The sequence below is a fragment of the Rubneribacter sp. genome, assembly GCF_965361815.1.
Window position 1 is genome coordinate 1 of record NZ_CBDTNW010000152.1, and the last position, 53,483, is coordinate 53,483.

40 protein-coding genes are annotated in these 53,483 nt (G+C 63.6%); 10 read left to right on the forward strand and 30 right to left on the reverse strand.

Annotation, left to right across the window (positions count from 1 at the left end):
- Nucleotides 1–87: 87 nt before the first annotated feature.
- The 14 genes from ACWKY3_RS11115 to ACWKY3_RS11180 form a co-directional block, all read right to left on the reverse strand.
- Nucleotides 88–2,700 (reverse strand): AfsR/SARP family transcriptional regulator, encoded by a 2,613-nt coding sequence (locus ACWKY3_RS11115; RefSeq protein ID WP_449316470.1) that lies wholly within the window; start codon nt 2,698–2,700, stop codon nt 88–90.
- Nucleotides 2,701–2,838: 138 nt separating this feature from the next.
- The gene (rsfS, locus tag ACWKY3_RS11120; RefSeq protein ID WP_449316471.1) at nt 2,839–3,276 is read right to left on the reverse strand and encodes a ribosome silencing factor; all 438 of its coding nucleotides are present in this window, start codon (nt 3,274–3,276) and stop codon (nt 2,839–2,841) included.
- Nucleotides 3,273–3,932 carry a bis(5'-nucleosyl)-tetraphosphatase (symmetrical) YqeK gene (yqeK, locus tag ACWKY3_RS11125; RefSeq protein WP_449316472.1) on the reverse strand — a complete coding sequence of 220 codons (660 nt, stop codon included), beginning with the start codon at nt 3,930–3,932 and terminating at the stop codon, nt 3,273–3,275. Before yqeK ends, rsfS begins: the two co-directional genes overlap by 4 nt.
- Entirely contained in the window at nt 3,932–4,612 is a 681-nt protein-coding gene (nadD, locus tag ACWKY3_RS11130; RefSeq protein ID WP_449316473.1) for a nicotinate-nucleotide adenylyltransferase, read from the reverse strand. Before nadD ends, yqeK begins: the two co-directional genes overlap by 1 nt.
- The gene (locus ACWKY3_RS11135; protein ID WP_449316474.1) at nt 4,613–5,926 is read right to left on the reverse strand and encodes a glutamate-5-semialdehyde dehydrogenase; all 1,314 of its coding nucleotides are present in this window, start codon (nt 5,924–5,926) and stop codon (nt 4,613–4,615) included.
- 104 nt (nt 5,927–6,030) lie between these two features.
- On the reverse strand, nt 6,031–7,188 hold the full coding sequence (gene proB / locus ACWKY3_RS11140; RefSeq protein ID WP_449316475.1) for a glutamate 5-kinase: 1,158 nt from the start codon (nt 7,186–7,188) through the stop codon (nt 6,031–6,033).
- Nucleotides 7,185–8,579, reverse strand: a complete 1,395-nt coding sequence (gene obgE, locus ACWKY3_RS11145) for a GTPase ObgE (RefSeq protein ID WP_449316476.1) — start codon at nt 8,577–8,579, stop codon at nt 7,185–7,187. Before obgE ends, proB begins: the two co-directional genes overlap by 4 nt.
- A gap of 153 nt (nt 8,580–8,732) precedes the next feature.
- Entirely contained in the window at nt 8,733–8,984 is a 252-nt protein-coding gene (rpmA, locus tag ACWKY3_RS11150; protein ID WP_449316477.1) for a 50S ribosomal protein L27, read from the reverse strand.
- A 19-nt stretch (nt 8,985–9,003) separates the two neighbouring features.
- Nucleotides 9,004–9,372, reverse strand: coding sequence for a 50S ribosomal protein L21 (gene rplU / locus ACWKY3_RS11155; protein ID WP_449316478.1), 369 nt, complete (start codon nt 9,370–9,372; stop codon nt 9,004–9,006).
- A gap of 254 nt (nt 9,373–9,626) precedes the next feature.
- A complete protein-coding gene (gene polA / locus ACWKY3_RS11160) occupies nt 9,627–12,254 on the reverse strand; it encodes a DNA polymerase I (RefSeq protein WP_449316479.1) in 2,628 nt (875 codons plus the stop codon).
- Between the two features lie 147 nt (nt 12,255–12,401).
- Nucleotides 12,402–13,073 carry a winged helix-turn-helix domain-containing protein gene (locus tag ACWKY3_RS11165; protein WP_449316480.1) on the reverse strand — a complete coding sequence of 224 codons (672 nt, stop codon included), beginning with the start codon at nt 13,071–13,073 and terminating at the stop codon, nt 12,402–12,404.
- A gap of 33 nt (nt 13,074–13,106) precedes the next feature.
- Entirely contained in the window at nt 13,107–14,450 is a 1,344-nt protein-coding gene (gene glnA / locus ACWKY3_RS11170; RefSeq protein WP_449316481.1) for a type I glutamate--ammonia ligase, read from the reverse strand.
- 139 nt (nt 14,451–14,589) lie between these two features.
- Nucleotides 14,590–15,639, reverse strand: a complete 1,050-nt coding sequence (locus ACWKY3_RS11175; RefSeq protein ID WP_449316482.1) for a glycosyltransferase family 2 protein — start codon at nt 15,637–15,639, stop codon at nt 14,590–14,592.
- Between the two features lie 67 nt (nt 15,640–15,706).
- Nucleotides 15,707–16,693: a DUF6020 family protein gene (locus ACWKY3_RS11180; RefSeq protein WP_449316483.1), complete on the reverse strand. Its 987-nt coding sequence runs from the start codon at nt 16,691–16,693 to the stop codon at nt 15,707–15,709.
- 1,060 nt (nt 16,694–17,753) lie between these two features.
- Between ACWKY3_RS11180 and ACWKY3_RS11185 the strand changes: the two genes are divergently transcribed.
- The 6 genes from ACWKY3_RS11185 to ACWKY3_RS11210 all read left to right on the forward strand — a co-directional run bounded on the left by ACWKY3_RS11185 (nt 17,754) and on the right by ACWKY3_RS11210 (nt 24,956).
- Nucleotides 17,754–19,907: a DUF7657 domain-containing protein gene (locus tag ACWKY3_RS11185; protein ID WP_449316484.1), complete on the forward strand. Its 2,154-nt coding sequence runs from the start codon at nt 17,754–17,756 to the stop codon at nt 19,905–19,907.
- An 88-nt stretch (nt 19,908–19,995) separates the two neighbouring features.
- The gene (locus ACWKY3_RS11190) at nt 19,996–21,300 is read left to right on the forward strand and encodes a glycosyltransferase family 4 protein (RefSeq protein ID WP_449316485.1); all 1,305 of its coding nucleotides are present in this window, start codon (nt 19,996–19,998) and stop codon (nt 21,298–21,300) included.
- Between the two features lie 87 nt (nt 21,301–21,387).
- The gene (locus ACWKY3_RS11195) at nt 21,388–22,677 is read left to right on the forward strand and encodes a DegT/DnrJ/EryC1/StrS family aminotransferase (protein WP_449316486.1); all 1,290 of its coding nucleotides are present in this window, start codon (nt 21,388–21,390) and stop codon (nt 22,675–22,677) included.
- Entirely contained in the window at nt 22,677–23,288 is a 612-nt protein-coding gene (locus tag ACWKY3_RS11200) for a sugar transferase (protein ID WP_449316487.1), read from the forward strand. The genes ACWKY3_RS11195 and ACWKY3_RS11200 overlap by 1 nt, the downstream gene beginning before the upstream one ends.
- A 126-nt stretch (nt 23,289–23,414) precedes the next feature.
- Complete coding sequence (locus ACWKY3_RS11205) at nt 23,415–23,771, forward strand: Hpt domain-containing protein (protein ID WP_449316488.1); 357 nt, start codon at nt 23,415–23,417, stop codon at nt 23,769–23,771.
- A 75-nt stretch (nt 23,772–23,846) separates the two neighbouring features.
- Complete coding sequence (locus ACWKY3_RS11210) at nt 23,847–24,956, forward strand: glycosyltransferase family 2 protein (protein WP_449316489.1); 1,110 nt, start codon at nt 23,847–23,849, stop codon at nt 24,954–24,956.
- A gap of 374 nt (nt 24,957–25,330) precedes the next feature.
- On the opposite strand, the gene ACWKY3_RS11215 is transcribed toward ACWKY3_RS11210, so the two are convergent.
- The 8 genes from ACWKY3_RS11215 to ACWKY3_RS11250 form a co-directional block, all read right to left on the reverse strand.
- Nucleotides 25,331–26,899, reverse strand: coding sequence for an AAA family ATPase (locus ACWKY3_RS11215; protein ID WP_449316490.1), 1,569 nt, complete (start codon nt 26,897–26,899; stop codon nt 25,331–25,333).
- A gap of 247 nt (nt 26,900–27,146) precedes the next feature.
- A complete protein-coding gene (locus ACWKY3_RS11220; protein WP_449316491.1) occupies nt 27,147–28,109 on the reverse strand; it encodes an LCP family protein in 963 nt (320 codons plus the stop codon).
- A 91-nt stretch (nt 28,110–28,200) separates the two neighbouring features.
- Nucleotides 28,201–29,178, reverse strand: a complete 978-nt coding sequence (locus ACWKY3_RS11225; protein ID WP_449316492.1) for an LCP family protein — start codon at nt 29,176–29,178, stop codon at nt 28,201–28,203.
- Nucleotides 29,179–29,497: 319 nt separating this feature from the next.
- Nucleotides 29,498–30,712: a CDP-glycerol glycerophosphotransferase family protein gene (locus ACWKY3_RS11230; RefSeq protein ID WP_449316493.1), complete on the reverse strand. Its 1,215-nt coding sequence runs from the start codon at nt 30,710–30,712 to the stop codon at nt 29,498–29,500.
- Between the two features lie 42 nt (nt 30,713–30,754).
- Nucleotides 30,755–32,314 (reverse strand): AAA family ATPase, encoded by a 1,560-nt coding sequence (locus ACWKY3_RS11235; RefSeq protein ID WP_449316494.1) that lies wholly within the window; start codon nt 32,312–32,314, stop codon nt 30,755–30,757.
- Nucleotides 32,315–32,636: 322 nt separating this feature from the next.
- Nucleotides 32,637–33,539 (reverse strand): acyltransferase, encoded by a 903-nt coding sequence (locus tag ACWKY3_RS11240; RefSeq protein ID WP_449316495.1) that lies wholly within the window; start codon nt 33,537–33,539, stop codon nt 32,637–32,639.
- A gap of 417 nt (nt 33,540–33,956) precedes the next feature.
- On the reverse strand, nt 33,957–36,617 hold the full coding sequence (locus tag ACWKY3_RS11245; RefSeq protein WP_449316496.1) for a bifunctional glycosyltransferase/CDP-glycerol:glycerophosphate glycerophosphotransferase: 2,661 nt from the start codon (nt 36,615–36,617) through the stop codon (nt 33,957–33,959).
- Nucleotides 36,618–36,848: 231 nt separating this feature from the next.
- Nucleotides 36,849–37,649 (reverse strand): tyrosine-type recombinase/integrase, encoded by an 801-nt coding sequence (locus ACWKY3_RS11250; RefSeq protein WP_449316497.1) that lies wholly within the window; start codon nt 37,647–37,649, stop codon nt 36,849–36,851.
- A gap of 150 nt (nt 37,650–37,799) precedes the next feature.
- Here ACWKY3_RS11250 and ACWKY3_RS11255 point away from each other — a divergent pair, with 150 nt between their 5' ends.
- From ACWKY3_RS11255 to ACWKY3_RS11270, 4 genes are all read left to right on the forward strand, one after another.
- A complete protein-coding gene (locus ACWKY3_RS11255) occupies nt 37,800–40,442 on the forward strand; it encodes a glycosyltransferase (RefSeq protein WP_449316498.1) in 2,643 nt (880 codons plus the stop codon).
- A 37-nt stretch (nt 40,443–40,479) separates the two neighbouring features.
- The gene (locus ACWKY3_RS11260) at nt 40,480–41,484 is read left to right on the forward strand and encodes an acyltransferase family protein (RefSeq protein WP_449316499.1); all 1,005 of its coding nucleotides are present in this window, start codon (nt 40,480–40,482) and stop codon (nt 41,482–41,484) included.
- 122 nt (nt 41,485–41,606) lie between these two features.
- Nucleotides 41,607–42,869 carry an ATP-binding protein gene (locus ACWKY3_RS11265; protein ID WP_449316500.1) on the forward strand — a complete coding sequence of 421 codons (1,263 nt, stop codon included), beginning with the start codon at nt 41,607–41,609 and terminating at the stop codon, nt 42,867–42,869.
- Nucleotides 42,870–42,916: 47 nt separating this feature from the next.
- The gene (locus ACWKY3_RS11270; protein ID WP_449316501.1) at nt 42,917–45,577 is read left to right on the forward strand and encodes a bifunctional glycosyltransferase/CDP-glycerol:glycerophosphate glycerophosphotransferase; all 2,661 of its coding nucleotides are present in this window, start codon (nt 42,917–42,919) and stop codon (nt 45,575–45,577) included.
- Here ACWKY3_RS11270 and ACWKY3_RS11275 read toward each other — a convergent pair.
- The 8 genes from ACWKY3_RS11275 to ACWKY3_RS11310 all read right to left on the reverse strand — a co-directional run.
- A complete protein-coding gene (locus ACWKY3_RS11275; RefSeq protein WP_449316502.1) occupies nt 45,568–46,797 on the reverse strand; it encodes a CDP-glycerol glycerophosphotransferase family protein in 1,230 nt (409 codons plus the stop codon). The two genes, ACWKY3_RS11270 and ACWKY3_RS11275, sit on opposite strands and share 10 nt — an antisense overlap.
- Complete coding sequence (locus ACWKY3_RS11280) at nt 46,785–47,813, reverse strand: zinc-binding dehydrogenase (protein WP_449316503.1); 1,029 nt, start codon at nt 47,811–47,813, stop codon at nt 46,785–46,787. The genes ACWKY3_RS11275 and ACWKY3_RS11280 overlap by 13 nt, the downstream gene beginning before the upstream one ends.
- 1 nt (nt 47,814) lies before the next feature.
- Nucleotides 47,815–48,534, reverse strand: a complete 720-nt coding sequence (locus tag ACWKY3_RS11285) for an IspD/TarI family cytidylyltransferase (RefSeq protein ID WP_449316504.1) — start codon at nt 48,532–48,534, stop codon at nt 47,815–47,817.
- A gap of 16 nt (nt 48,535–48,550) precedes the next feature.
- Complete coding sequence (locus tag ACWKY3_RS11290; protein WP_449316505.1) at nt 48,551–49,342, reverse strand: ABC transporter ATP-binding protein; 792 nt, start codon at nt 49,340–49,342, stop codon at nt 48,551–48,553.
- Nucleotides 49,332–50,147, reverse strand: coding sequence for an ABC transporter permease (locus ACWKY3_RS11295; protein WP_449316506.1), 816 nt, complete (start codon nt 50,145–50,147; stop codon nt 49,332–49,334). The genes ACWKY3_RS11290 and ACWKY3_RS11295 overlap by 11 nt, the downstream gene beginning before the upstream one ends.
- A 66-nt stretch (nt 50,148–50,213) precedes the next feature.
- Nucleotides 50,214–51,209 (reverse strand): LCP family protein, encoded by a 996-nt coding sequence (locus tag ACWKY3_RS11300; protein ID WP_449316507.1) that lies wholly within the window; start codon nt 51,207–51,209, stop codon nt 50,214–50,216.
- 14 nt (nt 51,210–51,223) lie between these two features.
- Nucleotides 51,224–52,348, reverse strand: coding sequence for a glycosyltransferase family 4 protein (locus ACWKY3_RS11305; RefSeq protein WP_449316508.1), 1,125 nt, complete (start codon nt 52,346–52,348; stop codon nt 51,224–51,226).
- 138 nt (nt 52,349–52,486) lie between these two features.
- Nucleotides 52,487–53,483: glycosyltransferase family 2 protein (locus ACWKY3_RS11310; protein ID WP_449316509.1), on the reverse strand; the 997-nt coding region annotated here is incomplete at its 5' end.

Genomic DNA, 53,483 nt, shown 5'->3' on the forward strand with positions numbered 1-53,483 from the left:
GGAAGGTGGGGCAACAGCCCAAACAGCCTTTTAGAACCGGCCGCGCGGGCCTTTGGGGGTGGGGCCGACGCTGCCCCGACCCGCCGATCAGTCCAGGATCTCCTCGCTCTCTATGATGCCGCGGTACAGGCGCATGGTGTCCATCGAAGGATCGATGCCCAACTCGTCGGCCAGGAAGCGGCGGCAGGAGAAGTACGTCTCGAGCGCGGCCGTTCGCTGGCCCGCGCCCAACTGCGCCTCCATGAGCGTCACGTAGACGTCCTCGCGCGTCTTGTCGCGCTGCAAAGCCGCGCGGGCAAACCACAGCCCTTCGCGCACCTCCCCGGCCCCCACCAGGCGCTTCGACGCCGCCACCAGCGCGTCCACCAGCCTGTCCCGGCACTCGGCGCGGCGCCCCGCTATGGCGTCGTTGTCGCTTTCGCTCGGCAGGATGTCGTCCGAGAACCGATCGTTTATCTGGGCGAACAGGTGGGCCCATCCGCCGTAGTCCGGCCGCTCGAACAGAAGCGCGTTGCACACCTCGTCAAGCTGGAGCACGTCGCTCGACAGCAGGTTGGCGTCCACCCGCAGCCCGTGCTGCTGCCTGATGAGGTAGGGGCACGTTCCCGCCGGCGTCCTCAGGGCGCGGCGCAGCATGCTCCAGATGCCGTAGAAGTTCTTTCGGGCCGCCATCAGGTCGCTGTCGGGCCACAGCAGGCTCACCAGCTTGTCGCGGGAAAACTCGCGGCCGCGGTTGAGCACGAGCAGCGCGAGCAGGGTTTTCACCTTCTGCCTCCTGAACAGCGACGCATCGACGCGCTCGCCCCCGATGCGCACGTCAAGGCCGCCGAACAGGTTCACCGTGAGCACGGGATCGGTCTGGCGCGGCGCGGTCGGGTCGAGGACCGCGCCTTCGTAGGCGAACACATCGGGGTTCGCGACGGCCAGCGCGCGGCGGTGAGCCGCGCGCTCCCGCCCTTTCCGCTCGTACTCGCTGCGCTGGGAGCGCAGAGCCATCTCCAAGCGGCGCACCGACCGCGCGCTGGGCTCGTCGAGCGCGGGGGTGGACACCGCGCCGCGCGCGCACGCCCGCTCAAGCGACATCCCCGCCACGGCGTCGAAAAGCCCAAGCGACTCCCCGCCCGCGCCGCGCACCCGATCGCGGACGATGGCCGCCACCTCGTCGACGGCCCGGCCAGCCCCCCGCCCGGCGGCGGACGACCCTCCCTCCCGGCCGCGCGGCGGCGCCTCGGCCATCGCCAGTATCCAGGCGGCCGACTGCGTTCCCGCGCGCCCGCATGCGCCGCCGTCGTGGCGCCCAAGCCAAACCCGGGCGGCCTCCGCGCACGACGCGTCGAGCGCGCGGCGCACCTCCATCGCCGCCTCGAAGGAGCGCCTGTCCACGCCCGGCACCCCGAAGCGCTCCGGCCCCTCCTGATCGAGCGCCGCCGCTATGGAGGGGGCCAGCTTCAGCGCCCGGGCGCGCTCGGCGCCCTCCGCGCAGCAGGCCAAGACGACGACCCCGGCCGCCCGGGCCGACGCGGGCGCCGCATGCGCCCCGGCCGCCCTGCGCGCCGCCTCGCACGCGGCCAGGCGGCTTCCCAAAAGCGCCCGGCGGCACGCCTCGGTCGCCTCGAGCAGGGCCGCGCCCGCGCCGCGCTCGCCGTTGAGGGACGCGTACACCTCGCACGCGGGGACCAAACACGCGCTGTCCACCAGCTGAAACCCGCGTTCGGCCAGCCACTCCGCCCGCGCGGCGCGACCGGCCAGCAGGCGGGCCGCGTCGCAGGCCCGGGCCGGCTTGCCGCGTGCGGCCAGCGCGTCGGCCGCCCTCACCGCCAAGGCGTCGCCGTCCGGAAAGGAGGAGCGCTGCGCCATCGCGCCCAGCCGACCGCCGAACGCGTCGGCAAGCTCCCCCACGGAGAACGCCGGCGCCCGAAAGCGGCCGCTTTGCCGATCGATGCCCAGGTACGGGTACTGCTCGGCCAAAAGCGCCACCGACTCCCCATCGAGCGGGACGAAGGGATCCAGGTCCTCGAGCGTCCCCTCCTCCAGGACCATCATGACAAACAGCGACAGCAGCAAATCGGCGGGAAGCTCCTCGCATGCGGCGGCCTCGAGGAACGAGATGCGCTCCTCGGCCCCTCCCCACGCAAGCGCCGCCACCCTGCGGGCCGCGGGGGCGCGCGAAGCCGGATCGGATTCGCGCTCGGCCGCCGTGCGCAGGACGTCGACCTCGGCGTCGGAAAGCAGCAGGTCTGCGGACCCCAGCTTGACGCGGTCGAGGTGCCGGTGGAAGGCGTCGCGCGCCGGCACGCACGTGACCAGGACCTCGCAGCCCCGCTCGAGCATCCGGTCCATCTCGCCCGACAGGCGCTCGACGCGCTCGGGGTCGAGCGCCGGAACGTCCTCGATCACCGCCAGGAAGGGCGCCTCCTCCTTCTCCAGAAGCGTCGAGGCTATGCGCCCGGCGTCAAGGTCGCGCAGAAAGCACGGGCTTTTCGCATCGATCCAGAACACGCGCTCGAAACGGAAGACGGTCTCGGCGTATTCGGCGGCGACGGCCGACTTGCCGAAGCCGTCGGGGGCGACGACGAAGCGGGGCACGTGACGCTCCCTCAAAAGCTTCGCGATGAGGTCGGGGCGCGGGATATGGCGCCGGACGGCAAGGTGTTGCGGACGATGCCCCCGGCACAGCGACTTGGTGAGGAAATCTGGCATGCCTATCACTCCCATCTATTAGGGAGGGACGCGGCAATCCGAAAGGGTCACCTAGCGTATCACCGGGCGCAGACGTCCGCAAGCCGACATCGGTTCGCATTTCGCACGCGCTCCGCCCGCCGGCGGAGCCGAGGGGCGTCAGCCGCGCCCGAGCAGCTTGGCGATGCGGTCGGAGTACTCCAAGTTGGACAGCCCCGCCTCCGCCGCCAAGTCCACCACCGGCGCGTCGTTCCACAGCGCCTCCAGACGGTAGTACTCGCGGGTGTCGGGCTGGAACACGTGCACGACGAAATTGCCGTAGTCCAGAAGCGACCACGACCCGTCCTTGGTGACCTCCCGATGGAGCGGCTTGACGCCGGCCCGCGTGCGCTCGGCCTCCTCCACCTCGTCCACAATGGCCTCCACCTGGCGGTTGTTCGCCGCCGTGGCGATGACGAAGTAGTCCGTCACCCCTATGAGGTCGCGCACCTCCTGCACCATGATGTCGGTCGCCTTCTTCTCGTCCGCCGCCTGAGCGGCGATGATCGCGCACTCGCGGGACGTGGCCTCGCGGGCCTGCTCGTTCGGTTCGGTCACGCTTTTCCTTTCTTCGGTTTCCCTTCGGCGCCCGCGGCGCTCTTCGCGCGGGCGAGGTAATGGTTCCACACGTCGGGCGTGCGCGGGTACACCCGCTTGCGCCTCTGCACGAGGTTGAGGAAGATGTGCTGGAACGTCGCCAGGAACAGCTCCTCGAGCGTCGCGCGCCCCGCCAGGTCCCGCACGGCGTCCAACCCGCCGTAGTCGCGCCCCGGCTCGATGGCGTCGGCCACGTAGACCACCATGTCCAGATCGCCCATCCCCACATCCCCGGTGGTGTGCACCTCCACGGCGCGCAGCACGTCGGCCGGGATGGACGGATGATCCCGCGCCAGCGCCGCCGCGGCGGTGGGCCCGTGCAGGAGGGCCGGCATCTCGGCGTACGCGCCCGCGTCCGCATCGATCCCCAAATCGCGGGCGCGCTTGCGGATTCCCGCGTCGTCGTAGCCTTTGTCCCAGTCGTGGAGCAGGCCCGCCAGGCGGGCCTTCCGCTCGTCAACGCCGTAGAGGCGCGCCAGCTCCACGGCGGACTGCGCCACCCGGAGCGTGTGCTCGTAGCGCGCCGGCTTGAGCCGCTCCCGCAGCTCGGCCTTGCGCGCCTTGTAGAACGCCTCGGAAAGCGCGTCGCCCTCCCCGTTTAAGCGGCTCCCCGCCATCAGGCCCCTCCTTCCGCCGCTTGCGGGCCCGCGGACCGGTACAGCCCGTGCTCCCGCACGTAGTCGAACACGCTCTGCATGGTCAGGTACCGTATGGACCTTCCCGCCGCCACGCGTTCTCGCAGATGGCTCGAGGAGATGGCGAGCGCCGTCACCTCCAGGTGGTCGATGGAGAAGCTACCGCGCTCGGCGATGAGCGCGCGCCGCTCCTCCGAAAGCGCGTAGCCCGGCCGCGTCACCGCGATGAGGCGCGCCAGGTCGGCTATGGCGGCGCTCTCGCGCCACTGCAGGATATGGTACACCGCGTCGGCGCCGGTGATGAAGAACAGCTCCACGTTGCCGGGGTAATGGGCGCGCAGCTGCCTGAGCGTGTCCACCGTGTAGGTGTCGCCGCCGCGCTCAACCTCCACGGCGCTCACGTCGAACGCCGGGTTGCTGGCCACCGCGAGCCGGCACATCGCAAGCCGCATGCCCGCCGGCGTCACGGCGCGGTCCTTCTTGAACACCGGGTTGCCCGCGGGCACGAACAGCACGCCGTCCAGCCCGAACGCCTCGCGCGCCTGCTCGGCGCACGCCAAGTGGCCTATGTGGATGGGGTCGAACGTGCCGCCCATGATGCCCAGGCGCGCAGGGGCTCCGTCGCGGCCCAGGTCGTCGAACCTCTCGCTGATGACGGCCACCTACGCTCGCACCTGCCCGTCGCCGCGCAGAACGTACTTGTACGACGTGAGCGCCTCGAGCGCGAACGGGCCGCGCGCGTGCAGCTTCTGCGTGGAGATGCCGATCTCGGCCCCCAGGCCGAACTGCCCGCCGTCGGTGAAGGCCGTGGAGGCGTTCGCGTACACGGCGGCCGCATCCACGCGGGCCAGAAACGCCTCGATGGCCTGCGCGCCCGCGGGGACCTGCGGATCGGCCACGATGGCCTCCGAATGCCTCGTGCCGTAGCGGTTCACGTGGTCGATGGCCGCATCCACGCCGTCCACGCACTTCACGGCCAACTCGGGAGCCAGGTACTCGGTGGCCCAGTCGTCCTCCTCCGCGCAATCGAAACGCACCTCGACGCCTGCACGGGCGGCGGCGTCGGCCGCCCATGCGGCGCAGTCGCGCGCTTCGTCGTCGCAGTGCAGCACCACGCCCTCGCGCGCAAGCGCCGTCATCGTCTCGGGCAAAAACGACCGCGCGATCGAGCGATCAACCAGCAGCGTCTCGGCCGCGTTGCACACGCCGAAGCGGCGGCACTTCGCGTTGAGCACGATGGCGCGCGCCTTGTCCGCATCGGCCGTCTCGTGCACGTACACGTGGCAGTTGCCCGTGCCCGTCTCGATGACCGGCACCTTGGAATGCTCCACGCAGCGGCGGATGAGCCCCGCCCCTCCCCGCGGGATGAGCACGTCGACGACCCCGTGCAGCTCCATGAGCGCGTCGGCCGCCGCGCGATCGGCGGATGACACCAGCCCGACGCACCCCCGCGGCATGCCGGCGGCCGTCGCGGCGTCGTGCAGCACGCGCGCTATCGCCTCGTTCGAGGCGGCCGCCATGCTCCCGCCGCGCAGGACGGCGGCGTTGCCGGACTTCAGGCAGATGCCCGCCGCGTCCGCCGTGACGTTCGGGCGCGCCTCGTACACCACGGCCACCACGCCGAGCGGCACGCTGACGCGCGAAAGCGCGATGCCGTTTTCGAGCACGCGCTCCTCCCGCACGCGCCCGACCGGGTCGGGCAGCGCGGCCAAGTCCTCCAGCGCCGACGCCATGCCCTCGATGCGGCCCGCATCCAGCATCAGGCGGTCGAGCAGGCTGTCCGCCGTGCCCTTCGCGCGCGCCGCCTCCATGTCGCGCGCGTTGGCCGCCACGATGGAGCCCGCCTGCGCGCGCAGCGCCGCCGCCATGGCCCGCAGGGCCTCGTCGCGCTCGTGCGCGCTCGTCTGCGCCAGCTTCGCGCTGGCGGCCCGCGCCGCCTCGGCCACCGCGCGGACCTCCGCCTTCACGTCACCCACGAAACACCTCCTTCATCGTCCCGCCATTGTACACGACCGGCGGCGCGCCCGCGACCGCGCCGCGCGCGCGAACCCGCCGAAGCCGGCGAGGGCGCCAAAACCTCTCACTCGAACACCACCAGCTCGTCCCGATGCACAAGGGGCCGCTCGGCAAGGCTTGCCAGCAGGCGGTTCGCCTTAAGCTCATCGCGCGTGCGCCCGATGGCCAGCGCCGCCTCGTCGCTTGAGAACGCCGTCTTGCCGCGCGCGAACAGGTGCCCGGCCCCGTCTTTGATGTCCACGATGTCGCCCGCGTCGAAGCGCCCCTCAACCGACCGGACGCCCACGGACAGAAGCGAGCTGCCGCGCCGCTTAAGGGCGTCCTTTGCGCCCTCGTCCACCGCAAGCGCGCCCCGCGCCGCGTCGCCAAGGGCGATCCACAGCTTCTTCGGCGTGATCTCGTGGGGCTTTTCCGCGGCCACGAACCGCGTTCCCACGTCCAGCCCCGCCGCCGCGTCCACTATGGCGTCCTCGCGGCGCCCATGGCACACGACCATCGGAATGCCCGCCACCATGAGCACGCGCGCGGCCTTGATCTTGGTGATCATGCCCCCCGACCCCACGGTGGTGCCCGCCCCGCCGGCGGCCGCCATGATGTCGGGGCCGATGCCCTCCACGCACGGGATGAGCCGCGCGTCGGGATGCAGGTTCGGGTTGGCGTCGTAGAGGCCCTCGATGTCCGACAGGATGACCAGCAGGTCGGCGTCGATGAGGCAGGCCGTCAAGGCGGCCAGCGTGTCGTTGTCGCCGAAGCGGATCTGCTCCACCGACACCGTGTCGTTCTCGTTGACGATGGGCACCACGCCCAAGTCCAGCAGGCGCAAAAGCGTGTCGCGCGCATGCAGGTACGCGCGGCGGTCGGCGGTGTCGCGGCGCGTGAGCAGCACGGTGGACGTGACGATGCCGTGCGGCGCGAACGCCTCCGCATAGGCCGTGGAGAGCGCGCTTTGCCCCACCGAGGCCGCAGCCTGGAGGCTGGGCATGTCGGCGGGCCTTCTGCGTATGCCGAGGGCCTCAAGGCCGCACGCGATGGCCGCCGAGGTCACGATGACGGGGCGCCACCCCGCATCGCGCACCCGTGCCACCTGGTCGGCAAGACCCCGCAGGTAGGCGTAGTCGATGGAGCTTTCGGACGTGGTGAGCGTGGAGGAGCCTATCTTGACGACCAGGCGCCGCCCGCGCCCCGAACAGGCCCCTCCCGCCGGATGCGCAGCCGGCGTCACAGGTCCAGCTCCTCGAACGCGTCGGCCGCCGATCGGCCCGACTCGAACGCGAACGCGCGGCCCAAGATGCGTATCTCGTCGCCGTCCCTCGCGCCCGCGCGCTCGAGCGCCTGGTCCACCCCCAGGCGCTTCAGGCGGTGCTGCAAAAACAGCACGGCCTCCTCGTTCTCCCAGTCGGTCTGCACCACCATGCGCTCCACCTGCGGACCCTCCACGCAAAACGCGCCGCCGCCAAGCGGGCGCACCTCGAAGCGCTTGTCGCGCGCCTCGCGCCGAAGCTCCCACACGTGCTCGTAGCGCGCGTCGGCCTCCGCCGCCTGGCGGGCCTCCTCGCGCAGATCGCGCACCTTGCGGGCGATGGCCGCCTTCAAGCCGTCCACGCCCTCGCCCGTGAGCGCGCTCACGCGGTAAAGCCGCGGGTCCACCGGGCTTGGGGCGAACTCGTCGCCGCCCGCTGCGGCCACGGAGTCGGCCCGCACGCGCTCGGCCAGCCGCTCGCACGCCTCCTCCGTGCCGGGCACGTCTATCTTGTTGGCCACCACGATGCGGGGGCGCCGCGCCAGCTCGTCGGCGTACAGCGCCAGCTCCCGGTTGATCACCTCGTAGTCCGCCAGCGGGTCGCGCCCCTCCCAGTCGCCCGTCAGGTCCACCACGTGCACGATGAGCGCCGTTCGCTCGATGTGCCGGAGAAACTCATGCCCTAAGCCGCGCCCCTCGTGCGCGCCCTCGATGAGCCCGGGGACGTCGGCCACCACGAAGCCGTAGTCGCCCGAGCGCGCCACGCCGAGGTTCGGCACGAGCGTGGTGAACGGATAGTCGGCTATCTTCGGACGCGCCGCGCTCATCTTGGCGATGAGCGATGACTTGCCCGCGCTCGGCATGCCCACGAGCGCCGCGTCGGCCATGAGCTTCATCTCCAGCTCGATCCACCGCTCCTGGGCAGGCTCCCCCAGCTCGGCGAACGCAGGCGCGCGGCGCATGGACGTGACGAAGTGGATGTTGCCGCGCCCGCCCATGCCGCCCTCGGCCACGACGACGCGCTCGCCGTCACGCGTCAGGTCGGCTATAAGCTCGCCCGCCTCCTTCTCCTCTTCGAAGTACTCGCGCACCACCGTGCCCACGGGCACTTTCAAGACCAGGTCCTCCCCCGTGGCGCCGTGCATGCGGGAGCCTTTGCCGTGCGTGCCGCGCTGGGCCTTGAAGTGGTGCTTGAAACGGTACTCGATGAGCGAGGACAGGCCCGCGTCGGCCTCGACCACGACGTTGCCGCCGTGCCCGCCGTCGCCGCCGTCCGGCCCGCCCTTGGGCACGTGGGCCTCGCGGCGAAACGACATGCACCCGGCGCCGCCGTCGCCGCCCTTCACCTGTATGCGCACTTTGTCGATAAACACGGGGGTCTCCTCGCATCCCGTCCCGCAGCGCGCCCTGCGCGCGGCCGCGGGTCGGCGGTCGTCTGACACGCCTGATCGTATACGAAAAGTGCCCCCTGTCAACCAGGGGGCACCGTTCAACGCGGAAACGTCGCGCCTTCGCAGCGAATTGTCTTACGCCTCGGGGCGGACGTGAACCCTGCGCTTGACGCCGCGCGTGAACTCCAGCGTGCCGTCGCACAGGGCGAACAGCGTGTCGTCCTTGCCGCGGCCGACGTTGTCGCCCGGATGGAACTTCGTGCCGCGCTGGCGGACGATGACGTTGCCCGTCCTCACGGTCTGGCCGGCGAACATCTTCACGCCCAGGCGCTTGGCGCGGGAGTCGCGGCCGTTGCGGGTGGATCCGAGACCTTTCTTATGAGCCATGGTGCTCCCTCCTTGCGCTTTACTCGGCGTCCTCGGACGCGGGCTTGTCGGCGGCCTTCTTGGCGGCGGCGGGCTTCTTGGCCGCGCCCACCGACTCTATCTCGACGCGCGTCAGGTGCTGACGATGTCCGCGCAGCTTCTTGTAGTTCTTGCGCTTCTTGAACTTGAAGACCAGCTGCTTCTCGCCCTTGAACTGCTCCAGGACGATGGCCGTGACCTTCGTTGCGGCCGCCTTGGCGGGATCGGCCTCCACCTTCTTGCCGTCGACGACGCAGATGGTCTGAAGCTCCACCTTGTCTCCCACGGCGGCGTCAAGCTTCTCGATGTTCAGCTTGTCGCCCGGGGCGACCTTGTACTGCTTGCCGCCCGTTTTCACAATTGCGTACATGAGTGTCTCCTTGAACGAAATAGACGCAAGGCGATATCTTAGCAGCGCGACCGTAGCAAGTCAACGAACTTCCGTATGCACAGTCTCCGCGTATCATCGCACTCTTCCTACGCCATGCCCGTTTGGGCACAACGTTTGTATGATAGCACACATCTTAGCCACTCGCGGCGGCGTGGTGTGGATTTTTTCAGGATGCGAAGCGCTTTGCGCGCCACGCACCCCCCGCCCGCAAGAAACCGCCGGTTGGCGCAGCCCTAATGCGCCTGCGCCCACGTGGCGCCGAAGGACACGTCGGCCACCAGGGGGACGCGCAGGCTGGCCGCGCCCTCCATGACCTCCTTCACCATGGCCGAGAGGCGCTCCGCCTCGTCGGCCGGAACGCTGAAGTCCAGCTCGTCGTGCACCTGCAAAAGCAGCTTCGCGCGAAAGCCTCCCTCTTTGAGGCGCCGCTGCACCTCCACCATGGCCAGCTTGATGATGTCGGCCGCGCTGCCCTGCATGGGATGGTTCATGGCGGTGCGCTCGCCGAAGCCGCGCTGGTTGGCGTTGCCCGCGCGCAGCTCGGGGATGTGGCGCTTGCGGCCGAACATGGTCTCGGCGTAGCCCTTCTCCTTCGCGGCGGCCACCGTGTCGTCCAGGTAGGCCCGCACGCCCGGATACGCCTCGAAATAGCGGTCGATCATCTCCTTGGCCTCCCCGAAGGGGATTCCCAGGCTCTGCGACAGCCCGAACGCCTGCTGGCCGTACACGATGCCGAAGTTCACGGCCTTCGCGCGGCTGCGCAGCTCGGGCGTGACCTCGTCCACCGCAAGCCCGAACACGCGCGCCGCCGTGGCCGCGTGGAAGTCGGCCCCCGAGCAGAAGGCCGCCACCAGATGCTCGTCGCCCGACAGGTGCGCGAGCAGCCTCAGCTCTATCTGCGAATAGTCTGCGGACAAAAAGAGGCTGCCCTCCTCAAGCGGCACGAAGCACTCCCTGATCTGGCGGCCGAACTCGGTGCGCACCGGGATGTTTTGCAGGTTGGGATCCGACGACGACAGGCGGCCGGTGGTGGTGACCGTCTCGTTGAAGCTGGTGTGCACGCGTCCGTCCTCGGCGCGCATGCGCGGCAGCGCGTCTATGTAGGTGGACTTCACCTTCGCAAGCTCGCGGTAGCGCAGCACCAGGTCGGGAAGCTCGTGAACCTTCGCCAGCTCCTTGAGGACGCCGGCGTCGGTGGAGTAGCCGCGCTGGTTCTTCTTGAGGGGGGTGAGGCCCAAAACGTCGAACAGGATGCGGGAGAGCTGCTTGGGGGAGTCCAGGTTGAACTCCTCCCCCGCCATAGCGAAGATGCGCCCGCGCAAATCGTCAAGCTCCACCTGCGTGCTGGCGCCAAGCTCCGCCAGGCGGTCGCAGTCCACCGCCGCGCCGGTGCGCTCCATGACGGCGAGCACCGCCACCAGGGGCAGGTCGATGTCGAAGTACGCGCGGCGGCTGCCGTCCCGCTCGATGGCCTCGGTGAGCGGCCCCACCAGCGCGCGCGCCGCCGCGGCGCGAACGGCGGCCAGGCCGGCGTCGTCCTTCGCCTCGGGCAGCGTCCCGCCGCAGTAGGCGTCCAAGAGCGCGTCGTAGGAGTACTCGGCCACCGACGAGTTCAGCACGTAGCCGGCAAGCCCCAGGTCGAAGGCGCGCATGGACATGAGGTCGCTATCGTCCACCAGGGCCTTTCGCGCGGTGTCGGCGGGATAGACGCGATGCATGTCGGCCTTGACGTCGAGCGAGGCGAACGTCCCCGCGCGCACCACGCGCGCGAACGCGGCCAAGCCGGCGTCGTCGGAGAACACGGCGGTCCCCTCCCCCGTGCTGACGGCGCAATGCAGCCCGGCGCTGAACAGCGACGCCTGCTCCGGCTCCACGAACGCCACGCCCAGCGCCTCGCCGCGGGCGATGGCCGCGTCCACAAGCGCGTCCGCCTCAGGGCCCAAAACCACCGGCTCCACCGCCAGCGCGGCGGGCTTTTTCACCGGCTCCCGCCCCACCAGCTTGAGCACGCGGGACAGGTGCGCGTTGAACCGCACCTTCCCGAACGCCTCGGTCACGGCATCGGGGTTAAACGACGGGAAGCTGCACGCCTCCAGATCGAGCGGGAAGTCCAGATCGCGCACGATGGTGGCCACCTTCCGGCTCAGAAACGCCATGTCCTTGTTCTCGACGATGCGCTCCTTCTGCTTGCCCTTGAGCTCGTCCACGTGCTCGTAGATGCCCTCGAGGCTGCCGTAGGCCTGCAAAAGCTTGGCGGCCCCTTTGTCGCCGATGCCGGGAACGCCGGGGATGTTGTCGGAGGAGTCGCCCTTGAGGCCCAAAAAGTCGATGAACTGATCGGGGCGCACGCCGTAGCGCTCCTCCACCTCGGCCGGGCCGTAGATGGCCACGTCGGTGATGCCCTTTTTCGTGGTGACGATGCGCGTTTTGTCCGTGGCCAGCTGGTAGGCGTCCTTGTCGCCGGTGACGAGCAGCGTCTCGAAGCCCAGCTCCTCGTCGCGCGCGGCGATGGTGCCCAGCACGTCGTCGCCCTCCCAGCCCTTCACGCGCACCACCGGCACGTTCATGGCCGAAAGCAGCTCCTCGATGATGGGGAACTGCACCTTCAGGTCCTCGTCCATGGGCGGGCGCTGCGCTTTGTACTGCTCAAGCGCCTCCATGCGGAAAGCAGGACGGCCCGCGTCGAAGGCGCAGACGAGCGCGTCGGGGCCTGCGATGTCAATGAACTTGAGCAGCATGGCGACGAACCCGAACACGGCGTTGGTGGGCGTGCCGTCGGGGGCGTTCATGGTGGGCGGCACCGCATGGTAGGCGCGGTGCATGAGGGAGTTTCCGTCGATCACGGCAATCTTTTTGGGCATGGGGTCCTCCGTCGCTGGGTGTTCCGGACGCCTAGTATAGCCTCCCCGGCGCAAACGGGCCGGCGCCGCCCTCCGGAAACAGAGAATCCCCTTGCGCGGCGCGCCTCGCTCGGCGACGCGCCCCTTCGCGAGGGGCGCCTCAGGCCCCTATGCGCTCCACAGGTAGCCGACGCCGCGGACCGTCTCCAGATGCTGGGCCAGGTCGGGCCCCAGCTTGGCCCGCACGCGGCGCACGTGCACGTCCACGGTGCGCGAGCCGCCGTAATAGTCGAAGCCCCACACCCGCCTCAGAAGCGCGTCGCGCGAGTAGGTGCGCCCGGGATGGGTGACCAGAAACGCCAGGAGCGCGTACTCCAAATAGGTGAAGTCGACCGGCGCGCCGCCCACCGTCACCTGGTAGGTGGCCAGGTTCACCGCCATGTCGTCCACGATGAGCAGATCGGACGCCGATCCCTCGTTGCCCGGCCACAGAAGCTGCCGGATGCGCGCCGCGCACTCGCCCTCGCCGGCTCCGTGCACCACGAAGTCGCTTTTCACCTGCACGGGCAAACGGAACTCCCCCAACCGGTCCTCGTCCACGATGATCAGCAAAGACGCCGCCGCGCCCTCCCGCATGAGCGACTCTGCCCGGGCGATGTCGGCCAACGCGTCGCCGCGCGCCTCGTAGATGACCAGATCGCACGAAGGATGCCGCGAGAGAAGCCGCTCGAACTGCGCCGACGACCCCGCCGCCACCTCCACGTCCAAGCCCGAGAGGACCTGTTGGAACTTGTGCGCGTTGTCCAGGCTGTCGGCCACGAAGATGACGCTCTTCCTCATAACGGACCCCTCCGCCCTCTCCCGCTCCCCATGCTAGAGCACCGCCAGGTACCGGTCGAGCTCCCACGGGGACACCTGCGCCTGGTAGTCGTTCCACTCGGTGCGCTTGGCGGCCACCAGGTAGCCATGGATGTGCTCGCCCAGCGTCTCGCGCATAAGCGTCGAGCCCGCGAACAGCTCCACCGCCTCGCCCAGGCTCTCGGGAAGCGTCCGCACGCCCCGCTCGCGCAGCTGCTGCCGAGAAAGCGAGAACAAATCCTCGTCCTCGACCGGCGCGGGAAGCTCAAGCTCCTCCTCGATGCCCGCCAGCCCCGCCGCCAGCATGGCCGCGAACGCCAGGTAGGGGTTCGCGGCGGGGTCGGGGCTGCGCAGCTCCAGACGGCACGCCATCTCGCTTGAAGGACGGTACCCCGGCACCCGCACCAGCGTGGAGCGGTTGCTGCGCGCCCAAGCCAGGTGGATGGGCGCCTCGCCGCCGGCCGTCAGGCGCTTGTAGGAGTTCACGTACTGGTTGGTGACCGCGCAGAACTCGGGGGCGTACTTCAAAAGGCCCGCCAGGTAGCTTTTCGCCACCCGGGACAGATGGTAGCCCTGCGGGTCGTCCGGATCGAAGAAGGCGTTGTTGCCCTCCAGGTCGAACAAGCTTTGGTGCACGTGCATGCCGCTGCCCGGCTCGCAGGCGATGGGCTTGGGCATGAAGGAGGCGTACACGCCGTGCTTCATGGCTATCTCCTTGACCACCAGCTTGTAGGTCATCACGGCGTCGGCCATGGACAGCGCGTCGGTGAAGCGGAGGTCTATCTCGTGCTGGGAGGGGCCGTTCTCGTGGTGTGAGTACTCCACGGGAATGCCCATCTTCTCCAGCGTGAGCACCGTGTCGCGGCGCAGATCGGACGCGTAGTCGAGGCTCGTGAGGTCGAAGTAGCCGCCGCGGTCGAGCACCTCGGTGCCCTCGGCGTCTTTGAAATAGTAGTACTCAAGCTCCGGCCCCACGTTGAACGCGAAGCCCATGTCGCGCGCCTTGTCCACCGTGCGCGCCAGGACATGGCGCGGATCGCCCTCGAACGGAGTTCCGTCGGGCGTGCGGATGCTGCAGAACATGCGGCCGACCGCGTTGGACTCCGGACGCCACGGCAGCACCTGGAAGGTGGAGGCGTCGGGATAGGCCAGCATGTCGGATTCCTGCGTGCGGCAAAACCCCTCGATGCAGCTGCCGTCGAAGCCCATGCCGTCGGCGAAGGCGTCCTCCAGCTCGCTGGGGATGACGGCGAACGACTTCATGGTGCCCAGCACGTCGGTGAACCAAAACCGGACGAAGTGAACGTCGCGGCTTTTGATGGTCTTCAGGACGAAATCCTGCTCGGGGTTCGCGGTCATGCGCCGTCCTCTTTCCTCGCGCGCCGCCCAAAGGGCGCCGTTTGCGTTCGCTTTCCGGCTCTCTATTATAGCGCGGGATGTTTCCGATTCGTTACGCCCCGCGCGCCGACCCGGCGACGCGGGCGCCCGCCAGACGCGGTCACCCCTCGTCCTGCGGCTTCGCCTTGGGCAGGACCACGCGGCTTTTCACCCAGCTGGGAAACGCCAGGAACACCCGCCCCAACCGATAGGTGCGCGAGCCTTCCATCTCGTCGTACACGTCCTTCACGGCGCGATGGAGGTGCAGCACGCGCAGGTCGAAGTCAATGCGGTCGCGCGGGTCGAGCGCATCGCGGTAGCGCTCCACGTCCTCCTCGGGAATTTCGAACAGATAGCGCGCAGCCACGTGGCAGGTGTCGAACACGCGCGCGGCGTACGCGTCGCGAAACGCCTGCGGGTAGTCGCCGGCGTGCCCGTCCAGCCAGGCGCCCAGATCCTGGGCCACCCGGAACAGCCCGTCCACGTTGCGCATGCTGAACGCGGAGGTCATGGTGGAGCCCTCGCGCATGCGCCGGCGGTACAGCGGCGCGTTCTCGAACGCCGCCCGCCGGGGAAGCGGCATGAGCAGCATCATGAACAGCAGGTCCTCGTGGATGATGCCCTCCCGAAAGCGCAGCCCCGCCTCCTCCACGATCGCGCGCCTCACGGCGTACAGGCACGACGAGGGCCGAAACGCCCCCGTCCGCTCGAACTCCACGTACAGGTCGGCCCCCGGCATGACCCCCTCTATGCTCGCGCGCGACTCCTGGTCCTCGTAGCGGACGCGGCGCAGGCGGCGGTTCTCGTAGAAGGTCTCGGCGGAAAAGTAGAGCTGGTCAAGGTCGTCCGCCTCCATGCGCGAGGCTATCGTCTGCAGCGCGTCGTCGCGATAGTAGTCGTCGGAGTCCAAGAACAGCACGACCTCGCCCGACGCGCGGTCAAGCCCCGCGTTGCGCGCGGCCGACTGCCCCGCGTTGGCCGGCAGGGGCAGAAACAGGAAGCGCTCGTCGCCGCCTGCGGCGCGGCGCGCCTCATCCAGCGTCCCGTCGGTCGAGGCGTCGTCTATCACGATGGCCTCGAAGCCGGGAAACGTCTGCCGCCGCAGCGATTCGACGCATTCCGCGATGTAGCGCTCCACATTGTAGGCGGCGATGATTATCGAGAACCTCATGACCTCGCTCCGTTGCCTTCCGACGCATCCAACGAAGCCCGCGCGCCGCGCAGGGCTTGGCGCCCTATTATAGCGGACCGCCCTCCCGGACAAACGGCATGCCCAACGCAAAAGGCGCCAGCGCGAAGAGGGGGTAGGCGTAGCGGATGAGCAGCGTGGGACCCAAAAGGCAGGTGGCCAGGTACGCAAGGGGAAGCGCGAGCGCCGCAGCCAGCCGGTAACGCCGCAGATACAAGCACGACGTCGCCGACGCGATCAGCACCCAGGCGAAAAGCCCCGGGTTGAACAGCCACGAGAGAACGGGGACCGAATCCCAAGGCATGCGGTCCATGAACCGCCCCGCCGTCTCCCGCAAGGCGGCCGGCCCCGTCTGCCCGATATAGACGAACGCGTCGGCGTCGCCGTCGGAAATGGCCTCGCGGGGCACGCTTCGCCATTCGAGGTAAGGACGCCCTTGCGAGAAATCGGAATAGCGAAAGCCCAGGTACCAGAAACCGTGGCTCAGCGAGAGCCAGGCATCGGCGTACACGGCGGGGCGCAACGCGCCAACCTGCGCCCACACGGACAGGAAGCCGGCCGGGTCCTCCTCCACCCTCCTGTTGCCGCTCCCGAATTTGAGGGGGTCCGCTATGCGCTCGTCGTAGGAGCGCCATGCGGGCACGTACGACTCCGCTGCGGCGAACGTCTCCGCGCCAAGGCCCTTTCCCTCCCACACCATGGCGCGGGCGAGCTGCTGCAGGGGGACCGACAGGGCCTCGGTGCTGCCCGCCGGCGGCACGGTGGGGGCGTCCTCGTCGCACAGCGCTCCGTGAACCGGTCCGAAGTACAGCACGCCGACCGCAAGGCACGCCGCGCACAACCCGGCCGCCCTCCCGCGCGCGCCCGGGCACGCCGCCACAAGAAAAGGCCCCGCCGCAATGAAAGCGTACAGGGCGTTCTTCCTGAACGCGAACATGAGCAGCAACGCTCCGGCCAGGGCAAGCGGACCCCGCGCCCGCGCGAAGAAACGCTTCGGATCGCGCACCGCCTCGCACAAAAGGACGACGGAAAGCACCAAAACGCCGTGAAGGCGACGTCTTTGGTGGCCGTCATCGCCAAGACGGCGTGAGCGGGGAAGAGCGAGAACCACGCCAAGGCGAGCATCTGCGACCAGAAAGGCGCCCCGAACCTCCTCAGCGCCGCCACGCAGCACGCGAGGACCCCCGAGAGCAGCAGGACCTGCGCAACCGTGTACAGCGCAAGGCCCGCTTCCGCGCTGCCGAACGCGTCCCTGCCAAGCGCCACCGACGCCGACAGCCACGCGGAATGCGCGAGCGTGTGAAACGAGGTGGTCACGCCGTCTGACAACGCCCATTTCAGCTCGTAGAGCGGGTCGTAGGCGAGCACGCCGGGGAACAGGGCCGCGCACGCGGGAAGCCAGCACGCCGCGATGGTAAGCCATGCGCGCGGCCAGAGGCGATCGCGGTCGTACATACGGCGCAGCGCCCGCCCGAGCGCCGTGCGCGGATCGGCGGATCGCCGGGAGGCGCCCGATCCGGAAACGCTCGCGCACGGCCGCAGGACGCGGGAGAGCAGCGCCGCGAACGCCGCAGCGGCCAGGGCCGCCAAAACAAGCGACGCCGCCGCGCATAGCGCAGCGTCCCCCGCCCCGAGGTCGGCAAGCTCGCCGCCGCGGGCGACGAACCAGCCGAGCGCCTGCGAGACGCCGAAGGGAACGCCCAGCGCTGCGGCGAAGGCCCATTCGCGGCGGCCGGGACGGCCCAGGAGGTCCAACAGCCGCCCAAAGAACCGCGAGGCGCCGCGCGCCGCCAGCCCGCCTTGTGCCGCGCGCGCCTCCGTCATGCCGCCCCCTCTCCGAAGCCCTCCGTTTTGTCGGTGCGCCCATTATATCCAACCGCCGAACCCGAAGCGCCGCGCGCAGGGGCGCCGTCGGGCGCGCGGTTGCAGCGGGGAGCGCGTCATATGCGGCCGCAGCGGGCGCACGGTTGCAGCGGGAGCACAACCGCGACAGCCGCAGGCCGCAGGCCGCACGACCGCAGCGTCCGCCGCAACCGCGCCAGATGCGGCCCGGTGTGGTAAGATGCCCGAACGAACCGTCAGTCAAGGAGGACCCCGTGGGCAGCGATCGTGCAAAAACCCTGCTTGGCGGCCTTGGCGCCGCAATCGCGCTGACCGTATTCGCCTTCCTCTACCTCAACCTCGAAAGCATAGACGCCGACGCGGGCGCCGCGGCGTTTTTCCTCTCGTGCGCGGAGCGCCTCGCCCTGCCCCGCAACCTGGCGCTTGTCGCCGCGGGCGTCGTCCTCGGCACGGCGGCCGCAACGGCGTTTTTCGCGCACCGGACGCGCTGCCTAGCCTTTCTCTACCGCTTCCGCTGGCCGCTGGCCCTTGGAGCCATCGCCGTCGGCACGGCGCTCGGCATCTCGGGCTCGTCGCTTGGCATGTGGTACGACGGCAGCGGCTGGGACGGAACCCTCTTCGGTTCCGCACGCGCCTGCCGATCCGACGAGTACCTGGTCAACACGCCTATGGCGTTCGCCCAGTACTTCGATCCCGCAGGGCCTTGGCCCTACGTGGGCGAAACGTTCCGCGGCGCATCCACCGACATGTTCATCGTCTACGGCCAGCCGGCGGCCGACCTCGCCGTCGTGTTCCGGCCGTTTCACTGGGGCTACCTTTTGCTGGGACCGGAACGCGGGCTTGCCTTCTTCTGGTGCGCCCGCACGGTTTTGCTGTTCATGTGCACCTTCGAGACGGGCATGCTCCTTGCCCGCGGACGGCGGGCGCTCGCAGCGTGCCTGGCGCTGTTGGTGACGTTCGCGCCGTTCGTCAGCTGGTGGTTCGCCGTCAACGGCTTTGTGGAGATGATCGTGTTCTGCGAGGCCATGTTCCTCGTCGTCGTCCGGTACCTGCGCACAAGCTCGTACCGGGTCCGCCTGGCGCTGGGCGTTCCGTTCGTCATCTGCGCCGGAGGGTTCGTGCTGACGTTCTACCCCGCCCAGCAGGTTCCCATGGCCTGGCTTTTCCTGATCATGGCGGTCGTCCACGTTGCCACGCACCGGCGCGAGGCAACGCTTGGGAAGAAAGACGCCCTTATCATCGGCGGGTTTTTCCTGCTGTTCTGCCTCGGCATGGCCTACGTGCTGGGGAAGTCGTGGGACACCGTGCAGGCCGTGCTCTCCACCGCCTACCCCGGGCACCGCGTCGATTGCGGCGGCGGGGCGCTGCCCCTGCTCGCTCAGTACCCCCTTGACGTGCTGGCCCCACTGCGCTCCTTCTCCGACAGCCTGCGCATGGACGCCTACGCGTCGGTCTACGACTTCTTCCCGCTCGGCGTGCTGGCGGCGCTGTGGGTGCTTGTCAAGGAGCGCACGCGCGACGCCTGCCTGGTCGCGCTTTTGGCCTTGGCCGCCTTCCTCGGCTGGTACTGCTTTGTCGGCTTTCCCGAACCTTTGGCGAAGGCCACGCTCATGAGCTACAGCACCGGCGGGCTGTACTCCAAGGCGTTCATCGTGTTCGGCCTGGTGAACCTGCTTCTGCTGTTCCGCAGCCTGGCGCTTGCGCGCACGCGCCCCTCGCGCCGGGCGGCTGCGGCTTTGGCCCTCGTTCTGACAGGGGCGCTCATGGCGGCCTCGGCGGTGCTGTTCTCCTGGTTTTACAACGCGGCCGCACTGGCCGTGTGCGCGGCCGTCCTGGCGACCGGCATGTACCTCCTTGCGCGGCGCGCCGACGGCCGCGACGGGGCGCTTGCGGCGTACGCGCTTCTGCTTGCCCTGTTCATGGGCGTGATGGTGAACCCCGTGCAGGTGGGCGCGTCGCCTCTGCTCGACAATCGCACGCGCCTCGCCGTGGCTGCCATCGATGCCGCGGACCCCGATGCCCGCTGGGCCGTCACCGGCGAGGCAAGCTCCGCCTACGCCGACCTCGCGGCCACCGCCGGCGCCTCGGTGGTCAACACCTGCAACGTCTACCCCAACCTGGAGCTGTGGCGCCGGTTCGACCCGCAGGGAAGCTTCGACGCCACCTACAACCGTTACGCCCATATCTCCATCGTGGTCGCCGAGGGGCCCACGGCGTTCACCGAGGCCGGCTTCGACAGCTTCACGCTCTCCGTCAATCCTAACGACGTGCCGCTTCTGGAGGTCGATTACCTGCTGTCCACGCAGGATTTGGCCGCGCTCTCCACCGACAAGGTCCGCTTCCAGCAAGTGGGCGACGAGGTGGACGGGCGCGCCGTTTACCGGGTGGACGCCCTTCCCGCCTCATGAGCGCCCAGACCGGGCGCATCGCGGTGATTCGACGGGGTTCGCCGGCTTGCGCGCCGCGCCGGGGCATTCCTTGCTATACTTGCACGCTATGAACGCCAAACCAAGACAACCGCGCGCCCGCATAGCCGTCGTCACCATGGGGGTCAAGCTGGGCGACGAGAAGCGCGGCTACACGCGCTTCCGCTTCCTGTCCGAGCTGCTCGTCCGCGAGGGCTTCGAGGTGGACCTCATCACCTCGTCGTTCCAGCATTGGGAGAAGGCCCAGCGCGACTGCTCGAAGGAGTGCTACCGCAACCTCCCCTACCGCGTCGTGTTCGTGGACGAGCCCGGCTACACCAAAAACCTCGACCTGGCGCGCATCCGCAGCCACCGGGTGGCGGCCCGGAATCTGCGCGCCCACTTCGAACGCATGCGCGGCTCCTACGATTTGATCTACGCCGAGATACCGCCCAACGACGTGGCGCGCGCCTGCGCGGAGTGCGCGCGCGAGGCCAACATCCCCTTCGTTGCCGACATCAACGACCTGTGGCCCGAGGCCATGCGCATGGTGGTGGACGTCCCCGTGCTCAGCGACATCGCGTTCTACCCGTTCGCGCGCGACGCGCGCATCGTCTACCGGCTTTTGTCGGGCGCCGTGGGAACCTCCGACGAGTACGCGGCGCGCCCCGCCGCGGACCGCGACGAGCCTTACCCGCGCGAGACGGTGTACGTGGGAAACGACCTGGCCGCCTTCGACAAGGGAGCGCAAGAGCGCGCGGGCGAGGTGGAAAAACCCGACGGCGAAGTGTGGGCCGCCTACGCGGGCACCCTGGGCGCAAGCTACGACCTGGCCACCCTTGTGGAGGCCGCGGCGCTTCTGGAGGAGGACCGCTTGGCGCGGGAGGCCCGGCGCGCGGCGGAGGACCACACGTACGGACCCGCGCAGAACCGCCCGTGCCCGCCCGTGCGCGTCAAGGTGCTGGGCGACGGGCCGGACCGGGAGAAGCTGGAGGCGCTCGCCGCCAAGCTGGGCGCGCCGGTCGACTTTTTGGGGTACCAGGACTACGCCAGCATGGCGGCGCACCTATGCGCGTCCGACATCGTGGTCAACTCGCTGGTGAAGACCGCAGCCCAGAGCATCGTGACCAAGATCGGCGACTACCTGGCAAGCGGCAACCCCGTGGTCAACACCGGCTCAAGCCCGGAGTTTCGCGCGAAGGTGGCCGCGGACGGCTTCGGACTCAACGTGGAGGCCGAGAACGCGCCCGCGCTGGCGCGCGCCCTGCAGGAGCTTGCCCGCAACGCCTCGCTGCGCAAGATCATGGGCGCGCGGGGCCGCGCCGTGGCGGAGCGCGAGTTCGACCAGGCGCGATCCTACCAAGCCATCGTGAACCTGATACGCAGCCTGCTGTAGCTTTTGCGGCGGCCCTCGCCAAACGGGCCGCGACCCGTCACAATGAAGGCCCCGCCGCATCCGACGGCGCGGCGCGTGCAAAGGAGCATGGTTTTGACCGAACAAAGACGCATAGCCTTCTCGCCCCCGGACATCACCGAGGCCGAGATAGAGGAAGTGGCCGACGCCCTGCGCAGCGGGTGGATCACCACAGGCCCCAAGACCAAGCAGCTCGAAGGCGAGCTGTCCGCCTTCACGGGAGCGGCGCGCACGGCGTGCCTGTCCTCGGCCACCGCGGCCCTCGAGTGCGCGCTGCGCGCGCTCGGCATAGGCCCGGGCGACGAGGTGATCACGAGCGCCTACACCTACACCGCCTCGTGCTCCCCCATCTGCCACGTGGGCGCCACCCCGGTGCTGTGCGATACGGCCCCCGATTCCTACGAGATGGACTACGACCGCCTGCCCGACCTGGTCACCGAGCGCACGAAGGCCGTCATCCCCGTGGACCTAGCGGGACGCATGTGCGATTACGACCGGCTGTTCGCCGCCCTGGACGTCGCGCGCGGACGATGGAGGGCCGCAACCGAGCGCCAGGAGGCCCTCGGCCGCGTCGCCATCGTCGCCGACGCGGCGCACGCGCTGGGAGCGACGCGCAAGGGAAAGCGGTGCGGGGAGGTGGCCGACCTCACCGCGTTCTCGTTCCACGCCGTGAAGAACCTGACCACCGCCGAAGGAGGAGCGCTCTCCTGGCGCGCGGGCGTCTTCGACGACGAGGAGCTGTACCGAAACCTCATGCTGCAGTCGCTGCACGGCCAAACCAAAGACGCGCTCGCCAAAACGAAGGCCGGGGCCTGGGAGTACGACATCGCGTTTCCCGGATGGAAGTGCAACATGACCGACCTGCAGGCGGGCCTGGGCCTGGCGCAGCTTCGCCGCTACCCCGCCCTGCTCGCCCGCCGCAGAAAGCTCGTCGCCCGCTACGAGGGCGCCCTCGCCGGCCTGGATGCCGAGGTGCTGCGCCACTACGGCGACGCCGCGGGGGAAAGCGCCGCAGGCGCGCCGGACGTTGAGGCGCGCCGCAGCGGGGAGGGATTCTCCTCCAGCGGGCACCTCATGATGGTGCGGCTGACGGGCAGGTCGGAGGAGTTTCGCAACCTCGTGATCGAGCGCATGGCCGAGGCGGGCGTCTCCGCAAACGTGCATTACAAGCCGCTGCCCCTGCTCAGCGCCTACCGCGCGCTCGGATTCAGCATCGCCGACTTCCCGAACGCCCTCGCACGGTTCCAAAACGAGGTCACGCTGCCGCTGCACACCCTGCTTGCGGACGAGGACGTGGACCGCGTGGCCGAAACGCTCGCGCGCGCCTGCGCCGAGCTGGACGCGGAGGGCCTGCGCTGATGTACGAGCGATTCGGAAAACGCGCGTGCGATCTGGTCGTCGGCGTGGTGGCGCTGCCGTTTGTGCTGCTGGCCATCGCCATCTTGGCGCCGCTCATCCACTTCGAGGACAAAGGCCCGGTGTTCTACAACGCCCCGCGCGTGGGCCTGGGCGGGCGCGACTTCACCATGTACAAGCTGCGCTCCATGAAGGTGAACGCCCCCGATTTGGTGATGGAGGACGGCTCCACCTACAACGGGGCCGACGACCCGCGCATGACGCGCGTGGGAGCCTTCATGCGTAAGACCTCGCTTGATGAGATGCCCCAGTTCCTCAACGTGCTCAAAGGCGACATGAGCGTGGTGGGCCCCCGCCCCGACCTGCGGCGCGAAACGGAGCTTTACCAAGGCGACGAGCACCTCAAGCTCACGGTGAAGCCCGGCATCACCGGTTACGCGGCCGTGTACGGGCGCAACTCGCTTCCCTGGCACGACCGCCTGGCGCTCGACGTGGACTACGTCCGCAACGTCAGCTTCCCCTTGGACGTGAAGATATTCTTCAAAACCTTCTCCGCGGTGTTCAAGCAGGAAGGGGTGTTCGTGGAGGAAGGCGGCAAGGAGCCGCCCCCGTGACCTTGCGAGGGCGCGGTCAACGTTCGCATGACAAAGTTTGATCGCGATGCTTCTCAAAGCGCTGCGCGCAGTATACTGTTCACCCTATCTGGGAGGCGAACCGCGACGACGAAAGGAGCGACGGGCATGGGCACGCAAGCCAAGGCATCGGCGGGAGCCGTCATCAACCGCGAGGAGGCGCTGGAGAGGTTCGGCGGAAACGAGGCCCTGTTTCGCCGATTGGCTCTGAAATTCCTGGATGACGCCCACTTCGGGGAGTTGGAGGCGGCGCTTGCGCGCGCGGACGCCTCGGCCGCCCAGGCAGCCGCCCATTCGCTCAAGGGCGTGGCCGGAAACCTCTCGTTCGACGAGCTGTACGGGGCATGCTGCGCCTTGAACGACGCGCTTCGCGAGGGCGATCTGGAATCCGCGCAGGACCTCCTGCCCCGTGCCCGGCGCGCCTACCATCAGGTGTGCGAGGCGCTGCGCGAAATGGAGGCGTAGGAGCGAAACGCGGCGGGCGCTTTCCTTCGTGGTATCATGGACGGACTGCACGACGCGAAGAAGGAGCAAGGCGACATGCCCGCACGCAACCAGCTGGTTTCCGTCATCGTCCCCATTTACAACGCGGAGCCGTACCTGCGGCAGTGCCTGGACAGCATCCTGGCGCAGACCCATCCCCACCTGGAGGTCTTGTGCCTCAACGACGGCAGCACCGACGGCTCGCTTCCCATCATGCGGGAGTACGAGGCGCGCGACGGGCGCGTGCGCGTCATCGACAAGCGCAACGAAGGCTACGGCGCCACCTGCAACCGCGGGCTGCGCGAGGCGACCGGCGCCTGGGTGGCCGTCGTGGAGCCGGACGACTGGGTGGAGCCGGGCATGTACGCCGACATGCTGGCCTTCGCGGAGGGGTTCTCCGAACCGCTCGACATCGTGAAGACCCCGTACTGGCGCATCTGGATGCCCGACACGCCCCAGCAGCGCAAGCTCAACTGCAGCTACCGCAGCCGCGTGAGGCCGCCGCGCCAGCCGTTTGCCATCGGGGACGCGGCGCATCTGCTCACGCACCACCCCTCCATATGGTCGGCCCTCTACCGCAAGGGCTTTTTGGACGAGCGCGGCATCCGCTTCCGCGAGATCCCCGGCGCCGGCTGGGCGGACAATCCCTTCCTGGTGGAAACGCTGTGCCAGGCGCAGCGGATAGCGTATTTGGACACGCCCTACTACTGCTACCGCGAGGAGACGCCCGAGAAGTCCCGCTCCTTCGCCCTCGGCAGCACCCTTTTGCCCTTTGATCGCTGGCACGACATGATGGACGTCCTCGAACGCCTGGGAATGAGGGACGAGGCCATCCTGCGCGCCCACAACAGCCGCGGGTTCACCTACCTGAGCGGCGTCATCGAGGTGGTGGGCGTCGAGCGCGAGGACGTGCGGGAAGCCGCGCGGCGCATGTTCGAGCGCATGGACCGCAACCTGGTGCTGAGCGACCCCGAGATCTCCCCCGGCGCCAAGCGCCTCTACGCCGACGTGCTCGGCCTGCCCACGCCCCGCGTGAACCCCCTGCCCTATTCCTGGAGCCTGGTCAAGCAGGGGTGCTACAACCTGAGGAACATCGGCCTTGCCGCCACGTGGGCCCGGTTGGCGGCGTTTTGGGAGAAAAAGGCCGCTCGCGAGGGCCGCGCGTAACGCCCGCAGCCGCACAGGCGGCGCGTATGCGACGCCTGTGGATCGTCCCCGTCATTGGTCCAGGGCCGGCCAAGGGTTCCGAGGGCTTCGAGAGCTTAGGGGGCTTCAAAGGATTCGCGTGCATTCCGCAATCAACCTTTTTTAAAAAGATCGATATTTTCCCAAAAAATGTTCTGTATTTTCCCAAAGCACACTAAAAACGGGGTGTATGTCGTCCCTATTACAGCTCTCGCTCCCTAGGTCTTTGCAGGCGGCCGGCACTCCAACTCTCTTGCATTTTGCACTCCGAATCGCGTGCATTTTGCACTCCAAATCATGTGCAATTTGCACTTTACCGCAGATGAGAGCAAACGGCAGCCCTTCGCCTGCGAACCTCACGCCCCTTGGATGATCCAGTTCTCGTCGATGGTGCGTCGCTCGGGATCGAAGCTTACGCCCACTTTCACCACGCGCTTGCCGTTCGACTCCCAGGGCACGCAGTAGCCTTTGGAGTCGATCTGGGCAAGCGCCTCCTCGGCGGTGCCGCCATACTTGAGTTCCATCACGTAAACGGCACTTGCGCTCTCCACCACCAGGTCCACCCGGCCGGCCGAGGTGCGCACCTCGGAGCGGATGCGTGCCCCCACCAGGCTGAACGCCAGGAAGAGCACCGTCTGAAAGTCCTTCTCGCACTTGGGGGCCATGTCGTAGGGGATCGCGGCCAAGAAGGAACGCAGGCAGCGCAAGGCGGCGTCCATATCGTCGTCGCGGTAAACCGCCCTGACGAAGCCGGCAAGGAAGCCCGTCCGTTCAACGGACCCGGTGGGGGCGTAGGCGGGCAGCAAGGCGCCGTAGAGGCCCTCGCGCACCTCCTCGTTGGGGATGCCAAGCGTGTAAACGTCGGCCAGGGGGTCGTAGCCCTTGATGGTGAGGTAGCCCGCCTGATACATGAAGGGCACGAGGGTGGCCATGCCCTCGGTGGGGGCGTCGAAGTCGTAGGCGAACGCCTCCACACCCTCCAGCTCGGGGATGTCGAAGTCGCTCGATTTGAGCATGCGCACAAGCGACGAGGGCGTGCCCGACCCGAACCAATAGGAGTCCATGCGGCCGTCCTCAAACGCGTTCACCAGGCTGTAGGGGTTGTAGACATGGGGCGAACCCGCGCAGAAGCGGTAGCCGTCGTACTTGGCCTTGAGGGCGGCGCGGCACTCCTCCTCGGACACCCCCATGCGCTCGGCGAGCAGCACCACGTCGGGCGCCAGGGGACCCTCAAGCTCCTCTGAGGTGATGCCGCAAACGCCGGCAAAGGCGGGCAGCATGCTCACGTTCTTGATGTTGTTGAGCTCGCTGAACACCGACAGCTGGCTGAACTTGGTGATGCCGGTGAGGAACACGAAGCGCAGGTGCGGCTCCATGGCCTTCATGGGCGAGTAGAACTCGCGCATCACCTCGCGAAACGCCAGCAGGCGCTCCGGGTCGTGTACCACGTTGAGCAGCGGAGCGTCATACTCATCCACGAGCACGACCGCCTGCTCGCCGGTTCGCTCATGAGCGCGGACGATGAGTCCCTCGACGCGGGGGGAAACCCCCGCGTCGGCCTCATCGCGGCCCCAGACCTCCTCAAGGCGACGAAGCACCCTGTCCAGATCCTGCCTGAGCGTCTCGAGGTCGGACGCCTTCACCGTGCTCAGATCGAACCGCAGCACGGGGTGCTCGCGCCACTCGCCCTCCAGCTCCGCCGCCGCCAGGCCCTCGAACAGCTCCCGGCGGCCTTGGAAATACGCCTCCATGGTGGACACGAGCAGCGTCTTGCCGAAGCGCCTCGGGCGCGAGAGGAACACGTACTTGCCGCCCAGATGCGCCAGGTCGTAGACGTAGCGGGTCTTGTCCGCGTAGAAGAACCCGCCCTCGCGGACCTCCGAGAACACCTGCCGCCCCACCGGGTACCTCTTCGCCGCCTGCATGGCTCCTCCTGCCTGATGCCACATCGCATCGCCGCATAGCCCGAACGATTGCACGATCGCCTCACACTATACCCCACAACAGCCGGAGCGGAGGCGCGAATCGACACACCCCGCCCGAATAGGGCAGAAGCGACAAACCGATGCCGAGGCGAAGCCGGAGCCTCGTTGAGGAAACAGGCCGGATCGAAACTTCGAGCCGCCGGCTAGTCCGCAAACGGCAGCGAAAGCCCAACCCTGGCAGGCAACGCTACTCCGCAGGAACGATATCCGGCAGCGGCACCACCGACGTCGGGTCGCCCCCCGCCTCCACGGTGGCGATGACCTGCTTCCAGGTGGCCTCGTCGCGCGTCGTGAGCCACAGCTGCGTTTCCGCGTCCACATCCCCGGCGTAGGGGCCTGTGCCCGAGACGAAGCTCACCTTGTCGCCGTTGTCCACGAAGTCGGCGACGGTCGCAACCAGGTCGTCGGCCGCCCAGTTCGTGTCGGCGTTGGAAAGGAGCGTCTGGGCATGCGCGGCGGCGTTGGCCGGATCGGCGATGACCTTGCGTATGGCGGCCTCCACCAGCTGGCGGTCCTGGATCTGGCGGCAGGCGTCCTGCTCGTCGGCGTACTGCTTGCGCGAGCGGGCAAGGACAAGCGCGCTGGCCCCGTCAAGATCCTGAGAGCCGGCGGAAAGGGAGACGCTGCCGCCCGAGACGATGTCGACCAGGGACATGTCTATAGGCACGTTGGCCGTCACACCGCCCAGGTCGTTGACGAACTGCTCGAACTCAACGAACCCCATGTCAAGGTAGTACTGCGGAGACACCCCCGTCAGATCCTTGACCGCCTGCATCGTAGCCTCGATGCCCCCTTGGCGGTACACCTCGTTGAACTTCACCGTGGCCCCGTTGTAGGGCGTAGCGGTGTCGCGAGGAATGGACACGATCGCCACCTGGTAGGTGACGGGGTCCACGCGCACGAGCATCGCGGTGTCGGATCTGCCCGTGCCGTCCGCGTACTCGGCTTTCCCGATCTCGGTCGTGCCCGTGCGCGAATCGTTGCCAACTACCAGCACGTAGAACGGACCCTTCGCGTCCGAATCCTGCATCTCCTCCATCGCCTGCACATCGGTGGGTTCGGCCTCTCTCGCCTCCTGCTGGCATCCGGTCAGGGAAACGGCGAGCGCGACGCATGCGCACAGCGCGGCGGTCTTTCTCATCAACTTCATAGCGGTTCGGCTCCTTTCGAAGAATGCAGCGGAGGCGCTTCGGCCTCGACTGCGGATACGCGTTGCATGGCAGCAGGCTCGGCCGCAACGGCTACGAACCCGCGTCGATGTTCCCAGGGTCCTCTCCGGCATCCACTGCGGCCATGAGCCGCGCCCAGCCCTCGGGGTCCTCGTAGCACATCCACAGGCCGCCGGCCTCCTCGTTGATGGCTCCGTCCGACGGACCGGTGCAGCTGTACATGATCATGCCGCCCGACCCACCGGCGAACCCGAGAGCCAAAGACACGATGTCGGCCGTCCGCAAGTCCGTGCCCACGTACCCCGCAAGGTCCAAAACCGTGCCCGGCAGCTCGGTGACAGGCTTGGCCAGCACCGCCTCCACGATGGCCGCCGCCAGCGACCGCACATTGTTCTGCCTGTGCGCATCCTGATCGGTTTGGTACTCGTGTCGGGCGCGGGCGAATATCTGCGCCTGCTGCCCTGTGAGCGTCTGGGTGCCCGGCTCCACGGTGACGGTCTCCCCCGTGAGCGCATCCTGGTAGGACAGCTCCACGTCCACATCCACCGTCACACCGCCCAGCGCGTCCACAATCTGCTGAAGCTCCGAAAAATGGACCTCGGCATAATGGGATATGGGAACGCCGGTCAACTCGGAGACGGCGCGGATGGAGTGCTCGGCGCCACCGATGTTGTACGCCTCGTTGATCTTCACCAGGCTCCCGTCCTCCAGTCGCAACGGCGTGTCGCGGGGAACGGACACCATGGTCACCTGCTTGCTCGCCGCATCCACGCGCAGCAGTATGATCACGTCCGATCGCTGGTTGTCGCCGGATTCCGCCGCCTTGTTCGACGTGCCCGACCCTTCGCGCGAGTCAGAGCCCAGGACCAGCATGTAGAACGGCTCCCCCGCCTTCGCGGGCACAAGCGCCGACTCCACCGAGGCGTCTTGGTCGCCGCCCATGGACAAGGCGCCGTCAAGGGCCGCCGAGTACCACAAGGCGTACCCCGCCCCAACGCCCGCAAGGGCAAGAACGAGGGCGAGGGCGACCGCGCCGACCCGCTTGAGCAAACGCGTCCGCTTGCGCTGCTTGACGCGCTCCGGATAAAGCTGTCGGGCGTTCGGGCGCGGCGGCGGGACGCGGCGGCGGGACGCGGCGTTAGGCGCCTGCGCGCGCACGGGCACCGCACCGCGCACATGCGCTCCGCGCCCGGATCGGGGACGCTGCCGGTTGCCGGGATTCAAACCGCTTCCTTTCGGATCAAGGGAATAAGACGCCAGCCATCATAGCACGCGCACCGCCCATACGAGAAAACCCCATCGGACGAACAGGCGGCAACCCGCAGCCGCACCGCGCATCGCGCCGCAGCCTCGGCCGAGGCCCAAACGCTCAAGCGCGGCGAACGCAGCCGCATACGAAATCGGCGATGCAGGAGGGTTCGAACTCTCCTCCGTCGAAGGCAGGAGACGCGAAGGTATCCAACTGTTCGGCCGGATACGCACGCTCTCCCGACAGAAACCCCTCCAAAGCCACAACCAACTCGCGCCCCTCCTGGAAGCATAGGTTAGGGCAGAGCGTTCCCGGGTCGGAGTTCAGGCCGGGAGAGACTCGGTACTCCTCCAAATCGGGAACGTAGAACAGCACGCGGACACCCAGCAAATACGCTTCGTACGCAACAGACGAATAGTCCGTCACCACGTAATCCGCCTCCAGCAGATCGGCGCTCACGTCCGCAGCGGCCGTGCCCCTCTCCTCAAGAGGATGAAGCGACCAGACCACCTCGGCGAGCGGCTCCAACGCGCGCCACACCTCGGAAGCGCGCAGATCGCGCAGGGGATGCGCCGAGCCGGGGTTTTTCCGAAGCGTGGGGGCGAACAGGACGCGAGGCTTACCGGAACGCCGAGCGCCGTCCGCCCGGCGCCCGGCTGCCACCTCCCGCAAGTGGAAATACTCAGGACGTGGCAACGCCCTCACCCGAGATGCCGGCACGTTGAACGCTTCGGCGAACGCTAGCCGGGCGCCCTCGCCCGAGCACAGCACCCACGAGCAGTTGCGATGGATGCGGAATATGCGCGCAGTGTCCACCGGGTGGCTCTCGGGCGTCCCAAGCGACTGATAGCCGAACTTCTTGAACGCGCCGAGCGCATGCCACATCTGCACGACCACCGGCTCGGAAGGAAACTCGTCGAACAGGGGCAAACCATGCGACCCGGCAACGCTCGCGCCCGAGGACGTGCTTTCAGACCCCGCCTCGCAACGCAGATCGAGCAGAGACACAATAGGATCGTACCGGTCAAGCACGCACGCGCGGCAACGCGCCAAGTGGTAGACCTCGCGAACGGCGAACGCCAGATAAGAAGCGAACGAACGCGCCGAGAGCTTCTTGGTCATGAACACGGGCGACAACCCGCGTTCGGCCAGGTGCTCCCCCACAACCACGAAATCCCGGGAGGGCTCGTTCGCCTGACGCGAGAAGAGCAGCACCTCGTCACGGCGAGGAATCAGGCAAAATACCCGGTACAGCCCGCCCAAAACCGCGCGGGCGCATGCGACCGCCGCCTTGGTGGCCGCCCCCTTCCCCGTGTACACGCCGACTGCGCACATCTTCTCACAACCCTCTGCCCGCAGGACCCATGCCGACAACCCTCACGCCTCTTGGACGATCCAGCCCTCGGCAACCGTGCGCTGCTCGGGGTCGAAGCTCGCGCCCACCTTCACCACGCGCCTGCCGTCCGCCTCCCAGGGCACGCAGTAGCCCTTGGAGTCGATCTGGGCGAGCGCCTCCTCGGCCGTGCCGCCGTATTTGAGCTCCATCACGTAGACGGCGCTTGCGCTTTCCGCCACCAGGTCCACCCGCCCGACCGAGGTGCGCACCTCCGAGGACACGCGTATGCCAGCCACCTTGAACGCCAGGAAGAGCACCGTCTGGAAATCCTTCTCGCACTTGGGGGCCATGTCGTAGGGGATCGCAGCCAGGAAGGAGCGCAAGCGGCGCAGGGCGGCGTCTATGTCGTCGGAACGCACGGCGCGGGCAAAGCCAACCGCGAAAGCGTCGCGCTCCAGGTCGGGCGCCGGCGCGTAGGCGGGCAGCAGGGCTTGATAGAGACCCTCGCGAACCTCCTCGTTGGGGATGCCCAGCGTGTAGGTGTCAAAGTCGGCGTCGTAGCTTTTAATGGTGAGGTAGCCAGCCTGGTACATGAAGGGCACGAGAGAGGTCGCACCCTCAGTGGGAGCATCGAAAGTAGCCGCAAGCGCCTCCACACCTTCCAGCTCAGGGATATTGAAGTCACTCGCCTTGAGCATGCGCACAAGCGAGGAGGGCGTGCCCGAGGAGAACCAATAGGGGCCTATGCGTCCATTTTGCAAAGCGTTGACCAGGCTGTAGGGGTTGTAGATATCCGGCGACCCATCGCAGAAACGGTAACCGTCGTATTTAGCCTTGAGGGCAGCTTGACACTCCTCCTCGGACACGCCCATGCGCTCGGCGAGCAGAGCCACATCGGGCGCCAGGGGACCCTCAAGCTCCTCGACAGTGATACCGCAAACGCCAGCGAAGGCAGGCAGCATACTTACGTTTTGCAAGTTGTTGAGCTCGCTGAACACCGAAAGCTGGCTGAACTTGGTGATGCCGGTGAGGAACACGAAGCGCAGGTGCGGCTCCATAGCCTTCAGGGGCGAGTAGAACTCGCGCATCACCTCGCGGAATGCCGACAAGCGCTTCGGATCGTGTACGACGTTGAGCAGCGGGGCATCGTATTCGTCTATAAGCACAACCGCCTGCTCGCCAGTCTGTTCGTGAGCGCGGGTGATGAGCCCTTCTATGCGCGGAGAAAGCCCTTCGTCGGCTTCGTCGCGCCCCCACGTCTCTTCGAGACGGCGGAGCACCCTGTCCAAATTCTGTTCAAGCGTTTCAAGGTTGGACGCCTTCACCGTGCTTAAATCGAAGCGCAGCACGGGGTGCTCCCGCCATTCAGTTTCCAACCCTTCTATCGCCAAATCCTCGAACAACTCCCGACGGCCCTGGAAGTACGCCTCCATGGTGGACACGAGCAGGGTCTTGCCAAAACGCCTCGGACGGGAAAGAAACACGTACCTGCCGCCCAGGTGCGTCAGGTCGTAGACGTAGCGGGTCTTATCCACATACATCAGGTTGCGCTTCCGGATGTCCTCGAACACCTGCACGCCCACCGGGTATTTTCTCGTCACCTGCACGGCTCCTCCCACTGACGTCGATCAGCATCACCGCATAGCCAAACCGCCCGCATGATCACCTGACACTATACCCCACAACGCCCGCAAAGAAGCCGCGAACCAGCGCTTCTGAATAAAAGACGCTTGGAAGGAAGAGTCCTCGCAGCCGACTCCTCGTCGATATGCCCGGCAAACCTCCGCAGCAGAAATCCAGCAATCCCCCTTCCAAACCCATTCGGATCCGGCAAAACCACACGCAGCACCGATGCGCGTCTTTCTGCGACCGCAGATTACCGAATCGCAAAGTCGATAATCTCAATCCGCGCAATACTGGCAACTATCCGTTGCCAGAGAAGAGCCTCCTAACGCATTGGCCGAACCAATGCGGAACGGGGCGGGCGGCATCAACACTACAACTTTTATCGACAATGGCAAAACGATCCTTCCGGCAATCGGAAACGATCGTTTTTTGCAAGAGAGCAAGTTTCTCCTTCGGAGTATTGAGCTGATGCAGCTGCCTTGATAATTCGCTCAACCCTTCTCCATTAGTTGTTTTCCTAAAATCAAAACTCTCAAAAGACTCATCGGGGCATGTTTCGTAACGGGCTGAATCGCACTCGGAAAACGCATGGACGCACCTGCCATCCCATATGACATTTTCTTTAATCATTTTTGCCGGATTTCCTCCCCAACTCGTATTGGAGGGAATGCGCTTCCCGGCAACAATCGACCCCGCTCCGACAATGCTTCCAGAACCGATCTGGCTACCTTTAAGAATGATTGAAGACTGCCCGATCCATACATGGTCGCCAATCATAACATCCTTGCTTTGATTTATCCTTCCTTTCGAATCGGCATCATAGACAAGATGCGGATCAGCCGTTCGCATCCAAATGCCAAACGACAGCAACCCCCCTTTGCCAATCACGATGTTGCATCGTTCCGACGGAATCGCGTGCAGAACGCCGTTGATATAGCATCCCTCGCCTATAGCGAACACGCTTGAGCTGTATATAGCCACATCAAGCTTATACGCATGACGACTGCCCGAGAGGCAAATAAGCGAATCGGAACCGTTGAAAAGCAGCTTTGAATCTCTAAGAACGACCCCCTTCTCGCAAAAAAAGATGTTGCCCGTTCCTTTAAAAGATATTCTTGAGTTGATCAGCTCCGGCAATTCCCCGATAAAACGATTGTCCTTCAAATCACGCAACAGACTGCCCTCAGCAACGGTCTCCACGGTCAATTCCTTTCTTTTTCGAGTCCGGCATACCAACGGTTTCAATGTTGAATAAGCCTTGTGCGACGTTTGCTTTCATTACAGCTTCACCTCGGGCCATATGACCACCCGCAAGCCTCAATGAGATCGCCCAGAGCTTCGCAAGGAGAGTAGATGGCACAAGGCAAAAGTCGGACGCAACCGCATTCAGAGTCAAGGAAATAAAGGGCCAGATAAAACAGAAGAAGCAAAAGAAGGAACGTCGAACTAAAAAAGAAAGCAACTAATTCATATATTAAACCAACACTGTCTATGCAATGCATCCGACCTCGTCACATAAAACGCCCTCATGGCGGCACGGCCATCCCAAACTCACATTATCAGCATATGAAACCAATCACTTAGCCTCCTTGCCTGCTTACAGATTTGACCGATTTTTTATTGGGAAGATAACGTTAATTTCTTTACTTCTTTATAGAGACGATCCGCGTTCATTCCGTCAGAGTGAAGAAAAAATCCCTCTTTCCTTTTGACGTACTTTGGATCATCCCGACCAGCTAAGTCCAAGGCGATAAGGCGTCGCAATTCCACAATGGCCTCTGCGGCAGATGTGCAGTGTGGCCCAAATCCGTTATCAAAAGGCAAGTCGAGTTCTGAGTACTGATTAACGCCCGCATCGAATTCCTGTTGATCGGGAACGTAATACAGAATTTTTGACCCTGAGTAAACAAAGTCGTACACATAAGAAGAGAAGTCAGTCACCATAATTGCATAGTCTGATTCCTCAATGTCTCCATGCACTATGTTAACTTCAGGGTAACAGAAATCTAATAAATTTTCATAGCATTCAAAATTTGGATGCATCTTAATATCGAGGGAATAGCCGCTTTCCTCCAACACTCCTTCATCATGCAGTCCATTCACAAAATCCTTCAGACCGATATAGAATGACGATGAAGCAAATGACCCAGTCAAAGCTTCTCTTTTGGATGCTTTACCCGATACGAGATACCCTCGCCATGATGGCGCATACAACACCTTATGCTTGGTTTTTCGCACCGGGGATTTAAGCAGCTTGTCCAGCCGGGGCGCACCGGAGGGAATCAGGGCAGAGAGGGGGAACAAGTAGTTTTTTGTAAGATTGTCGATTTCGAATTGGGTAGAAACCACTTCTTTGTCAAACAAAATGCGATCATACGAGCAATACCAAGGCATATGGGCGTGAAGTATGCCGTGCTGAAGATAAATATAATGACGACACTTAACTAAATCGCCGAGGTTGTCGAAAGTAGTTTGGCTTACTGGCCGAAAAGTAAAACTCTCTAGATAAGATGCAAGTACAACCTCGGCATTCAAAGCGCAATATACATGTTTGTTTGATTCGCAACGAAGCACTCTTCCGGACAGTATCGGGTATTTGCTGATTAATTCTGTTTCGTAGTTGCTTACATAATAGCGATCTACGCCATCATTCTCCTTCAGATCGTGCAGAATTTGAAGAAGGGCGTTGCCCTCTGCGGGAGAAGAGGGTAGATCTGAGTAGACCCAAATTCTTCGATTGCGATGACAGGCCGCAAATAAACGCAGGGCAACTCTCTTTTCAAATTGGCGTCTATCCCGACGCCAAAAGTCGCACAAGACAGCACGTTTTTCTCTTTTTCGTAAAATGCTCGCAATGACTTTTGCGCCTTTTACCTCAATTTTGTAGTTATCGAACAGAATAGTATTTTCTATTCTGCATCCATTGTGACGTTTTGGAGAAAGTTCAATAAGGGGGAAGAATACCTGACGAGTTCCTAGGTCTATCGAAAAGGAAAACGTGGATGACGACCTTTGATCGTCAAGGTCTAACAAAGTTTCATATGTGTAGGATTGCGCTGTCTTATGACGAGCCAAAACATAATCAAAAGAAGATTCAGAAACCGGTATACAGCGTACGGCCGTCTCACTTGAAATTACGAGTTTCGGCTCAACGTCAAAAATGAAAACAGGGCAGACGATTCTTCCACGCAACTCTACAGTTCCGTTGTCGCAGTAGCAGCGAGAAATGATAATTTTGGGAGGGGTCGCTTTCCAAAATGTCCCATCTTTTAAGGCAAGAGAAGCTCCGTTGATGGAATATACTGGCAATATTCCCTTCTCCGCTCGCTTCAAACGAGAGAGAAAATACCCTTTATGGTACTCATTTAGATACGGAGAGCTACATATCTCCAATGACGGAATGCGCTCTAGCATGCGGTCGAGTTGCTTTTCCTCCTGAATTCTTTTATCGCCACGGTAGTGTATCGGGAAAAGGCAATTTCCCCTTATGCGCCAATCGAGATTGTATAGCAGCATCTGATATGCATAACTTGCCATTCTCGAATTTTGCTCCGCCAAAGATAGTAGCGAGGAAAAAAGACGCAGCATGTCACAATAGGCGTATAGAGGGTTGTTGCCGATCTTTGAAGTATTCGATCCATCTTTCACGTAAACATACGTGGCCTCTTTGCAGAATCCTATCTTTGCTTTTTTTGCAAGCAGTGTCGTGATAAAAAGCTGATCTTCTCCCATTTTAAGGGATTGATCAAACAACACATTGCCTTGTTGGTTATTCTTGATGCAGATGTTCATTGTGGTCTGGGCCACGTAAGGGCAAAAAGCAAGATCATACACTCCGCTTCTTTTTAACCAACGATTCCTCCCATGTCCATGCTGCGTCCCTGTCAGTGAGTCAAAATAGCTAATGTCATAGGCCACCACATCGATTTCTGATTGGTAAGAATCGAAAAAATCAATCAAGGCTTTCAGGGAGCCATTTTCTAAATAATCATCGGCATCTAGGAACAATATGTATTTACCGGTAGCATACCGCAATGCGGTATTTCGGGCTGCCGATACCCCCTGGTTACTTTGATTCAATACCTTTACGAAAGAATAGCGCATTTCGAGGGAGCGACATATTGTCAAACTGTCATCCGTCGATCCGTCGTTCACCAAAACAACCTCGATGCGCGAAACATCTTCCATCTGACAAGCAACAGATTCGACGCATCTTTCTAGGGAATCGCTTTTGTTGTACACGGGAACCACGACGCTAGCTAACGGTTGGCGATCCATTTCCACCCTCTCCAAGGCACCCTCTTCGTTCAATGGCGTGAAAGGTTTTCCTCTCGCTCGGCATTTGCGACCATGGACATCTCTTCCCATAACGCCCGCTATGGGAAGGGGACGAACTTCTTCATTTTAGCAACATCCACCCCCCTTTGCTTGCATGAATGGCGCGTTTGTGCATCTCGTGGTGCCAATGGCGACGGCAGCGATTCTCGACATCGGTTGCAACGTTCTCCGTCACCAAACAACCACCGCGTTCACGGCGTCGCGCTGTTCCTGCGCCGTCATCCTGAGATAGACTCTCGTGGTTTCTATGCTCTCATGCCCCATTAAGTCGGAGAGCAGGGCAATGTCGGGGTTCCTCGCAATAAAGTTCTTCGCGAACAGGTGGCGAAACGAATGGGGGTACACGACTTCCTCTCGCACGCCATATCGCTTCGCGATGCGTTTCAATCCCAACGCTATCCCTCGCGACGAGATGACCGCCCCATCGTCGCCAGCAAACAAAGCGCCCCCCTCCCTGCATTCGAGTTCGCACCAATGCAGAGCCTCGGATTGGATGGGTTTTGCGATGTAGATTCTCCGGAGCTTGCTTCCTTTAGTAATCAAATCAGAATGCCCTTGTTCAACTTGCTCGATCGTTATCTGGCGTAGTTCGCTCACTCGGGCACCCGTGCATGCCATGAATCGAATCAGCACGAACCAGAAAAGGTTTTCGTCTTCGCGGAGGCCTTGGACGATAGTACGATATTCCTCGTTGCTGACCACGTTTTCCAAATAGGGTTTCTGCTGAATGCGAACTCCCTTGAGGCGCAACCCTTTATAGCCAACAAAGTCGAGGTAAGCGTTGAGAGCGGCTATCCGGGCGTTCGCGGTCCTTGCCGAGAACGACGCCATCAGCCATTCCTTGTGCTCCAACAGCGCTCGGTCGTCTATCCGCGAGACGCGTTGCTCGAACTGGCTGACCGCGTACATGTACGAATCGACAGTGTTTTGGGAGAACCCCTTTGCCTCCAAATACAAAGAATATGAAGTCATATCTATCCTCCTGCTTTTTGATTCCCGCGTTCTAGTCGTCCAATCGACGGCTTTCCTGCTCATGCAGTATCCCCTCTCTTCCCATAGCGGGCGTTATGGGAAGGGGCAGTCTGCTGCCAAAACGGTTCAAAAAGATACTGAGGGGTTTGCATGAGCTATCAGCCAGCAGTGAGCGTGATTATGCCGCTGCACAATGCGGAAAACACCATGCGCGAATCAATCGAGAGTCTTCTGCACCAAACCATAGACTCATCCGAAATGGAGATAGTGCTAGTCAATGACGGCTCAACAGACGGCACTGCCAGCATATGCGAAGAATACGGCTCGCAAAACAGCAATGTCGTTGTTTTGCATCAGGAAAATTCCGGCGTAAGCGCAGCGCGTAATGCGGGCATGGACATCGCGAAAGGAAAGTACCTTGCGTTTTTGGATGGGGACGACACCCTCGCTCCAACGACCTTAGAGGCGGCGACTCTGTTTTTCGACAAAAATAGAAGCGAAATAGACATAGTTGTATGTCCACTCATAATTACAAAAAACGACACGCAGACAAAGCATGTTAGCTCGAAGGTGCTGAAGCGTACAGGCGTCTACGATGTTTCGCTCCTTAAAAACGCGTACGCTTTGGTTACGATGATGAGCATTCTCATTAAAAATGATGGGGAGCACAGATTCGACGAAGCTCTATTCGTGCATGAGGACGAGCTTTTCATCATGCAGATAGTTTTGCAGAAGGAAAAACTTGGCTACATAAACGAGGGCGCCTATTACTACAAATATCGAGCAGATAGCGCTGCGCGAACGAAAATGCACCCCTACTATCAGTTCGAGCCTAATATCCGCATGTGGGAGAATCTTTTCAACGCGTACCCGTCAAACGTACCCAAGTATTTGCAAGCCAGTTATTTCAACGAACTTGCATGGAAATTGAGAGAGGACGCGCTTTTCCCTTACCACTACCCCAAAGAAGAGTTCGAACAGGCACGTGATCGGATCCTGCAACTTCTCAACCGCATCGACCTAGATGTGATTATGAAAGCAGACAACACCGATATATACCATAAGATCTTCTTCTTGCGAACCCGCAAACCGTCCCAACTCTCGTTTTCCGTTTCGTCCACAGGGCTCTCAGTTTCTTGCAACAACGTAGTGCTGCATTACCAGAAAAAGATCGAAGCGTATATTCTCAAAACAGGCGCGCATGGGAAAGAATGGCGAATGACGGGATTCCTTAAATCGCCCGTATTCTCAATATGCGAGGAAAAGCCGAGATTGTTTCTTGGCAAAATGCGGAGTTACGGAGAAGAGCGACTGGAGTGTCCGCTGTTTGAATCCAGCTGGAGCCTCCATCGATCGAAGACCAAAACAAATATATTTTGGGGATTCGACATCAGGATCCCCTTGTTCGAAGAAAGCGTTTTCTGCCTCGAGGTGGAGTTGAGCGGAGCAACGCTGCCTGTCGCATACTGCTTTTCCGATAAAGCGATTTTCTCTGGAAAACTGAAGCGTTGGAGTTACGCGGTCAACAATTGCGTCATTTCGGTTGATGCATCGGGGTATATGTCTATTGACCCAAATAATCCGCGAAAGGCAAAAGAGTCCAGGACGGAATCCGACCTCATAGCAAAGCGACACAACGCAAAAGCGTACCTCATCAGACGCGCAATGGCCCTTCTGCCCGCAAGGACGAAATCACTGTGGCTGTATTACGACAGGGGTGCGGTTGGCAAGGACAATGCATTTTTCCAATTCATGCACGACATCGAGACAAACGATGGTATCGAACGATATTACGTGACATCTTTAGATGCAGGCAAGTGGACCGAAGTTTTCGGAAGCCGATACAAGAAGCACATTGTTTCCTTCGATTCAAACAAACACAAAATTCTTCACTTGCAGGCAGATTTGCTGCTTGTTGCTTACATCGAAGAAGAAAACTGGCTCCCTTTCAATAAAAGGTCTTATCCTTATTTTGCTGATCTTATCCGCTATGGAATCATTCATTTGCAGCATGGCGTACTGCACGCCCATCAACCCTGGAAGCATTCTTTCGACAGGTTGCTCATCGATGGCGAAGTCGTCTCGACCAATTACGAGCTGACGAATTTCCAACAAAACTATCTTTTCCCCCGCGAAGCATTGATCGACTCGGGAATGCCTCGGTATGACTTCATCGACTCCGATGCAGAACCGAAGCGTCGTATCCTATTCGCCCCATCATGGCGAAAATATCTCGTCCACCAAACGCAAAAGCTTGATTTTGAGCCTATCGACAACGTGTTTCTTGATTCTGCATGGTGGAAGGAGGTTTCGACGTTTTTGAATTCAGAAACGCTTGCAGAGATGCTTGATGCATATGACTATCATCTAGACATAAAGCTGCATCCCATCTTCAAAGTCTATTCCCGCTTTTTTGAGTTCGACAACCCGAGAATACATCTCATCAACTCTGCAATTGATTCGGATTACGAGGTGTTTATCACAGACTACTCCTCATGGGTATACGACTTCGTGTATCTGAAGAGAAAGATCCTGTATTTTCTTCCGGACGAGGGCTTTTTCTCCTCTGGCTTAAATGGCTATCGCGAAGTGGACATCCCCCTGCAAGATGGCTTTGGCCCGTTTTGCACAAGCGGAGAGCAGCTCTGCATGGAGTTGGCCAATGTGTTGGAAGGCGTGCGGCCCAGTACGCAGTATCGAGAAGCAGACGGTTTTTTCCTTCACTACGACTTCAAGCAGCGCGAACGTCTCTATCGCTCAATTCGCCAACGCATAGAAGACGGAACGCTATGAGAGATACTTTCCAAGCATAGGTAAGGTAGATTTCCAAATGGCACGAATCGAATCGATTGACTCCCTGAAATGGTTCGCCATGCTTTTGGTGGTAGTGGGTCATTTTATCGACATGGGAGTAGCGTACTCGGATAACTACCGGGCGATGTTCGTATTCATCTACGCTTTTCATATGCCCCTGTTCATATTCTTATCCGGACTCTTCGATCACGCCAGGGATAAGTTTCCTTTGGATTCGGTGGTGTTCTTCGTTGCATGGGGCATCGTTTTGCAGGTCTTGTACTTGTTTGTGGGGATGGCGCTGGGTCGGAACGCATCGTTTTCGTTGTTTGCAACCTCGGGCCTCCCATGGTTCATGTTCGCCATGGCGGCATGGAAATCTCTCTGCTGGATCCTGTCCGGAAGAAGTGCGGTTGCCGTTTTTGCGATTGCTGTCTCGCTGGGGCTGGCGATACGGTACGACACCATCAATTTCGATCTTTTCGAGATCGGAAGGATCGTCATCTTCTTCCCCTTCTACTGGGCGGGGTTTTCCTTGACTCCGGAGAAGGTGCTCCGCGTTCTCCGGAGGCGCGCATGCGTGGTTGTTTCGGCATGCAGCGTGCTGGCTTTCTTGCTTGCCTGCTTTGTCTTTACCGATAGCGTCTACGCCTATCGTACCGTTTTTACGGCGCATAGCGCTTATGCCTCGGTTCCTATAAAGAATTGCGGCTGGCCACATCAATTGCTCGCGTACGGCGTTGCCGCAATGCTGTGCGCCTCTTTCATTTCCATTTTCTCGATGCTGAGGTTGAAGGTGCTGGCTCGATGGGGGCAACGGACCCTTGCCGCGTACAGCTGGCATTACCCGGTGGTGTACGCTTTGCAGGCAGCCGGCATACCAGCCAGCTTGCTGAACGGCGCCGTGTCGGGAGGAGGGTACATCTGGGTTTCTCTCGCGGTCCTTACCACGGTTGTTTTGTCGTTCGAGATGTTTCAGAAACCGATCGACGCCTTGCGTCTTATGCTGAAAAGAAAAGCAATCAACCCGCAATCGACCTAGGTTGCATCTTGCACTCCAAATCTCTTGCATTTTGCACTCCAAATCGTTTGCAATTTGCACTTCGCACCAGGTGGAGATAAAATCAACATTCTTGAAGCAAAGCCGATCCTAAGGGGCTGCGCATGGCTCAATACATTGACCGCATTGTGGATGCCGAGCTTGAGGACGACCTCTCAATCTTTGGCGCCGTGGCTCTTCGCGGGCCAAAATGGTGCGGCAAAACCACCACCGGCCGCAAGTTCTCTCAATCTGAAATCTCCATGACCGACCCAGCAAACGACTTCGCCGGCAGGCTCATGGCAACCACTGATCCCGCAACAGCCCTTGTCGGAAAAACCCCGCGCCTTGTGGACGAATGGCAGGAAGTGCCCAAGCTCTGGGACGCGATTCGCTACGAATGCGACCGCCGGGAAAAGCCCGGGCAGTTCGTTCTTGCCGGCTCGACCACGCCGAACGATTCCGAAACGCCCATGCACAGCGGAGCGGGCCGTTTCGCCATATTGAGAATGGACACCATGACCCTCTTCGAAATGGGGCGCTCCACAGGGGAGGTGTCGCTATCGCGCCTGTTCGCCGGCGAGACATTCAGGGGGGCGCTCGGCTCCATGGCAGGATTGCCGTCCGTGGCCGAGGCGGTATGCCGGGGCGGCTGGCCCAGCGCCGTCAACTTCCCAACGCGCATGGCCATGAGGGTGGCAAGCGAGTACGTGAACACGGTGGCTGAATCCGACGTATCGCGCATTGACGGGGTGAGGCGAGATCCGGCAAAGATACGCGCGCTTTTGACTTCGCTCGCCCGCAACGAATCCACTCTCGCGGGAATTAAGGCAATCAGCGCCGATATGGACGGGCAGCTTGCAAGAAACGCTGTTTCCCAATACTTATCCGTCCTTGCTCGCGTATACGTAATCGACGACGTTCCCGCATGGAACCCAGCGCTCAGATCGCCTGTTAGGCTCAGAAGCTCCGCTAAGCGTCATCTTGCAGACCCATCGCTCGCCGTCGCTGCGCTTGGCGCAAACGAATCCTCGCTTGTCCGCGACCCTAAAACCCTGGGCCTGCTCTTTGAGTCCTTGGCGATACACGACCTCAAAGTATACGCCCGCCCTATGGGCGCCGCAGTCTATCACTACCATGACGCGGCGGATCTTGAAGTTGACGCCATTGTGGCGAAAAGAAACGGCGACTGGGCGGCTTTCGAAGTCAAGATGGGGCCGTCCGGCATCGCCGAAGGCGTCAAAAACATCCTCGCGCTTGAGAAAAAGATGGTTGCGCACGGGGAAAGGCCCCCGGTTGCCAAATGCGTTCTTGTCGCTTACGGCGCACCGGCGCATGTGACGGAGGCGGGTGTTCAGATTGTGCCCATCGACGCTCTGGCACCGTAGGATACAATGGCGACCAGCGAAATCCCGAAACAAGGAGAGGGACCGATTTGAGTCCGAACAGCCATACGAGCATTGTCGTCAGCGTCGTCATCCCCGCTCACAACAGCGCCGACACCATCCCCGCCGCCGTCGAAAGCCTTCGTCAGCAAACCATCGCCCCCGAGCAGCTGCAGATCGTCCTCGTCAACGACGGTTCCGCCGACGACACCTTGGCTACGTGCGCCAAACTCGCCGCCGAAGACGATCGCATCACGGTCGTCGACAAGCCCAACGGAGGCGTGGGGAGCGCCCGCAATGCGGGCATCGAGGCAGCCGAGGGACGCTATATCGCCTTCCTCGACAGCGATGACACCCTGCTCCCTGAAACGCTTGAGGCTTGCGTCGCGTTCTTCGACGAGCGCTACGACGAGGTCGACCTCGTCACCTACCCTATGAGGCTCTACGACGAGACTCGCGAATGGCCCCATGTGCGCGAGCAGGTCCTCACCGAAACGGGCGTCTACGACCTGACGAAACTCCAGAACGCCTTCGCGCTGGTGACCAACGTCAACGTGCTGGTGAAAAACGATGTGTCCCTCCCCCGCTTCCGCGAAGACCTCCTCATCCACGAGGACGAGCTGTTCTTCCTCACCATCTTGCTCAAAAAGCTCAAAGTGGGTTTCTGCAAAACGGGCGCCTACCGCTACCGTCAACTCGCCGGCAGCGCCATCGCCACCAAGATGCACCCGTTCTACCAGTTCGAGAAGAACATCGGATTTTGGGAGGATCTGTTCGCCGCTTACCCCCACGAAGCGCCCCTCTACCTGCAAGCGTCGTTTCTCAACGAGGTGAATTGGAAGATTCGGCAGGACCTCCTGTTCCCGTACCACTACGAAAGCGACCGCTTCCAACATGCCATCGACCGCATACGCGCCCTGATGGGCCGCGTCTGCGACGATGTGATATTCACCTCCCCCCGCAGCGACGAGCACTATCGCCACTACCTGGCCTCCCTCAAACCCCAGGAAGGCCTGCTCTGCACGCTCCAGGAGGGAGGGTTCGTCCTTCGCCGAAGCAATCACGTGCTGCTGTGCCGCAACAGCGTTGAAGCCGACATCGTCAAAACGCGTGTTGCGGATGAAGAGCTGCACATCACGGGGATCCTCCGCTCGGTCCTTTTCCAATATGCGGAAACGCCCGCGCTCTTCCTCACGGTAGGCGGCGACGTCGTCAACGTCCCGCTTCTCCCCACTTCGCACGACTACCACGAAGGGCGCACGCGCACCAACCGATTCTGGAGGTTTGAGACGTCCGTTTCCCTCTCCCGCAGCACCGTCGCCTCGCTCTCTCTGTCCGTGCAAGGCCGTCAGCTGCCCTTGCGCCTCACGTTCTCCTCCAGAGCCAACCTCGACACGGAAAACGGCATCCTCGCCTTCGATGCCGGCGATTGCCTTGTGAAGGCCGATGCCGCATTGCCCGGCATCAGGATAACCCGCCGCCCGTCCGCAACCTCCAAAGCCGCCCGGTGGCTGCGCTGCACCCGCTCCGTTGCCCAACGGAACCGGAAGGCCTTGGCCATGCGCGCCGCGCTCGCCGTCCGCCCGAAACGCAAAAGGCCGCTGTGGCTCTATTACGACCGAAGCGGAGTGGGAGCCGACAACGCCTTCCTCCAATTCCTCCACGACAGCGAAATGGACGACGGGATAGAGCGCTTCTACGTGACGAAGGACGATCCGGACGCCTTCGACGCGCAGCTCTCCCCACATCAGCGCGCGCACGTCATAGGATTCGCCTCTCCGGAGCACCGCCTCCTGCACCTTGAGGCCGACCGGATAGTAGCCGCCTACATCGAGCATCCCAACTGGTGTCCGTTCGCGCAGAAGACCATGCGCGGGCTTGCCGACCTTATCCGCTACGATGTCGTCTACCTGCAGCACGGCGTCCTGCACGCCCACATGCCCTGGAAATACTCGGCAGATCGCCTGCTGATCGATTACATGGTGGTTTCCACCCGGTTCGAGGAGAAGAACCTGACGCAGTCATATGGTTTCGCCAACAGCCAGCTTATCCGCAGCGGCATGCCCCGCTACGACACGATAGACCTCGACGCCCCATCCCAACGCCGCATCCTTTTCGCCCCCTCGTGGCGCAAAAGCCTCGTCGCCCAACCCCCCGGCCTCGCGTTCGAAGCCAAACCCGCCGCCTTCCGGCAATCGTCGTTCTGGCGCTCCGTCGAACTGCTGCTCTCCAATGCCCGGCTGACCGCGCTGCTCGAAGAGCACGACTATCATCTCGACATCAAGCTGCATCCCATCTTTCGCGTGTACGAAACCGACTTCGCCGCCTTGTCCGCCGAACGCATCCACCTGGTCGACGCCGTCAACGAGAGCGACTACCGCATCTTCGTGACAGACTACTCGTCATGGGTGTTCGATTTCGTCTACCTCAAGCGCGCCATCGCTTACTTCCTGCCCGACGAACAGGAGTTCCGCGCCGGACTCAACGGCTATCGGGAGCTCGACCTGCCCTTGGAAGAGGGCTTCGGCCCAATTGCGCGCACACCCGACGAGCTGCTGGACGCACTTGAGTCCCTGTTGGACAATGGCGGCAAGCCCAGCCCGCCGCACGCGCATCGGATGGAGGGGTTCTTCCTCCATTACGGCGGCGGTCACAGAGAGCGCCTTTACAAAGCCCTTATGGAGTCTTGGAAGGGAAGGCGTCACTCCTGAGGATCAAAAGACGGCAAAGCGCCATCCCCGAACACCTCTCCTATTATCCGCTCCGTCGCCCGCCCGTCGCAAGCGCTCATGAACCTGTCGCGGAACAACCTCACGCGATCGGCGTCGAACCGTTCGTCCACATGCGCCAGGTAGTCTACCAGGTCCTCGTTCCTTGAAAATACCGGCCCCGGCGTCAGCTCGTCGTAGTCGTAGTAGAAGCCGCGCCAGTCGTCGTAGTCGTCTTTGTCGTAGGCGAAAAACGCCATCGGACGCCCGAGCAGCGAGTACTCGAACACAAGCGACGAGTAGTCCGACACGCACGCATCCGCCCTGCACAGCAGCTTGTCGATGGGAAGAGCAGCAGACACGTCGAAGGCGAAGTCCCTGCACCCTTCGGGCACCTCCGGCCGCTTCGCGACGAAGGGATGGTGCTTGACAAGCAGCACCCATTCTCCACCGAGCGCTCGCTTGAGCGCCGCAACGTCGAGGGCGTCCGGCCCGACGGCTTCGTTGGCCTTTCCGCGAAACGTCGGGGCGTAGAGCAGCACTTTTTTACCCGCGCAAGCGGGAACCGCTTCCTCCACGGCGCTCCGGGCCGAAGCAACGAACCCGTCTTGGAAAAACACGTCGGTGCGGCTGACCCCCAAGGGCTTGATGATGTCCTCGCGACCCTCAAGATCCATCGCCTCGGCATAGGCCCATACGACCTCCGGACTGCTGACGGTCACCAGCGAGAGGTTCTCGTAGAACGGATGGCGCTTCTTGTCGGCCCGCGAGCCTCCGAACAAAAGGTCGGCCGTGCTCATCCCCCACTTCTTAAACGCCCCGCATGCGTGCCACAGCTGCACGACCTTCGTCTCGGGGCGCAACGGCAGGCAGCTGATCACGTCCGACGCGTCGTCTAGGAACACGACCTCCGCCCGCGCGACGGCTTTCACGGCCCGCAGGCAGTTCAGGTAGTATTCCACAACCCCTGCGCGCCCGTAGCCCAAGGACAGAAACCCCACGCGCCGGGCCGGATCCGCCGACAGGCGCCCGTGCAGCTCCTTGAAGCTGTCCGGCAATTCGGCGAGCTTCCGCTCCAAGAACAGCACCGACCCCGCATCGACGGGCCTGCGCGCATGGCGTCGGTACGCCCACGGCAAAACGCCCCACAACACGACGTCTTTGATCGCCCCTTTGAGCGCCTCCTTCGCCTGCGACAGCATCGAGGGCCTCACACGTCCCATCGCATGACGGTCTTGCCCATGCCCTTGCGGGCGTCGGACTCGAACGCCCGCACCGCCTGCGCGACGGACGACACGTCGAACACTTCCCCAACCAGAGCCGACAGATAGGACAGAGCCTCGGGCCGATCATGGTAGAACGCCACCACGTCCTCAAAGTCCGCCCGCCCGCTCCTGCTGCTGCCGAACAGGCGAAGCCCCTTCTCCAGCACCATGCGCGTGTTCACGGGAACGGGATTCTCGGAAACCCCCAGAAGCGACACCGTCCCCTCGGGGCGTATGCAATCGATGATCTGGTCCACCGCCGCAGCCGATCCGTCGCCCCCGCAGCATTCGAACGCATGGTCAACCTGGAAGCCCGCATCAACATCGCACGCCAGCAGCGTCTCGTCCGCAAACGTGAAGTCGGCCAGCTTCAGAGCGTTGCGCCCCACCACCGCAACGCGGATGCCGGGGAATCTGAGATGCAGGATGAGGCTCACGATGAAGCCCAGGTTCCCATCGCCCCACACGCCGACCCGCGCGCGATCCCCGTGCGCGATGGCGTCGAAGCGGCTCACCGCATGCATGGCCACGCTCACCAGCTCCGTGAACGCCGCCACCTCCTCGTCCAAACCTTGCGGCAGCTCCACCACGCGCGAGGGCGGCAGCGCCAGGTACTCCTGCATGAAGCCGTCGAAGCCGCTTCCGCAGAACTCGCTCGTGCGCAGGTAGTTCTCCGCCCTCCACGGATCGGTTTCGTGCGGGTTGTTGGGCAGCATGACCACCTTGGCGCCCCGACGGAACATGCCCGCGGGGTCGAGCACCACCTGGCCCACCCCTTCGTGGATGAGCGCCATCGGCAGCTTTTTCGCCAGCGCCTCGGCGCTGCGCGTGCCCTGATAGTACCGCTGGTCGGCGTTGCAGATGGACAGGTGCGTGGGCCGCACCAGCACGCACGGAGCGCCGCCCATGTCCAGCTCAACCTCCACCGGCTCGAACGTCCGCGGAGCGACGAGCCTGTACACGCAGTTCAGCACGCTATCCCCCCATCAACGCAGTCGCCAGGCGCATGTCCTGGGGATACGTGATCTTCATGTTGCCCGGATCCCCCATGACAAGCGCCACCCGCTCGCCGCGCAGCACGCACACCTTGCAGGCGTCCGTGAGCGTCCGCTCCTCCTCGGGAGAAAGGCTCTCCATCATCCGCTTCAGGTGGAGCAGCTTGAACGACTGCGGAGTCTGCCCTTGGTAGAGCGCGCTGCGATCGGGGATGTCCTCGATCACCTCCCCGTCAACGCTCTTCACGATGGTGTCCGTGGCCGGAACCACCGTGTCGCACGCGCCGAATTCGCGGGCGGCCTCCAGGTTCTCGCGGATTATCCGGTGGCTCACAAAGGGGCGGACCGCGTCGTGCGTCACCAGCACGGCCTCCTCGTCGACCTCGCAATGGCCCTCCACCCATGACAGCGCGCACCGCACGGTGTCGTTGCGCGTCGCGCCGCCCGGCACCACCGCTATCTCGTCGGCGAACGCGGGAACGTAGCGCGCCAGCAGGTCCTTCGTCTGCCGCAGCCACGTTTCCGGACACAGCACCAGCACCGCGTCGAACAGCCCCGTGGCGCAGAACTTCTCCACCGTGTGAGCGAGCACGGGCTTCGACCCCAGCATGAGGAACTGCTTGGGCTTGTCAAGGTTGCCCATACGGGTGCCGGAGCCTCCGGCCAGAATCGCCGCGTACGCTTTGCCTTCCTGAAGCATGTCCGCTCCTTCGCTCCTAGAAATTCGCCTCATAGTACGCCGTGGCGTCGTCTATGGGGCCGTCGAACACCTTCGTGCCCTGGTCAAGCACGATGCCGCGGCTGCAGAACTCCTTGGCCGTGGCGGAGGCGTGCGTGACGAACAGCACGGTCACGTTCTCGTCCATCATGATCTCGCGGATGCGCTCGATGCACTTGCGCTGGAACGTCCTGTCGCCCACCGACAGCGCCTCGTCCACCACCAGGATGTCCGGATCTATGGCCACCGCGAACGCGAAGCCCAGCCGCGCCTTCATGCCGCTCGAGTACGTGCGCATGGGCTGGTCGATGTAGAGCCCCAGCTCCGCGAAGTCCACCACGCCCGGCTCCAGCTCCTTGATCTCGGCGCGCGAAAGCCCCAGTATCTGCCCGCGCAGCGCGATGTTCTCGCGCCCGGTCAGCTGCATGTCGAACCCTGCCGTCAGCTCAAGGAGCGCGCTCACGCGCCCGGAAACGGACACCTCTCCGCTCGTGGGATGCGTCACGCCCGTCACCATCTTGAGCGCCGTTGACTTGCCCGCCCCGTTGCGGCCCAGAAACGCCACCGCCTCGCCCTTGCGGATCTCAAACGACAGATCCTTGCTCGCGTCCACGCTGCCCAGGAAGCTCCCCTTCTTCTTGTAGTTGAAGATGCCCAGGAAGCGGCCCCGGTCGTTTTTGTACAGGTTGTAGGTCTTGGTCACGCCGTCAAACCGGATGACCACCTCGTCGCTGACGCTCGTTTTGTGCAGCGACTTGGCGTCTTTGAGCGAAGAAGCGTCAGAGGACATCGGCCACCTCCTCGTTGAACTGCCGGTACACGAGCACCGCGGCAACGAGCGTCAGCGCGAACACGGCGGCGAACCCCCCGCACATAAGCGGGTCCTCCCAAAACCACGTCTTGTCGTAGAACGCCCCCCGAAACGAGGTCACGAAAAACGTGATGGGGTTGAAGTACAGGATGGCCTGGATCCAGTCCACCGGCACGCTCTTCACGTTGAAGATGACGCCTGAGAGCCAGAAGAAGGGCGTGGACATGGCGTGCATGAGGTTGGCCACGTCCTTGCTGATGGCCGAAAGCTGGCTGAACAGGATGGACACCAGATCCCAGAACAAAAACATGAGCGCCAGCAAAAGCGGCACCTGCGCAAGGTAGGGATCGAGCGGCATGCCGTAGGCGAAGTACAGGGCGAGCAGAACCGCCATCAGCATGAGCTGGACCAGCATGGTCGCCGACGCGAAGATGGTGGAGATGCCGCTTAAAGGAAACTTGATCTTGTTCACCAGATACGGGTAGCGGTGCATCACGTCGATGCCGGCGCCCAGCATGTCCTGCATGAAGAACCACGGGATGAGGCCCGCGCACAGCCACAGCAGATACGGAGGAGCGCCCGCCTCGCCGCCGCTGCCCACGCGCAGCCCCACATCGAGCGCGAACCAGAAGCAGAAGATGTACATGCCCGGCTTGATGAGAAACCACGCCCAGGACAGCACCGCGCCGCGGCTTTTCTTCACCAGCTCGAAGATGGCCAGGCGGCCTATCTGCCTGCGCCATTCCCAGTTGTCCCTCAGTATTGTCGCAAGAGTGCCCAGCACGATGCTCCTACTCCGTTCCCCAACAGACAAGCCTTAATGATAGCACAGCGACACCCCCGAACCCCTTCAGCGGTCCTCGAACCGCGGGGCGGGGATCACGCCCGAAGGGTCCTCGCCCGCCTCCACAACCGCCATAAGCTCGTCCCAGGCGGCAGGCTGCTCGTCCACCACCCACAGCCCGTCCTCCCGCTCGCCGCCCTCGTAAGGACCCGTGCAGGAGTAGATGGCCACCTCGTCCCCATGCGCGACGAAATCCATGACCAAAAAGGCCGCAGCCGCCATGTCGAGGTTGGTCGTCACGTTCTCCTCAAGGTCCAGCAAGGCGGCGGTCACCGCCTCGTCGTTGGGCGACTCCAGCACCTTCCCGATGATGGCCGCCTCTATGTTGCGCACGTTGACCTGCCGAAGCGCGTCCTGGTCGTCGCCGTACTCCTTGCGCGCCCGCGCCAGCACCAAAGCCTCCGCCCCGTCGAGCAGCTGATCCTCGCCCGCCGTCACGGTCACGTTGTCCGCCGTCATCGGGTCGGGCACCGTCACGTTCGCCGGCACGTCCACCACCACGCCGCCCAGCGCGTCGATCAAGTCGCTGAACGACGTGAAGTCCACCATCATGTAGTAAGGCACCGCAACGCCCGTCAGACTCTCGACCGCCCTTGCCGCCTCCGCCGGATCGCCGTCCAGAAGCGCGTCGTTGATCCTTCCGTCCGACCCGTTCAAAACCGTGTCGCGGGGCACGGTCACCAGCGTGATCAGGTACGAACGGGGATCGACCCGCATGAGCGTCATCACATCGGAGTGCTGGTCAACCTGGGCGTGCTCGCCCCTCTTGCCCGTGTAGAGCGCCGTCCCCTTGCGGGAGTCGGACCCGATGAGCAGCACGTAGAACGGCTCGTCCGAATGCACTTCCACAACGGCCGGCCCCTCGCGCCTGACCGGCCCCGCAACGCTGTCGAGGATCAGGACCAGGCCGATGAACGAAAGGGACAGGGCGGCCACCACCGCCACGGCCATGGCCGCCGTTATCCTGGACCGTCTTTTCTGGCTCTCGGTGACCTGCGACATGCCAACCGCCCAGCCTAGCGCCGTTTCACGGGAACGCGGGGACCGCGACGGCCCCTGTTGTCGTAATGGTGCTTCAAAACGGGCTTGAACAGGCCGAACCTCCAAATGACGAAGAACAGCGCCACGGCGAGCGCCGCCATCATGGCCCAGCGCACCGGTCCGGCCAGCCCGCCCATCAAGCATCCGGTCACGGCCAGCACCGCCGAGCAGACCCACAGGACGGCCACGGAGCGCTTCTGGCTCAAGCCGGCGCGCATGAGACGGTGATGGATGTGCCCCAGATCGGCCTGCTCCACAGGCTGATGGGCGCGTTTCCTCCTGATGATGGCCGACACGGTGTCCAAAAACGGAACGCCCGCAATGACCAGCGGCACCAGCATGACGACGAAGCTCTGGGTGCGCACCACGCCCGCCACCGAGACAACGCCCACCGACAACCCCAAAAGCAACGAGCCCGAATCCCCCATGAACACCGAGGCCGGAAAGAAGTTGTACCGCAGAAACGCCAGGCAGACGGCCACGATAGCCAAGCACACCAACGCCAGCGTGAAGCTGCCGCGGACCCACACCAAAAACAGCAGGCTCGTCGCCACGATGGCGACTATCCCCGAGGCCAATCCGTCCAAACCGTCTATGAGGTTGGTGATGTTGGCGAACACCACCAGGTACAGCACCGTCAAAGGGTAGTCCAGCCAACCCAGCTCAAGGTAGTCGGCCGTCCCCGAAGCGCGGACGGCCCCTATGGTGACCCCCGACAAGGCGACGATCGCAGCCGATGCCACCTGGCCGGCCAGCTTCACGTTCGGGGAAAGCTGCGTGATGTCGTCCACCAGCCCCACGCAGAACATGACGGTCGCGCCAACGTAGAGAAGGAGGTAGTTCACGTCGTTGAGAATGTAGAGGTCGTGAAGGTCCCATCCGAAAAACCGCACGCCCAAAAACACCGAGAAGCACGCCGCCACTATCCCCGCGTACAGGGCGATGCCCCCGCAGCGCGGCACGGGATCATGGTTGAGGCGCCGGTTGCCCGGATAGTCGACGGCCCCTATCCTCACGGCTATCCACTTGGAAACGGGCACCATGCAGTACGTGACCGCAAAAGCCACGCAAAACACGATTGCCGCCTGATACCACTCCATTGGTTCCTTCGGGAAGACGCCGCCTGCAAACGATAGCCACACCGCATTGTAACAGAATCGTAAGAAACGACCCCCTACCCCCGAAACTTTCCGGCCAGGCGGCGGGAGAACGGCGACGGAGCCTTCGCGAAAGGCCCCCTACCACTCCACCGGCTTCGCGCGCCACATGCGCCACTTGATGGCGAGCTTGTCCAGCACGCCCGCCTGCGACCAGGGCTTGAACTTCCCATACGGAAGGGAGTCGATGGGCCCGAGCGGGCCTTTGTCCGGCTCGCCGCAGTCGTCCTCCAAGATGCTGGCGTAACGGGCCATGCTGCGCGGGTACCCGGCGAAAAACGCGGGGGCGTGCTTGTCAAGCTCCAGCTCGGCAAAGGCGCCGTCGCGCAGGCGGCGCGCCATCTCCGCGCGCACGTCGTCGTCGGGCATGGTCTCGATGTTCCACAGCGTCCAATCGAACGCCCAGTTCAGATAGCTGCGGCCCAGGCCGTCCCAGCAATCGCCCGGCAGCCCCTTCAAAAACGCCTTCATGCGGCAAAGCGCCTCGTAGAACGCGTAAGGGTCCTTCGCGCGCGAGCTTGACACCGAGCCGCCGCGCCCAATGCGGTGGTCGATCAAAACCTCGTCCACCACGCAGATGCGGCGCGCCAGGACCACGGCCTTGTACGTGAAGAGCATGTCCTCGCTGTTGGCCAGGTCCTCCGGGAACCGAAGCCCCTCCTTGCGCGCGAAGTCCGTCCGGTACAGCTTGTCCCACGGCCACCCCATGAAGGCGGCGAAGGGATTGCCCTCCATGTCGCGCCACGAGAACGCGGACAGGCCGGCCGGCAGCTGGCCCCGCTTGAGCGCCCACGGCGCCTCCTCGCGCCGCCCGGTGGCGTGATCGATCTGGACGATGTCGCACACCGCCAGATCGGCGTCGTTTCCCACGATGCCGCGGTGCAGCTTTTCCAGCAAGTCGGGATGGAACACGTCGTCGCCGTCCAGGAGCATGAAAAACGGCGAGTCCACCATCTCCAGGCCCCTGTTGCGCGCGCCGGCGGCCCCCAGGCCCTCTGTGCGCCCGACCGAGAGGCGCCCTTCCGACGCGCAGAACACCTGGGCCCCCGCGTCCACTCCGTCCAAGGACCCGTCCTCC

Bases quoted from the DNA above. Each gene is read 5' to 3' on its own strand.
- ACWKY3_RS11115 (WP_449316470.1), bottom strand. From the start codon at position 2,700: ATGCCAGATTTCCTCACCAAGTCGCTGTGCCGGGGGCATCGTCCGCAA.
- yqeK (WP_449316472.1), bottom strand. From the start codon at position 3,932: ATGGCGGGGAGCCGCTTAAACGGGGAGGGCGACGCGCTTTCCGAGGCG.
- rpmA (WP_449316477.1), bottom strand. From the start codon at position 8,984: ATGGCTCATAAGAAAGGTCTCGGATCCACCCGCAACGGCCGCGACTCC.
- rplU (WP_449316478.1), bottom strand. From the start codon at position 9,372: ATGTACGCAATTGTGAAAACGGGCGGCAAGCAGTACAAGGTCGCCCCG.
- polA (WP_449316479.1), bottom strand. From the start codon at position 12,254: ATGCCCAAAAAGATTGCCGTGATCGACGGAAACTCCCTCATGCACCGC.
- ACWKY3_RS11165 (WP_449316480.1), bottom strand. From the start codon at position 13,073: ATGAGGAAGAGCGTCATCTTCGTGGCCGACAGCCTGGACAACGCGCAC.
- glnA (WP_449316481.1), bottom strand. From the start codon at position 14,450: ATGACCGCGAACCCCGAGCAGGATTTCGTCCTGAAGACCATCAAAAGC.
- ACWKY3_RS11175 (WP_449316482.1), bottom strand. From the start codon at position 15,639: ATGAGGTTCTCGATAATCATCGCCGCCTACAATGTGGAGCGCTACATC.
- ACWKY3_RS11190 (WP_449316485.1), top strand. From the start codon at position 19,996: ATGAACGCCAAACCAAGACAACCGCGCGCCCGCATAGCCGTCGTCACC.
- ACWKY3_RS11195 (WP_449316486.1), top strand. From the start codon at position 21,388: ATGGTTTTGACCGAACAAAGACGCATAGCCTTCTCGCCCCCGGACATC.
- ACWKY3_RS11200 (WP_449316487.1), top strand. From the start codon at position 22,677: ATGTACGAGCGATTCGGAAAACGCGCGTGCGATCTGGTCGTCGGCGTG.
- ACWKY3_RS11205 (WP_449316488.1), top strand. From the start codon at position 23,415: ATGGGCACGCAAGCCAAGGCATCGGCGGGAGCCGTCATCAACCGCGAG.
- ACWKY3_RS11210 (WP_449316489.1), top strand. From the start codon at position 23,847: ATGCCCGCACGCAACCAGCTGGTTTCCGTCATCGTCCCCATTTACAAC.
- ACWKY3_RS11215 (WP_449316490.1), bottom strand. From the start codon at position 26,899: ATGCAGGCGGCGAAGAGGTACCCGGTGGGGCGGCAGGTGTTCTCGGAG.
- ACWKY3_RS11220 (WP_449316491.1), bottom strand. From the start codon at position 28,109: ATGAAGTTGATGAGAAAGACCGCCGCGCTGTGCGCATGCGTCGCGCTC.
- ACWKY3_RS11230 (WP_449316493.1), bottom strand. From the start codon at position 30,712: ATGTGCGCAGTCGGCGTGTACACGGGGAAGGGGGCGGCCACCAAGGCG.
- ACWKY3_RS11245 (WP_449316496.1), bottom strand. From the start codon at position 36,617: ATGGATCGCCAACCGTTAGCTAGCGTCGTGGTTCCCGTGTACAACAAA.
- ACWKY3_RS11250 (WP_449316497.1), bottom strand. From the start codon at position 37,649: ATGACTTCATATTCTTTGTATTTGGAGGCAAAGGGGTTCTCCCAAAAC.
- ACWKY3_RS11255 (WP_449316498.1), top strand. From the start codon at position 37,800: ATGAGCTATCAGCCAGCAGTGAGCGTGATTATGCCGCTGCACAATGCG.
- ACWKY3_RS11260 (WP_449316499.1), top strand. From the start codon at position 40,480: ATGGCACGAATCGAATCGATTGACTCCCTGAAATGGTTCGCCATGCTT.
- ACWKY3_RS11265 (WP_449316500.1), top strand. From the start codon at position 41,607: ATGGCTCAATACATTGACCGCATTGTGGATGCCGAGCTTGAGGACGAC.
- ACWKY3_RS11275 (WP_449316502.1), bottom strand. From the start codon at position 46,797: ATGGGACGTGTGAGGCCCTCGATGCTGTCGCAGGCGAAGGAGGCGCTC.
- ACWKY3_RS11285 (WP_449316504.1), bottom strand. From the start codon at position 48,534: ATGCTTCAGGAAGGCAAAGCGTACGCGGCGATTCTGGCCGGAGGCTCC.
- ACWKY3_RS11290 (WP_449316505.1), bottom strand. From the start codon at position 49,342: ATGTCCTCTGACGCTTCTTCGCTCAAAGACGCCAAGTCGCTGCACAAA.
- ACWKY3_RS11300 (WP_449316507.1), bottom strand. From the start codon at position 51,209: ATGTCGCAGGTCACCGAGAGCCAGAAAAGACGGTCCAGGATAACGGCG.
- ACWKY3_RS11305 (WP_449316508.1), bottom strand. From the start codon at position 52,348: ATGGAGTGGTATCAGGCGGCAATCGTGTTTTGCGTGGCTTTTGCGGTC.